47 protein-coding genes (1 of these 47 running past the window's edge) are annotated in these 57,671 nt (G+C 59.6%); 35 read left to right on the top strand and 12 right to left on the bottom strand.

All coding sequences use genetic code 11. The features are described from left to right. The 6 genes from U5782_RS33385 to U5782_RS33360 form a co-directional block, all read left to right on the top strand. Window positions 1-509, top strand: the 3' end of a protein-coding gene (locus U5782_RS33385) for an MFS transporter (protein ID WP_322048125.1). 736 nt of this gene lie to the left of the window's left edge; only the last 509 of its 1,245 coding nucleotides appear in the window; the start codon falls outside the window, past its left edge; the stop codon is at window positions 507-509. Between the two features lie 165 nt (window positions 510-674). Beyond that, the gene (locus U5782_RS33380; protein ID WP_322048124.1) at window positions 675-2,102 is read left to right on the top strand and encodes an MFS transporter; all 1,428 of its coding nucleotides are present in this window, start codon (window positions 675-677) and stop codon (window positions 2,100-2,102) included. Window positions 2,103-2,277: 175 nt separating this feature from the next. Then, entirely contained in the window at window positions 2,278-2,997 is a 720-nt protein-coding gene (locus U5782_RS33375) for an aspartate/glutamate racemase family protein (RefSeq protein WP_322048123.1), read from the top strand. A gap of 43 nt (window positions 2,998-3,040) precedes the next feature. After that, window positions 3,041-3,877 carry an amidohydrolase family protein gene (locus U5782_RS33370; protein ID WP_322048122.1) on the top strand — a complete coding sequence of 279 codons (837 nt, stop codon included), beginning with the start codon at window positions 3,041-3,043 and terminating at the stop codon, window positions 3,875-3,877. 60 nt (window positions 3,878-3,937) lie between these two features. Continuing rightward, window positions 3,938-5,152, top strand: coding sequence for a CynX/NimT family MFS transporter (locus U5782_RS33365; protein WP_322048121.1), 1,215 nt, complete (start codon window positions 3,938-3,940; stop codon window positions 5,150-5,152). Between the two features lie 118 nt (window positions 5,153-5,270). Next, a complete protein-coding gene (locus U5782_RS33360; protein WP_322048120.1) occupies window positions 5,271-6,416 on the top strand; it encodes a porin in 1,146 nt (381 codons plus the stop codon). Between the two features lie 285 nt (window positions 6,417-6,701). Here U5782_RS33360 and U5782_RS33355 read toward each other — a convergent pair whose 3' ends face one another. Both U5782_RS33355 and U5782_RS33350 read right to left on the bottom strand, forming a co-directional pair. After that, window positions 6,702-7,322 (bottom strand): PLP-dependent aminotransferase family protein, encoded by a 621-nt coding sequence (locus tag U5782_RS33355; RefSeq protein WP_322048119.1) that lies wholly within the window; start codon window positions 7,320-7,322, stop codon window positions 6,702-6,704. A 96-nt stretch (window positions 7,323-7,418) separates the two neighbouring features. Beyond that, window positions 7,419-7,679: an aminotransferase class I/II-fold pyridoxal phosphate-dependent enzyme gene (locus U5782_RS33350; protein WP_322048118.1), complete on the bottom strand. Its 261-nt coding sequence runs from the start codon at window positions 7,677-7,679 to the stop codon at window positions 7,419-7,421. A 111-nt stretch (window positions 7,680-7,790) separates the two neighbouring features. On the opposite strand from U5782_RS33350, the gene U5782_RS33345 reads away from it, so the two are divergent. From U5782_RS33345 to U5782_RS33290, 12 genes are all read left to right on the top strand, one after another. Next, on the top strand, window positions 7,791-9,167 hold the full coding sequence (locus U5782_RS33345; protein WP_322048117.1) for a glycoside-pentoside-hexuronide (GPH):cation symporter: 1,377 nt from the start codon (window positions 7,791-7,793) through the stop codon (window positions 9,165-9,167). A 28-nt stretch (window positions 9,168-9,195) separates the two neighbouring features. Further along, a complete protein-coding gene (locus tag U5782_RS33340) occupies window positions 9,196-9,573 on the top strand; it encodes a C-glycoside deglycosidase beta subunit domain-containing protein (protein ID WP_322048116.1) in 378 nt (125 codons plus the stop codon). Between the two features lie 19 nt (window positions 9,574-9,592). Continuing rightward, window positions 9,593-10,612, top strand: a complete 1,020-nt coding sequence (locus U5782_RS33335; protein WP_322048115.1) for a sugar phosphate isomerase/epimerase family protein — start codon at window positions 9,593-9,595, stop codon at window positions 10,610-10,612. Between the two features lie 72 nt (window positions 10,613-10,684). Further along, on the top strand, window positions 10,685-11,059 hold the full coding sequence (locus tag U5782_RS33330; protein ID WP_322048114.1) for a c-type cytochrome: 375 nt from the start codon (window positions 10,685-10,687) through the stop codon (window positions 11,057-11,059). A 41-nt stretch (window positions 11,060-11,100) separates the two neighbouring features. Next, window positions 11,101-12,219, top strand: a complete 1,119-nt coding sequence (locus U5782_RS33325) for a Gfo/Idh/MocA family oxidoreductase (protein WP_322048113.1) — start codon at window positions 11,101-11,103, stop codon at window positions 12,217-12,219. Between the two features lie 13 nt (window positions 12,220-12,232). Continuing rightward, entirely contained in the window at window positions 12,233-13,291 is a 1,059-nt protein-coding gene (locus U5782_RS33320) for a sugar phosphate isomerase/epimerase (RefSeq protein WP_322048112.1), read from the top strand. Between the two features lie 81 nt (window positions 13,292-13,372). Further along, on the top strand, window positions 13,373-13,675 hold the full coding sequence (locus U5782_RS33315; RefSeq protein ID WP_322048111.1) for a Dabb family protein: 303 nt from the start codon (window positions 13,373-13,375) through the stop codon (window positions 13,673-13,675). Between the two features lie 226 nt (window positions 13,676-13,901). Further along, on the top strand, window positions 13,902-14,531 hold the full coding sequence (locus tag U5782_RS33310; RefSeq protein ID WP_322048110.1) for a gluconate 2-dehydrogenase subunit 3 family protein: 630 nt from the start codon (window positions 13,902-13,904) through the stop codon (window positions 14,529-14,531). A gap of 2 nt (window positions 14,532-14,533) precedes the next feature. After that, window positions 14,534-16,216: a GMC family oxidoreductase gene (locus U5782_RS33305; protein ID WP_322048109.1), complete on the top strand. Its 1,683-nt coding sequence runs from the start codon at window positions 14,534-14,536 to the stop codon at window positions 16,214-16,216. Between the two features lie 133 nt (window positions 16,217-16,349). Continuing rightward, entirely contained in the window at window positions 16,350-17,843 is a 1,494-nt protein-coding gene (locus U5782_RS33300) for a cytochrome ubiquinol oxidase subunit I (protein WP_322048108.1), read from the top strand. A gap of 37 nt (window positions 17,844-17,880) precedes the next feature. Beyond that, window positions 17,881-19,083, top strand: a complete 1,203-nt coding sequence (locus tag U5782_RS33295) for a hypothetical protein (protein ID WP_322048107.1) — start codon at window positions 17,881-17,883, stop codon at window positions 19,081-19,083. Window positions 19,084-19,104: 21 nt separating this feature from the next. After that, window positions 19,105-19,431 carry a cytochrome c gene (locus U5782_RS33290; RefSeq protein WP_322048106.1) on the top strand — a complete coding sequence of 109 codons (327 nt, stop codon included), beginning with the start codon at window positions 19,105-19,107 and terminating at the stop codon, window positions 19,429-19,431. A gap of 389 nt (window positions 19,432-19,820) precedes the next feature. Here the strand turns inward: U5782_RS33290 and U5782_RS33285 are convergent, their stop codons facing one another. Then, entirely contained in the window at window positions 19,821-20,918 is a 1,098-nt protein-coding gene (locus U5782_RS33285; RefSeq protein WP_322048105.1) for a porin, read from the bottom strand. 166 nt (window positions 20,919-21,084) lie between these two features. On the opposite strand from U5782_RS33285, the gene U5782_RS33280 reads away from it, so the two are divergent. Both U5782_RS33280 and U5782_RS33275 read left to right on the top strand, forming a co-directional pair. Then, window positions 21,085-22,077 carry a LysR family transcriptional regulator gene (locus tag U5782_RS33280; RefSeq protein ID WP_322048104.1) on the top strand — a complete coding sequence of 331 codons (993 nt, stop codon included), beginning with the start codon at window positions 21,085-21,087 and terminating at the stop codon, window positions 22,075-22,077. Between the two features lie 165 nt (window positions 22,078-22,242). Further along, window positions 22,243-23,094, top strand: a complete 852-nt coding sequence (locus tag U5782_RS33275; RefSeq protein ID WP_322048103.1) for a fumarylacetoacetate hydrolase family protein — start codon at window positions 22,243-22,245, stop codon at window positions 23,092-23,094. A gap of 23 nt (window positions 23,095-23,117) precedes the next feature. On the opposite strand, the gene U5782_RS33270 is transcribed toward U5782_RS33275, so the two are convergent. Then, window positions 23,118-24,104 carry a LysR family transcriptional regulator gene (locus U5782_RS33270; RefSeq protein WP_322048102.1) on the bottom strand — a complete coding sequence of 329 codons (987 nt, stop codon included), beginning with the start codon at window positions 24,102-24,104 and terminating at the stop codon, window positions 23,118-23,120. A 116-nt stretch (window positions 24,105-24,220) separates the two neighbouring features. Between U5782_RS33270 and U5782_RS33265 the strand changes: the two genes are divergently transcribed. The 10 genes from U5782_RS33265 (at window position 24,221) to U5782_RS33220 (ending at window position 34,284) form a co-directional block, all read left to right on the top strand. Further along, window positions 24,221-25,873, top strand: a complete 1,653-nt coding sequence (locus U5782_RS33265) for a bifunctional 3-(3-hydroxy-phenyl)propionate/3-hydroxycinnamic acid hydroxylase (RefSeq protein WP_322048101.1) — start codon at window positions 24,221-24,223, stop codon at window positions 25,871-25,873. Between the two features lie 31 nt (window positions 25,874-25,904). Then, on the top strand, window positions 25,905-27,071 hold the full coding sequence (locus U5782_RS33260) for a VOC family protein (protein ID WP_322048100.1): 1,167 nt from the start codon (window positions 25,905-25,907) through the stop codon (window positions 27,069-27,071). Window positions 27,072-27,081: 10 nt separating this feature from the next. Continuing rightward, window positions 27,082-27,903 (top strand): alpha/beta hydrolase, encoded by an 822-nt coding sequence (locus U5782_RS33255; RefSeq protein WP_322048099.1) that lies wholly within the window; start codon window positions 27,082-27,084, stop codon window positions 27,901-27,903. After that, window positions 27,897-28,316, top strand: a complete 420-nt coding sequence (locus tag U5782_RS33250) for a heme-binding protein (RefSeq protein ID WP_322048098.1) — start codon at window positions 27,897-27,899, stop codon at window positions 28,314-28,316. The genes U5782_RS33255 and U5782_RS33250 overlap by 7 nt, the downstream gene beginning before the upstream one ends. Then, complete coding sequence (locus U5782_RS33245; RefSeq protein ID WP_322048097.1) at window positions 28,313-29,167, top strand: fumarylacetoacetate hydrolase family protein; 855 nt, start codon at window positions 28,313-28,315, stop codon at window positions 29,165-29,167. Before U5782_RS33250 ends, U5782_RS33245 begins: the two co-directional genes overlap by 4 nt. A 57-nt stretch (window positions 29,168-29,224) precedes the next feature. After that, window positions 29,225-30,499: an MFS transporter gene (locus U5782_RS33240; RefSeq protein WP_322048096.1), complete on the top strand. Its 1,275-nt coding sequence runs from the start codon at window positions 29,225-29,227 to the stop codon at window positions 30,497-30,499. 56 nt (window positions 30,500-30,555) lie between these two features. Continuing rightward, on the top strand, window positions 30,556-31,155 hold the full coding sequence (locus U5782_RS33235) for a nuclear transport factor 2 family protein (RefSeq protein WP_322048095.1): 600 nt from the start codon (window positions 30,556-30,558) through the stop codon (window positions 31,153-31,155). A gap of 12 nt (window positions 31,156-31,167) precedes the next feature. Next, entirely contained in the window at window positions 31,168-32,244 is a 1,077-nt protein-coding gene (locus U5782_RS33230; RefSeq protein ID WP_322048094.1) for a maleylacetate reductase, read from the top strand. 10 nt (window positions 32,245-32,254) lie between these two features. Beyond that, window positions 32,255-33,127 (top strand): intradiol ring-cleavage dioxygenase, encoded by an 873-nt coding sequence (locus U5782_RS33225; RefSeq protein ID WP_322048093.1) that lies wholly within the window; start codon window positions 32,255-32,257, stop codon window positions 33,125-33,127. A 92-nt stretch (window positions 33,128-33,219) separates the two neighbouring features. Further along, entirely contained in the window at window positions 33,220-34,284 is a 1,065-nt protein-coding gene (locus tag U5782_RS33220; RefSeq protein ID WP_322048092.1) for a porin, read from the top strand. Window positions 34,285-35,659: 1,375 nt separating this feature from the next. Here the strand turns inward: U5782_RS33220 and U5782_RS33215 are convergent. Genes U5782_RS33215 through U5782_RS33205 form a run of 3 tightly spaced genes read right to left on the bottom strand, consistent with a single transcriptional unit; the run spans window position 35,660 to window position 38,153 of the window. Continuing rightward, a complete protein-coding gene (locus U5782_RS33215) occupies window positions 35,660-36,142 on the bottom strand; it encodes a methyl-accepting chemotaxis protein (protein WP_322048091.1) in 483 nt (160 codons plus the stop codon). A 4-nt stretch (window positions 36,143-36,146) separates the two neighbouring features. Next, entirely contained in the window at window positions 36,147-36,962 is an 816-nt protein-coding gene (locus U5782_RS33210) for an alpha/beta fold hydrolase (RefSeq protein WP_322048090.1), read from the bottom strand. A 15-nt stretch (window positions 36,963-36,977) separates the two neighbouring features. Beyond that, entirely contained in the window at window positions 36,978-38,153 is a 1,176-nt protein-coding gene (locus tag U5782_RS33205; RefSeq protein WP_415914452.1) for an MFS transporter, read from the bottom strand. Between the two features lie 137 nt (window positions 38,154-38,290). On the opposite strand from U5782_RS33205, the gene U5782_RS33200 reads away from it, so the two are divergent. Further along, entirely contained in the window at window positions 38,291-38,779 is a 489-nt protein-coding gene (locus tag U5782_RS33200; protein WP_322048088.1) for a MarR family winged helix-turn-helix transcriptional regulator, read from the top strand. Window positions 38,780-39,033: 254 nt separating this feature from the next. On the opposite strand, the gene U5782_RS33195 is transcribed toward U5782_RS33200, so the two are convergent. From U5782_RS33195 to U5782_RS33180, 4 genes are read right to left on the bottom strand one after another with little or no spacing between them, the layout of a single operon-like run. Next, window positions 39,034-40,380 carry a hypothetical protein gene (locus U5782_RS33195; RefSeq protein ID WP_322048087.1) on the bottom strand — a complete coding sequence of 449 codons (1,347 nt, stop codon included), beginning with the start codon at window positions 40,378-40,380 and terminating at the stop codon, window positions 39,034-39,036. Next, window positions 40,377-46,688: an AAA domain-containing protein gene (locus U5782_RS33190; RefSeq protein WP_322048086.1), complete on the bottom strand. Its 6,312-nt coding sequence runs from the start codon at window positions 46,686-46,688 to the stop codon at window positions 40,377-40,379. The genes U5782_RS33195 and U5782_RS33190 overlap by 4 nt, the downstream gene beginning before the upstream one ends. A gap of 17 nt (window positions 46,689-46,705) precedes the next feature. Then, entirely contained in the window at window positions 46,706-47,350 is a 645-nt protein-coding gene (locus tag U5782_RS33185) for a 4Fe-4S single cluster domain-containing protein (RefSeq protein WP_322048085.1), read from the bottom strand. 3 nt (window positions 47,351-47,353) lie between these two features. Further along, on the bottom strand, window positions 47,354-49,177 hold the full coding sequence (locus U5782_RS33180; protein WP_322048172.1) for an AAA family ATPase: 1,824 nt from the start codon (window positions 49,175-49,177) through the stop codon (window positions 47,354-47,356). 796 nt (window positions 49,178-49,973) lie between these two features. On the opposite strand from U5782_RS33180, the gene U5782_RS33175 reads away from it, so the two are divergent. Further along, window positions 49,974-50,390, top strand: coding sequence for a CBS domain-containing protein (locus tag U5782_RS33175; RefSeq protein WP_322048084.1), 417 nt, complete (start codon window positions 49,974-49,976; stop codon window positions 50,388-50,390). Window positions 50,391-51,408: 1,018 nt separating this feature from the next. On the opposite strand, the gene U5782_RS33170 is transcribed toward U5782_RS33175, so the two are convergent. Beyond that, window positions 51,409-52,107, bottom strand: coding sequence for a TetR/AcrR family transcriptional regulator (locus U5782_RS33170; protein ID WP_322048083.1), 699 nt, complete (start codon window positions 52,105-52,107; stop codon window positions 51,409-51,411). A gap of 149 nt (window positions 52,108-52,256) precedes the next feature. On the opposite strand from U5782_RS33170, the gene U5782_RS33165 reads away from it, so the two are divergent. The 3 genes from U5782_RS33165 to U5782_RS33155 are packed head-to-tail and all read left to right on the top strand — an operon-like array spanning window position 52,257 to window position 57,495. Further along, the gene (locus U5782_RS33165) at window positions 52,257-55,010 is read left to right on the top strand and encodes an FAD-dependent monooxygenase (RefSeq protein WP_322048082.1); all 2,754 of its coding nucleotides are present in this window, start codon (window positions 52,257-52,259) and stop codon (window positions 55,008-55,010) included. Window positions 55,011-55,024: 14 nt separating this feature from the next. After that, complete coding sequence (locus U5782_RS33160; protein ID WP_322048081.1) at window positions 55,025-55,876, top strand: alpha/beta fold hydrolase; 852 nt, start codon at window positions 55,025-55,027, stop codon at window positions 55,874-55,876. A gap of 11 nt (window positions 55,877-55,887) precedes the next feature. Then, window positions 55,888-57,495, top strand: a complete 1,608-nt coding sequence (locus U5782_RS33155; protein ID WP_322048080.1) for a bifunctional 3-(3-hydroxy-phenyl)propionate/3-hydroxycinnamic acid hydroxylase — start codon at window positions 55,888-55,890, stop codon at window positions 57,493-57,495. Window positions 57,496-57,671 lie beyond the last annotated feature (176 nt).

The following is a 57,671-nucleotide window of genomic DNA, read 5'->3' as shown; positions in this document are numbered from 1 at the left end:
CCGTGGCGCTCCTGCCGATCTACGCCGACACGATTCTGCATGGCGGCCCCACGATGCTGGGCTGGCTGCGTGCCGCGCCCGCCGTCGGTGCCTTCGTCATGTCGCTGTGGCTGGTGCGTCGTCCGCCGCGACGGCGAGTGGGCGTGACGTTGCTCGCGGCGATTGGTGTATTCGGCGCGGCCACCATCGCGTTCGGGGTGTCGACGAATGTCTGGCTCTCGATGTTCGCGCTCGTCGTGACTGGCGCGGCGGACATGGTGAGCGTGGTGATCCGCCAGACCCTCGTGCAGCTCGAAACGCCCGACGATATGCGCGGGCGCGTGAGCGCCGTCAACGCGATTTTCGTGGGTGCGAGCAACCAGTTGGGCGAGTTCGAGTCGGGCTCGCTCGCCAGCGTGGTCGGGCCGGTCGGCGCTGTGGTACTGGGCGGCGCGCTCACCTGTTGCGTCGCGCTCGCGTGGGCGTGGCGCTTCCCGCAACTGCGCACACGCAATACGCTGGACAGCTGAGTGTCCCCGCTGCGTGGCTCGCAGGCCGCACAGCAACAACTGATGACCACGCGCTCCTTTCCTATGCCGCGCGAAGTCGACCCGTCACTAGAATCGGAATCCTGACTAAGACAAGAGTGCCGCGCTCGACACAAGCGGCACGCATCTCAGGAGACGGAGATCGACATGCAATTCATACAAAGCGGGCAAAGCCCTTTTCAGGATCAGCGCCACCTGAGCCGCAACCAGCGCATGCTGCTCGTGCTGATCGGCGTGGGCAGCATGCTGGAGTTTTGGGACGCCTATCTGATTGGTTTCATCATGGCGTTCCTCGTCAAGCCTTGGGGCATGACGTACGGCATGATGGGTGCAGTGCTGCTCGCCTCGGGCGCGGGCGCGATCGTGGGCGGCGTCGTGTGGGGCATGATCGCCGACCGTTTCGGACGCAAGCCCGTATTCGTGGCGTCGCTGCTGCTGCTCGCGGCGATGAGCCTTGGTCTCGCGTTCACCCCCGCCGGCGGCTGGATCTACATGGCAGTGCTACGTACCGTGATCGGCTTTTGCACCGGCGGCTACTTCATCCAGATCGCGCTCGTCAACGAATTCATCCCGCCGCGGCGGCGCGCCGTGCTGACTGGCGTGGTGTCGGCGATCACGACCTGCGGGCTGCTGCTCGGCGCGTTCAGCGGTGCCTTCGTGATTCCAGCGATCGGCTGGCGGCTGACGTTCGCGCTCGGCGCAGCGCCCGCGCTGGTCGCGCTAATCGGCGCGTTTTACGTGCCCGAATCGCCGCGCTGGCTGAACCTGCAAGGACGTAGCGAAGAGGCGCGCCGCTCGGTGCAGTGGGCGCTGGGCTCCGAAGTGCAATGGCGCGAGGGGGAAGCGCCCGCGCGCGGCGTGCCAGCCGCGCGCTGGTCCGAAATCTTTGCGCATCCGCGCAGCGTTGTCACCGCCACGCTCGTCAATATCGGACTCGTCGCCGGTTATTACGGGATCGTGCTCTGGGCGCCAACGCTGCTTGCGCAGGTGCAATCGGTCACGCCAGCGGGCGCATCGCGGCTGATGATCGGCTTCAGTGTCTGCGGCATCGTTTCGCGTCTCGCGGCTGCCTGTCTTGCGGACCGCATCGGACGCCGCCGCACGGGCGGCTGGTTCGCGATCGGCGCGGCGCTCGCGGCGCTTTGCGCCGGCTACGTGGGGCACGGTGATCTGCTCGCTCCCACATGGTTCTGGCTGCCCTTGCTATTCGCCTTCGTGTTCGCCGATGGCAGCTTCGCGGTCTGCGCGGTCTATTCGACGGAAATCTGGCCGACGCGAGTGCGCGGCAGTGGCGCGGGCTATGCCGGTCTCGCGGGCTCCGTCGGCAAGATGATCGGCCCGATCGGACTGGCCTGGGTGGCCGGCTCGAGCAACATGGTGATGCCCTCGGCGACGCTCGGTGTGATCGTGCCTGCATTCCAGTTCGTCGCGCTATGTCTCTTGCTGTGCGGCGTGACATATCTGTTCGTGGGCATCGAGGCGCGCGGCAAGACGCTTGAAGCGCTCGACGAAACCTTCGAGCAGCGCGAGCCTGCTCGCGCCATGGCGCGCATGAGCGATCACGGCGGACAGTGAGCGCGTGTGCACGGCCAGCGCAGCGATTCAGAAAAAACAAATCGCCACGGCCATTTTCCAATTGGTGGCGCAAAGCGCAGAGAAATACACTGAATCCAGCACGTGCCGTTCTGAGGCTCGTGCGCTTCCCCGACTTGACGAGCGCGCAGCGCGGCATCAGCAGACAAGGAACGAAATGAAAAAAGTACGCGTGGGCATGGTGGTGCCGTCGCTGAACACCATCGCCGAGGACGACTTCCGTCTGTTTTGTCCCGACGAAGTGGCCTATCACGTCCATCGCATTCGCCTGAGAAAAGAGGGCGGACGCGTGACGATGGAAAGCTTGCAGCGCGCCTGGTTCGAAGCAGCCGAAGAAGCCGAATATTTGCAGGATCTTACGCCGGACGCGGTGGTTTTCAATTGCACGGGCGCGAGTGTCGCGAACGGCGCCCTTGGCGATGCGCTGCTTGCGCAGCGTCTGGGCGAGCGCCTGGGTCTGCCCGCGACCAACACCATGGTCGCCATCAAGGAGGCGCTCGCGGCGCTGCGATGCGAACGCATTCTGCACGTTTGCCCGTTCGCCGACGTGTTCTCGCGCATCGAACGCGAGTCGCTCGAAGCGTCGGGGCATACGGTTGCGCGCACAGTCTCGCTCGGTTTTACCGACGCCAAAGAAGCCGCGCAGATGACACCGCAGCGCATCGCCGGGATCGTGCGCGAGCAGATCGATGCTCAGGTTGGCGCTGTGTTGCTCTCCTGCGCGAACGTGCGCGCGTTCGAGGCCGCGCACGAACTCGAAACGTCGCTTGGCCTGCCGGTCGTGACGAGCAATCAGGCCACGCTCTGGTCAGTGCTTCGCCTGGCGGGCTGGCAGGGGCGCATCGAAGGTGCCGGGCGCCTGTTCGCCGGGGCGTGAAGCAGGACCGTCGAGGTCAACTCTGAAATTGAAGGAAAACAGTATGCAAATCGTCGATGCCCAGGTGCATGCGTGGGAGAACGGCAGTTCAACCGGACATCATCGCCGCGCGCCCGTCACGCGCGATGTCCTCGTGGATGAAATGGCGCGCGCGGGCGTGGATCGCGTCCTGCTCGTGCCGCCGCTGTGGGACCCCGAGTCCAACGCTTATTCGCTTGCGCTAGCCCGCAACGAGCCTGATCGATTCGCGGTGATGGGTCTGCTGCCCGCCGACTGCGAAAACCCCGCTGCCGCGCTCGCGCGCTGGAACGAGACGCCGGGCATGCGCGGCGTGCGCTTCCTGTTCAACACGCCGGACCGTATCGCGCCACTGCTCGCGGGGCGCTACGAAGACGTCTGGCCGCTCGCGCAGGAAAACGGACTGGTGATCGCGCTGCACGTACCGGGCGCGCTGGGCGAAGCGGAGAAAATTGTGCGGCGCTATCCGAAGCTGCGCCTGATCGTCGATCACCTCGGCGTGCCGCGCGGCGCGAGCGGCCCCACCGCGTTTGATCATCTGCCTGCGCTGCTTGCGCTCGCACGCTATCCGAACGTGCACGTGAAGGCCGCGGGCGTTGGCGATTACGCGTTAGATCCGTGGCCATTCCGCTCCATCGAGCCGACCTTGCGCCAGATTTTCGACGCGTTCGGCCCGCAGCGCATCGTGTGGGCCAGCGATCTCTCCCGCCTGCATCATCCGTATCGCCAGTGCGTGACGCATTTCAGCGAGGCGCTTTCGTGGTTGTCCGACGCCGAGCGCGCGGACGTCATGGGCGGCAACCTGTGCCGTCTGCTCGACTGGCCAGCGGGCGCCGCCCGGGGCACGACGCTTGCCGCATAATTGCCGGGTTCATGCCGGGCACACGGCAACGCTACAAAGCACAATATCGGAGACAACGTCATGCTCACCCCAGGTAGCTGGCCCTGCATCATTCTGCTTTATCTCTACGGCACCGTTGCGACCTCGCTCGTGACGCAATCGGTGCCCGTCATCGGCGACATCGCGCGGCAATTCGCGTTGTCCCATGCGGCGGCGGGCTGGGTCATTTCCATCCCTTCGCTTATCACGGCGGTGTTCGCGCTGTTCGGCGGATGGATCGTCGATCGTATCGGCGACCGGCGTGTGATCATCGGCGGTTCGCTGTTCGGGCTCGCGGGTAATCTCGGCGTGGTGTTCGCGCACGACGTGAACGCCTTGTTCGCGTGGCGATTGCTCGAAGGCGTGGGCTATCTCGCGCTGACTGTCGGTGCGGTGACGCTCATCATGCGCACGACGTCAGGCGCTCGCCGCGGCATTGCGCTCGGTTTGTGGACGTCGCACACGGCGGTGGGCATCGGCCTCACGTTGAGTCTCGTTGCGCCGCTGGCCCAGCGCGGCGAAATGTGGCGCTGGGCGTTCGGCGGACACGCGATCCTGATGGTGGCGCTCACGCTCGCGGGCTTTTTGCTGCCGGCCAAGGCCAGGGACGTCACGCCGCGCCGTCTCGCGGACATCCTGACAGTGCTCAAAAGCCCGCGTCCTTATCGTGTGGCGCTCGCTTCAGGTGCATCGGCGTTTATCCAGACCGGTATCATGGCCGCGCTCACGGTCTATCTCGCGCGCCGCTATGGCGTGCCTATCCGCACGGCGGCCGGAGTGGGGACGGGTGCCGAGGTGTTCGTATGCATCGGCGCGCTGTCGGTCGGTCATCTGCTCAAGGGCGGCGTCGGCGCGCGTCTGCTGGCGACGGCGGGCGGTGTGGTCTCGCTGCTCGGTGGGGTCGCACTCTATCTGCCGATGACGGGCTTTGCCGGTGCAGTGGTGGCGGTCTGTGCGTTTTCGCTCGGCATCGGTCTCTTGAACGGCTTGATCTGGACGATGGTGCCGGCCGCGGCGCCGAGCGCCGCGACGATGGGCGCCACCAGCGGCCTCGTGGCGCAGGCGACTTATCTGGGCGTGCTGCTCGGGCCACCGGCGATCTTCGCAAGTTTCTATGAAAGCGGCTGGACCGTGCGCATCGCGCTAGTTCTGCTCGCCACGCTGTTGCAGCTTGCTCCGCTGCCGATCTGGGGCCGCCCGGCGAAGCGTGCCAGTGAAGCGGGCGCGCAAACGCCTTCGGTAGCAGGAGGCAACTGATACGACGGGATAATTCCCCTCTCCGCAGACAGAACAGGCGGGCGAAAAGCACCGCCGCGGAGAGGGTTCAATAAGAGACAGTAGTCGATATAACAATCAGGATGACTAAGGAGACAAAATGAATCAACGCAATTTTCCTGCGCTGCGCTGGCACGTGGCGGCGCTGTGTATCGCCTCGGCACTCGGTGCAGCAGGGGCTGCGCACGCGCAAAGCAGCATCACGCTCTATGGCGCGATTTCGGAGTCGCTAGTCTACTTGAGCAACGCCAAGGGCAGTCACCAGTTCTCCTTGTCGAACGCGGGCATGATGCCACCGCGTTTCGGCTTGCGAGGCGTGGAGGATCTCGGCGGCGGCACGAAAGCGATTTTCACGCTGGAAAATGGCTTCAACATCACCAATGGCGCGCAGCTCAATGGCGGTATCTTCGGGCGGCAAGCGTGGCTGGGACTGAGCAACGACCAGGCGGGCACGGTGTCGATGGGGCGCCAGTATGAAGAAATGACGAGCACGATGTGGTTCACCACGGCGTCGAATGTGTTCGCGGGCTATGGCGCACATATTGGCGACAACGACAATATGTTCTTCACCAATCGGTTCAACAACTCGATTCGCTATGCGTCGCCGAGCGTGTATGGATTGAAATTCGCGGGCAGCTACGCGTTCTCGAATTCGACGGAATTCTCGGATAACAACGGCTTTAGCGGCTCCGTTTCCTATGAGCACGGGCCACTCAAAGTGGCCGCCGCGTTGACAGAATTCAATCGCCGCAGCAATGCCGTGCCTTCGAATCTGACCAGTGGCGCCGTGGACAGCACCGGCTGGGGATTCAGCTCACCCTTCGTGACGAGCCTCAGCGGCGCGGGCACTAACGAGCAGCGCATCATGGGCGTTGGCGGCAGCTACGACTTCGGGTGGTTCCACGTGCTCGGCAACTATACGAACGTGTTATTCAACTATTCGGATTCGACCGGGCTACGTTTGCAGAATTTCGAAGCGTCGGCGTATAAGTACGTCACGCCCACGGTGGAACTGGGCCTGTCGTATGTCTACACGCTGGGGAATTATTCGTCGTCGCGCTCGACGCACTACAACCAGATCGATATCGCGGCGCACTATTTCTTGTCAAAACGTACCGAGCTTTATGTCGCCGGCATCTACCAGCGCGCGAGCGGGCCGGGCACGTATGCGCAGATATACACCGCTGCGCCATCATCCAGCAGAAGTCAATCACTCGTTGAGACTGGCGTCATGCACAGATTCTAGGCAGTGGTGAGAGGGGCCTCGCCGATTCTGGGCCAGGGCGACACGAGGACGAGCGCGTTGAACAATCTGGAAGCCTGTATCAACGGTCCATTGCGCTCGTCCATGCCTGCATCGGCCAGTCTGCGTGGCATCACCGATAGATAATCGATACTCACATCAACGTTCATCGACCAATTAGTCAAACGAACAAGCTATGGCTTCCGGTGTGCCGAGCACGCGATGATCAGCTAGATATGCCATGCGCTACGCTGACTCGGCGCTGCTGTTTGGAGTGGCCTAATTGAATCACGGCGAGAAGGCGAGAAAAGCTCGACGCAATCGTGACACGGCGTCTTCTATCTCATCGGTATTCAAGCTGCCGAAGCCCAGACGTAGAGCAGGATACGAGCGGTCCCTGGTCGAAAACAATCCAGTCGGCAGGAACCGTACGCCTTCCCGTGCTGCAACCTCCTGAAGCGCATCCATATTGAGATCCTGCTTGAGAACTGTCCAGAGCGCTAATCCTCCGACAGGGAGCTCGAACGCTAGCCAATCATCATGGTGCATCGTTAGTAATCGGGCGAGAAGGTCGCGTCGCTCCGTGTAGAGCTTCATCACCTTCCTGGTGTGGCTATGGATAACACCGCTTGCCAACAGGTCCGCGACTGCCGCCTCTGTCGCCGGGTCGCCCTGCCGGTTAATGATAGTGACCTCGGCCGACGCCCGGTCGATGAACTGCGAAGGCGCGATGAGATAGCCGATGCGCAGGGACGGGGTTAGCAGTTTCGACATTGACCCGACATAGACAACCTTGCCTCTGCGGTCAAAGCTCGCGAGCGGCAGCATCGGCCGATGCGCAAAGTGAAATTCGTGGCTGTAGTCGTCTTTGATAATGGCGAAATCGAACTGCTCGGCGAGCGCCAGCATACGCATACGCCGTGCCGCCGGTAACAGGACTGTTGTCGGGAACTGATGATGTGGCGTGATATAGACCGCTCGTACACGCGTGCGATAGAAGGGCTTTTACAGCTCATCGACTTTCAGGCCGTTGGCGTCGAGCCCAACCGTGACGATCTCCGCTCCCGCCACACGGAAGGCCTCACGGGCTGGCGGATAAGTCAACTCCTCAACGACGACACAATCGCCGGGACGAATTAACACGCGGGCGGCCACATAGATACCCACAGTGAGCCCTACTATCCGGCGTTCACGGCCTAGCCGACGCTGAATATACGTGCGCCTAAGTGGAGTGTCATCGTTATCACAACGGGTGATGACGGTCATATCGCCAGCTTCGTTGATCAACGAAAAGCGCGACCCGTAGACTCCTGCCATATCCAACAACACTCAGGAGACACGGCGGGTCGGGAGCTTTCGCCCCCACGCCCTTCGATCATGGATCTGTCCCTTCCAAATACGATGGCCGAACGGCCGACCCTCTCTATGGGGGAGAAGCTGAGTTATGGCGCGGGCGAAATTGCGTCCAACCTCGCCTGGAACATGGTCACGGGTTTTCTGCTTTTCTATTACAGCGATGTCGCCATGTTGCCCGTAGCAGCGCTTGGCGGTCTGATGCTCGTGACCCGTGTACTCGACGCCATTTTTGATCCGCTGGTTGGTCTCACTGTCGACCGGACTTCGAGCCGCTTTGGCAGGGCTCGTCCGTACATCCTTTACGCGACCATTCCATTTGGCATTCTCTGCATTGCCACTTTCACGGTGCCAAATTTTTCGCCGGTCGGGAAACTTGCCTACGCGTATGTCACGCTTACTCTGCTCGGCTTGGTGTATTCACTGCTTTACATCCCCTATAGCGCGTTGCTGCCGCTGATGACGCGTAACCCCGCCGAAAAAAATCAGCTCGGCAGCTTCCGCTCGATGGGGACGTCGATCGCCTCGATCTTCGTGTATGGCCTGACGATGCCGATTGTTGGATATATCGGCGGCGCCGATCGCCAACACGGTTTTACGGTCGCAGCCGTGATCATGGCTGTGCTGAGCGTTGCACTGTATTTTCTGGTGTTCCTCAAATGCAAGGAGCGCACGCAGGCCGCAGCCGCCGTTCAACACGTCGCGGTCAGGCTGAGTCTCGCACAGATGCTCAGCAACCCGGTCTGGCGCATTGTGTTTGTGATGGCCCTGCTTATCTTCATCAAGCTTGGCGTGCTCGTTTCGAGTGTTGCGTACTTCACGAAAGACGTGCTGCGCGCACCGTGGATGATTTCGGTACTGCTTCCGCTGCTATCCGTTGCCATCCTGATTGGCGGATTCTTTGCCGGTCTTTACTTCAGGCGCTTCAGCAAGCGGATCGGCAATATCGCTGCAATTTGTGTCTCCATTGCACTGACGCTGGCAATGCCGCTGTTTCAGTCGCACACCACCATTTTTGTCACGCTATTCGTGCTCTCGAACATCGTGACGGGCATTCAGGCGGCGACGACTTTCGTAATGATGGCCGATGCGGTCGAGGTTCACGAGAGCGCGTTCGGTAATCGGGCAGACGGCCTCATCGTTTCCAGTGTCAGCTTTGGTATCAAGGTCGGGATGGCTGTTGGAACTGCTTTGACCGCGTTCGCACTGGGATGGGCTGGATATAACCCCGCGGATATCACAGCGAAAGCCGCATCGGTGGTCGGCTGGTTGTTCTACGCCACCCCGGTCGTTCTGATGGTCTTGCAGGTCATTTGCCTGTCCTTTTATCGCTACGACGAGAAATCGGCATCGCGTGAAAGTCACGCGATCCGCGGCGAGGGTGCACCGAAGGCGCTCTAACCCAACCTGTAAATGGAAAGTTTCGAACATGATGAAAAATCGAGTAGTGAGCGACAACGGTCTGCGTGCAACAGAAAGCGGATTTGCGATCGATGTGCGTTTGCCCTGGTATCGCTCGTTGCCGTTGTCCACGGTCGACGTTGCGGAAATTCTTCTGGATGGCGAACCAATTGACCTGGCTGACGTGACGTTTGAGATCGAGGGCCAGACGCTGCGTCCCGAAGAACTGCGCGCCTTGACCGACCAGTGGTGGTACGTGCTCGACTCGGCATGGCTGAACGTGAAGCATGCGCCGATCGTAAAGGGCAGTGAACACGACGTCGCGGTTACGCTTGCCGTGCGTCCTCCGTACATCAAGGGTCTGGTCCGCCTCACGAAGACCGAGAAGCGCCTGGTCGCGAACTAACTGACAGCCGGAGAAAACAATGAACAGCAAGAAAACAGGTCTGCGACTGGGTACGACGCTCTACAGTCTGACCACCCAGTTTCACGGACGCGAATACACGTTCGACGAACTCGTGCGCAAGGTCGCGGCGGAGAACCTTGGTCCGGGCCTCGAAGTGGTCGGATTTCAGAGCATCCGCGGTTTTCCGGAAGTGAGCGATGCATTCGCAGATCACTTCCGTGGACTGATCGAAGAAACGGGCCTTGAGCCGTCGTGCCTGGGCATCAACGCCGATTTCCGTATCTCGCGCGATCGCGATCTTTCCATTAGCGAGATGGTGACGTACCACGAGCGTCAGCTCCACGCGGCTGCGAAACTGGGCTTTCCGGTGGTACGTTACCAGTATCCAGCAGGTCCGGAAGTCATCGAGCGCCTTGTCCCGCTCGCCGAAAGACTCGGTGTCAAGCTGGGTCTCGAACTGCACGCGCCGCATCATGTACAGCACCCCGATGTGCTGGCGTTCCGCGAAATGTATTCGCGCGTAGGTTCGCCGTATCTTGGCTTTATCCCTGACTTCGGCGCGTCCGCACGCGCAGTGCCCCCCAGTTTCATTGAGTACTTCCGTGAGCTGGAGATCCCCGAGTCGTTGATCCAGCTCGCGCTCGAACACTGGAACGGAGAGGGGGAGGCTTATCCCCGCCGTGACAAGTTCCAGGCCGAAGCCCGGGCGCTCGGCGCAAATGAACGTTTTATCACCGAAATCAGCATCATTTTCGGGCTGTTCTCACGCCAGAACCCGGAGGCGTGGCTCGAGATCATGCCGCAGGTCGTCCACATTCACGGAAAATTCTTCGATTTTGCCGATGACGGTTCGGAAGTATCTGTGGATTACGACCGCATTCTGCCGATCTTCGTCAACGCCGGTTACAACGGCTTTATGTCGAGCGAGTACGAAGGTCATATGTGGACGGATTCGGACGGATTCGACAAGCTGCGTCGCCACCATGCGCTTGCACGCCGCGTACTCGGCAATCTGAGCGAAGTTGAACACGTCGGTTAATTGCTGAATAGTAGCCGGTAGCGAGCGGATCGATAGTTGGCATTATCTTAGGATACCGAAGTGAGGGGCGCTATGCGTTTGCAGGCAGTTGTACTTTGTTTTGTTGCGTTGGCGGTTGGGGCCGCGAAGGCCGAGTCGGGTGATGTTGCCGCCGGCAAGTCGGATTTCGCACGTTGTGCGGCCTGCCACTCAATCTCGCCGGGCGTGACGCTCATGGGCCCATCTCTCTCGGGCATCGCGGGTCGACGGGTGGGTTCTGTTGCGGGTTTCCGCTATTCGAGTGCTCTCGCTGCCTCCCGCGATACATGGACGCCGGAGCGGCTGTCCGCATGGCTGGCCGACCCGGCAAAGGTCTATCCGGGCAACCGGATGCCTTTCGCCGTCTCGGACGAGAAAACACGCCGCGATCTGGTGGCCTATCTCTCGACGTTGACCGCCGCAAAATGAGCCTAACGTCAGGTGGAGTCTCTCGCAAATTACGCCTCGCCATGGTCGGTGGCGGTCCTGGCTCGTTCATTGGTCCAGTTCACCGGATTGCGGCGGAACTCGATGGGCAGATCGAGCTCGTTGCCGGAGCGTTCAGCAGCAGCGCTGAACGCTCGGCGCAAGCCGCCGCGCAATATGGTATTGATTGGTCGCGCGCGTACGCGGACTACGAGTCTCTGTTCGAGCGAGAGCAAGCCCGGACGGATCCGGTAGACCTCATCGCGATTGTTACGCCGAACCACCTCCATTTTCCTGTTGCGGCGGCCGCGCTCAAGCGCGGGTTTCACGTCATCAGCGACAAGCCCGCTACTGCAACGCTCGAAGAGGCAGAAGCGCTGGCTGCGCTGGTTGCAGGTAGCGCTGGGCTTTACGCGCTGACGTATACCTACACCGGCTATCCGATGATCCGGCAGGCGCGCGCCATGTGCGCGGCAGGTGAACTTGGCCGAATCCGGAAGGTCGTCGTTGAATATGTGCAAGGGTGGCTCAGCGAGCCTATCGAGGCCGATGCGCAGAAACAGGCGGCCTGGCGCACTGATCCCGCACGCGCAGGCATTGGCGGTTGTATTGGCGATATTGGGGTGCACGCCTTCAATCTCGTCGAGTTTGTGACAGGCGAGCAAGTCGTCAAACTTTGTGCGGACCTCTCGTCGATCGTCCACGGCCGCTGTCTCGACGACGACTGCAATCTACTCGTCCGTCTCTCAGGCGGTGCACCCGGCGTCATTCACACGACGCAGATCGCCGCGGGCGAGCGTAACGGACTGGCCCTCCGTGTTTTCGGCGAAAAGGGTTCGCTGCTCTGGGAGCAGGAGAATCCAAATCAATTGCGCGTTTCCTGGCCCGATCGGCCGGCGCAGACTTTCCACGCGGGATCATCGTATCTGGCGGCATCCGCAGCGGGTGCGTGCCGCCTGCCAGCAGGGCACCCCGAGGGCTATCTCGAGGCGTTTGCCAATCTCTACCGCGATTTCGCCGCGGCAATTCGCGCACGAGCAACCGGCGAGAGCGGATCGTCAGCGCTCGTCAATGACATAGAGGTTGGCGTTCGCAGCATGCGCTTTGTCGAAGTTGCAGTCGCGGCGAGCCGTAACGCGCATGGCTGGGTCACGATTAGTTAAATAAGGAACGAGCATGCAGACGATCAAAGGCCCTGGCATTTTTCTGGCACAGTTTGCTGGCGATACGCCGCCTTATAACTCGCTGGCGTCAATGGCCAGCTGGGCGAACGGGCTGGGATACGTTGCCGTACAGATTCCCACATGGGATCGTCGGCTTTTCGATCTGGAACTCGCCGGAACGAGTCAGGACTACTGCGACGAAGTCCGGGGGATGCTCGCAGAACATAACTTGCAGATCAGTGAGCTTTCGACCCACCTGCAGGGACAGCTTATCGCGACCCACCCTGCGTATGACGAGCTCTTCGATAACTTCGCGCCCTCAGAGGTGCGTGGACGCCCGCATGAACGGCTCGCATGGGCCCAACGACAGTTGGGTCTCGCCGCGTCTGCCAGCCAGAAGCTTCAACTCAAGGCACACGCGACGTTTTCTGGCGCGCTTGCGTGGCATCTGTTTTATCCGTGGCCGCAACGGCCAGCAGGCCTTGTCGAGGAAGCCTTCTCGGAACTCGGCAAGCGTTGGCTGCCGATTCTGAATGCCTTCGACGAAGCTGGCGTGGACGTCTGCTTTGAAATCCATCCGGGCGAGGATCTGCACGATGGCGTGACGTTCGAACGGTTTCTGGAAGCGACGGGCGAGCACCCCCGCGCGAATATCCTGTTCGACCCCAGTCACCTGCTTCTACAGCAGATGGACTATCTCGCGTTCATCGATATCTACCATAGCCGCATTCGAGCCTTCCATGTAAAGGATGCCGAATACAGGCCGGATGGGCGCAGTGGCGTCTATGGAGGCTATCAGCCATGGGTTTCGAGGCCTGGCCGCTTTCGCTCGCCAGGCGATGGCGCAATCGACTTCAAGGCGATCTTTTCCAGCTTGACCCAGCACGACTACGACGGCTGGGCGGTCGTTGAGTGGGAGTGTTGTCTCAAACATCCCGAGTCTGGCGCCGCGGAAGGGGCTTCGTTTGTCCGCGAGCATCTCATCCGTGTCACGGAACGGGCGTTCGATGACTTCGCAGGGGCTGCCGCAGACAGGGCACGAAATCGCCGGATCCTTGGGCTGGAAGTGTAAGCCTGCTCTTGCGTTCACTCCACTCGACGCGTGAGGAGTAGTGTCACTGGCGCAGCAATCCTCTATGGGCATCTTTAAGGTATGAGTGTCATCAAGCACATCGTGATGTGGGACCTTCGCGGTGAGTCCGCCGAGGAGAAAGCCACGGCGGCCGGCGCGGTCAAACACGCATTTGAAGGGCTCAACGGAAAAATTCCGGGTCTGCTCAAGCTCGAAATCGGCATCGATTTCAGCGGAATCGACTATGCCTGCGATGTCGTGCTTTATTCGAAGTTCGATAGTCGCGAGGCACTGCAAGCCTATGCCATCCATCCGGAGCACCTCCGCGTGCGTGATGAACTCGCAGGCGTGCGCGTGAGCCGTCATCAGGTCGACTACGTCTGACGATCGCGGGGCAGGCGCCGGAGCAATGGGGCTGTCGGATCGCATGGCCGGGCAGTGGCTTGCGGGTTCGAAGCCGATTCGTCCCTGCGTCATCACGCATCCTGATGACAGTGATATAGCCGGCAACGTTGATATGGCCAGGCACCAAATCCTAGACTTCAGTGTGAGTCTTCCTCGCCCACGATATCGCAGGCGAGTGAGCCAGTTGGCTTAATGGACTCAAGCGGTGCTTAACAGCCAGATCGAAGCACTACGCCGCTTCGTGTATCGCCCCGCAATGCAGGCAACTACTACAACGAAGGAAGTGATGGAGACACGCAGCATCAATCCCAAACGTCGACGACTCATTGTAGGTGTCGGCGCAGCGGCAGCGGCAGCGGGCATCTGGACATTGGTCGGCACGCTTCGGCCGGCAGACGCAGCGCCGCCGCTTGTCGACTTTCTCTGCGACCAGACGATACCGCAGACGGATACGCCAGGCGCCCTGGCCGTGGAGGTACCCCAGTTCTTGCGTCTGGCGATTCAGCATGGACTTGCCGGAGCGAAACCGGATCTTCTCGAGGCGCTCGCGTCGGAACTCGATCGCGCCGCAGGCGGCCATTACGGCGACCTGAGCACCGAGGAGAAGGTTCGGGTACTCACCCGACACGATCAGTCGTGCTTCGAAGGCGGCCGGCCGAGTGGGGCGCATGTCTGGCCAACGGCGAAGCGCCTCATTCTGATCGGCTATTACACCTCTGAAGCGGGCGGATCGCATGAACTGCGTTATGAGCTCGATCCAGGTGGCTTCCAGCCCGATCTTCCGTACAAGGCGGGCGAGCGTGCCTATCTGAACGACTGGTTTGGGACGATTTGATCATGCATTACGATTTCGATGTGATTGTGGTGGGCTCGGGTATCTCGGGCGGCTGGGCTGCCAAGGAGCTGACCGAAAAGGGGCTCAAGGTCGCGCTGATCGAACGGGGCAAGATGATCGAGCACCAGGCCGACTACCATAATGAGATGAAGGCCCCCTGGGAAATGCCGTTCCGCGGCATCGGCGATCAAAAGCTTTTCAATGCCGATTACAAGGAGCAGCAAGGGCTTTTCTTCAACGAGTGGACCCAGGATCATTGGGTCAATGACCGGCAGAATCCCTATGAATCGAGCGGCCCCGTGCCGTTCCAGTGGAGGCGTGGATATCAGCTTGGTGGCCGATCACTCACCTGGGGGCGTCACGTGTTTCGTCGTGACGACCACGATTTCGAAGCGAATCTCAAGGATGGCAACGGAAGCGACTGGCCAATCCGTTACCGCGATATTGAACGCTGGTATTCGTACGTGGAGTCGTTCATCGGTGTTTCAGGCGACGCGACCGACAAGGTCGAGGGCCTGCCGAACGGCGTGTTTCAAGCACCTTTTGGTCTAACGGCTCCGGAACTGGCGCTCAAGAAGCGTCTTGCCGAGCAGTACGACGGCCGGCGTCAGCTGATCATCGGACGTATCGCCCATCTTCGCGAGGCAAAGGAAGGGCGTGCCCCGTGCCAGGCGCGCCTCATCTGTTCGCGCGGCTGCTCGTACGGAGCGTATTTCAGCACCCAGAGTTCGACACTCCCGGCCGCACGGGCCACCGGCAATCTCACGCTATTGACGGACCAGATCGTCGAGCGCGTCGATTACGATTCCACGTCGAAACGCGTCACGGGCGTCAGTCTTTTAAGCGCGCTAGATGGCTCGCGAAAAAAGCTCACGGCGCGCGCGGTGTTTCTCAACGCATCAGCGTTCAATTCCGTCGGGATTCTGCTGCGTTCTGCCTGTGAATCGTTCCCAAATGGCCTGGGCAACTCCAGCGGTGTCCTCGGCAAGTATGTCATGGACCACGGGGCGACGACGTTTGTTGCGCGTATCAAGGGCTTTGACGATCGTACATACGCAATCAACCGGCCGGCCGCGTTCATCATTCCGCGGTATCTGAACGTAACGGAATCTCAGGAAGGCCTGCTGCGCGGTTACGCGTTCCAGGGCGGTGTGTCACGACGCGGGTACACGCGTGGCGCCGATGGTCCAGGGCTCGGTGTCGCGTTGAAAAAGGACCTGAAGGGCGTGGGCGACTGGATCATTTTCATGGGTGGATTTATCGAGACTTTGCCTCGCGCATCCAACGCGGTGACGTTATCGCACGCCGGCAAAGACGCATACGGTATGGCGCAACTCCAAATCAACTTTGAGTTCTCGGACAACGAACATCGGCTCGCGGAACACGCCACGAACGAAGCACGGAAGTTTGCAGGTCTCATGGGGTGGGATGTGTTATTTGCGTCGCCAGAACTGGGACGACCAGGTAGCTCTATCCACGAGATGGGCGGCGCGCGCATGGGGCGTGATCCCGCTACGTCCTTCCTGAACGGATTCAATCAGAGCCACGATATTCCGAATCTGTTCGTCACCGACGGGGCGGCGATGGCCTCGTCGGGTTCGGTCAATCCCTCGCTGACGTACATGGCATTGACGGCGCGCGCGGCAGACTACGCTGTCAAACAGATGAAGGCCGGCACGATCTGAAGGATTTGCGGATACGTACGCGGACGGGATTTGATCCGCGGCGTATCCGCCAGAACGGAGCCGGATATTTCATAGGCTCTCGCTTTCACGCGGTTTGTGCATTTCCTCTGCCCAGTCACGCTGGCCCGAGCGCTTGAGCGTCGACGCATCAATCCCTCGCAATACTGCAATTCAATTCGACGTAGCGCGTGGCACCGTCGAATCTATCCTGATTCCATATCCGAAATACAGAGAGCTTATCCGCATGCTTGGCATGTATCCGACCTTTTATATTCCGGGCATTGGTACGGCCTGGGTGATGGGCATTATTGGTGTTGTCCATGTTGTCGCTTCGCACACATCGGTGGGCGCGTCGTTCCTGTTTGCGCTACTGGAGACACGCGCATTCCGGCAGGACAAACCCGAGCTGCTGTCATTCATCAAACGCTACGGCGCCTTTCTACTCGTCTTCTCGTACATCATCGGATCGATTACGGGACCGGGTATCTGGTATGCAATCACTGTCGCAAGTCCGCGCGGTGTCGGCGGCCTCATCCACAATTTCGTCTGGGTGTGGGCGAGCGAGTGGGTCTACTTTACCGTCGAGGTCATCGGTGTATACGCACTCGTCTATCTCATCGACAAGGTCGACGCACGAACGCATCTCATACTCACGTGGACGTTCGCCATGGCCTCGTGGGCGACGATGCTGCTGATCGTTGGCGTTCTCTCCTTCATGATGTGGCCGGGGCAAGCGACCTGGTACACGACAGGCGAAGCTGCGGATGCATTTTTCAGCCCGAACTTTTTCGCACAGCTTGGCGTCCGTACGGGTGGGATGCTCGTCATGGCGGCGATTGTTGGTCTGATGATCGTGAGTCGTGTGAGGGAGTCGGCGCTGCGGCGCGAGATCGTTCGGCTGGTCGCTCCCGCAGGGCTGGCCGGCGGCGCAATCGCTGTGCTCATGTTCTTCTGCTATCTCCACACGCTGCCGCAGAACGCGATCGTCATGCTCAATACACATCTGCTGCCTGTCTACGGGCGTGAGATGCTCGCAGTGTTTTTCGTCACGACAAGCTGGTTGGTCCTCTGTTGGTGGTTTCCACAGCACGTCTACACGTCGCTAGCGGTCCCGTTTTTTGTGTTGATCGCAGTGGCGGGTGTGTGGCCGGAAGAGCGCATGCGGGAATCGATGCGAAAGCCATTCGTGGCCGGTCAATACATCTATGGCAATCAGATCATAGCCCGGGACGTTCCAGGGCGAGACGTACGCAGTGAGGTGGACGTGATTGCGACCCATGGACTGCTCTCGCTGCATCCCTTCATCCCGGATCGCCTCAGGGTGATCAATGACGCCAATCGGCTTGAGGTGGGGCGTTTGCTGACGAAGATCGCTTGCGCCAACTGCCATTCGCTGGAGCCGCGCGGGCCTCTGCGAAGTTTGCCCGACAAGCTCCATGAAGCGACCGATGAGGACCTGATCGCAGCGTTCCTGCGCGGCCCGCTCGCTCACGGTACGCAACCCTACATGCCCCGCATCGACCTGCCGGACGCCGAGGTTCGCGCCATTGCTCATTACCTGGCGGCCGTCGACGCGGGAAAGGATGTCGACCATCTGATCGATAAACGTAACGGAGGCGGTAGCTAGTGCTGCCGGGATCCAGGGAATGGAAATAGGTGCAGTCATGAACGCGATGCGTGATCCCGCCGGGATTCCCGCGCAGCCGTTTGTTTTTCAGGTGCTCATGGTGATCACGTGGGCGTTCCATATCGCCTTTGTTCATCTGTCGATGGGCGCAGCGGGTCTGGCCATATACGCCTTTCATGCTCGATCAGCGGGGGAGCACTGGGCGCGGCTCTCGACTTCGATGACGAAAGTCGCGAAGGTCGGCGTTTCGCTGCTGATTGTGCTTGGGGTCGCGCCGCTATTGTTCACGCAGGTCATCTACGATCCGCAGTGGTACACGTCGAATGTCTTGTCCGGGCGCTGGGCACTCGCGTTCATTTTTACTCTGCTGCTGGCCTACTGCCTGTGGTACGTGTTTTACGAGTCGAATCGTGCGCATGCAAAACGCCGTGTCGGACTCTATGCGTGGGGCGCGTTGCTGCTATTTTGTCTTGACGGACTCATCATGCACGCGCTGTCGTATCAGGCGTTGCTGCCTGGGAGATGGATGAACTGGTACGCGCCGAGTGGTGTAGCCGATACGCGAGGTGCCGCCTTGCATGCGATCGAGTGGGCGCGCTACGCCTTCATCATGGGGCTATCCGTACCCGTCATTGGCGTATTCCTGATTGCCTACGCGCACTACTTTTCAGGGCGTCGCGATTGCGATGCGGGTTATCTGGTCTTCGCGAGGGAGCTCGGTCGACAGATTGCGAAATGGGGCTTCCTGTCGTCGATTGTGCCTATGCTCGCATGGCAGTTCGACTTGCCGCCGGAGTCAGGTCTCGAACTGCTTCCCGGCGGATGGCTTATCGTCGGCGCCCTTGCGATCATGGGCGTATGGATGCGGCTTCCGGTCACGAAGGGACATGGTTATCTACCCATTGTGGCTAGCTTCATGATTGTTGCGCTGCTCGCTGTCTGGCGCGAAGTGATCCGCGTACGCTATCTGAAGCCATTTGGCTACGACATTCATAGCTACCGGGTTCACCCCGACACCCCGTCGATGCTGCTCTTCTTCTTGACCCTGACAGGGATCGGCGGCGTGGTTGGAGGATTCTATTTGACGTTGCTCTATCGCGCCGGACGCACGGCGGGGCGCTACAACGCCGACAAGCCTGTGCGCTATCTCGCAAGCGGCGCGCTATCCATTCTGGGCCTGTGGATTGCCGCTTTCCTGGCGTACGGGGTGATGGTGTCCCTGCGAGACGGTTTTAACTAAGGCGGGTAAGAAGTGTCGAATATGAGAACCACTATTTTCGCAGTCGCTCTAGTTTGTCTTGCGAACTGTTCGTCGGCTTATGCAGAGAGCAGAGCGCCTGGCGTCGATGCTGCGACTGGAAAGCAACGTGCGGCGGTTTGTTTCGCTTGCCACAATACGAACGGAATCGCGCTGATACCCGGTGTGCCGAATCTCGCGGGCCAAAAGAGAGACTATTTGGAAGACGCGCTGAAATCCTATCGCGATGGCCATACCCGGCAGAACGCCATCATGAATGCGATGGCTGGTCCGCTAAGCGATGGTGATATCGCGAATATTTCAGCCTGGTTCAGCACGCTGAAGCCGTAACCAAAGTGAACTCCTGCCCGCCGGACGAAGCAACAATGTGCCCGGCGGAGCGACAGATTATGCCAGTCCGAACCGGATCACTGCCTGGATGACATCTGTGGAGCCGATGCGGCCGGCGCCGCGGGTTCGCTGGCGCCTCGCCCACGCGGCGGGCCCGGTGGGCTCGGGATGCGAGCAGGCGGTGCTGGGCCCCGGCGAGGCGGGCGGCAACGATCTGACTTCTGGTCGATATGCCAGCCGATCTTGCAGACCTTCTTCGGTTGAGCCTGAGCCACATCAGCCGCCAGAAGGCTGATGCCAATGGTCAAACAAGTGAGCGAGAAACGCAGTGCGCTTTTCATGATGGGTCTCGTTGCGGATTATGTATCGATGGTATGGCGTGTCGTCGCTCAGAAGCGATGCGTGATGCCGATGCGCACCAACGACTGGGTATCGGTCGATGAAGACTGCGGCAGAAAGCCGATACGTGCCACCGCATCGACGCCGCTTGCGCGCTGATAGACGGCAATGGCGTAGATATCAGTGCGTTTCGAAAGACCGTAGAACGCACCGACCGAAACCTGATGATCATGGTCGTGGTTGAGTACAGCGTTGCCCCAGTTGTACTGGTAGTGCAGCGACAGGGTCACGTTCGGCGTGACGGGATAAAACCCGCCGAAACTGACCACCTGTGCGCCGGCGCCATTGTTCGGATTTCTCGAGTTGGTGTAGAGGGCATCGATAGAGCCGATTCCGATACTCAGCCGTCCACCGAAGCCGACGTTTCGCAATGCCTGTCCGTCATTCACGATGTCGGTGTCGCGGGTGTACGTATAAGCGGCGTCCAGTTGGAGCGGTCCGCACGAATAGTCGGCGCCAAAGCTCTGCGTATTGCCCCTGCCGGTATGACCGGGCACGCCACCGAATGCATACATCGCACCGAGTGAAAGTCCGTAGATCGCGGGTGTGCGGTAAGAGACGGCGTTGTTGAACAGATACCAGCCGATCACCCCGTTGAAATCCAGCGAGCCCATGTTGAGATTGAAGCCAGAGAAGGGGCCCGCAGAACTGTTGTACGGCGGCATCGCATAGAGTTCAGGACCCCAGCGCGAAAGCGTCAGCGACTGAAACATGAAATCGTTCAGTTGTCCGACAGTCAGTGTGCCCCAGGTGTCGTTACGAACGCCGATCTGGGGGCCGTAACCGTAGTCGGCACCATTCGATGCATTGAAGCTGTGCGAAACGTCGAAGAAAAAGCTGCTGCCGCCACCAAGATCTTCGGTACCTCTGACGCCGAATCCGCTTTTCCACATGATGCCCGGTTGCATTTCAATCTGTTTGCCGCCGGCCACGTTCGAGATGTAGGTTATGCCGTTGTCGATCGTGCCATAAAGCGTGACCTGCGCATGACAGGTGTTGCTCGTTGCGAAGGCGAGTGTGCCTGTCAGCAGCATCATGTTGACGCGGCAACGTGAGTACGCGCGCGGGCGCGCAGCAGACTTCTTCATGCTGTCTCCATCTCCTGTTCTTGTGGTGTCGTTACGCCCTCGGTTTAGGGGCGCTTTTTCCGGCCGTGTAGCTGGAATGACGCAAGCGTAGAAGGTGGAGTGGTCATTGATCAAAGCTGTGCGCGATATTAATATCATCACGCGTGGTGATAACTAAGGAATGGAAATGAAAGATGTGAAGGAGACAAAGAAGCAGCAAGCCCGTGCGAATGAACCGGCTGCTGCGGAGCGGATTGATCTGAATTTGCTTAACGTCTTCGACGTCGTGATGACTGAGCGACACGTCACGCGCGCTGCGGAGCGCCTTGAAATGACGCAATCCGCTGTGAGCAATGCACTTAACCGGTTACGCACACAGTTCCAGGACCAGCTGTTCGTTAAATCGCCTAAAGGCGTCATGCCGACGCCGCGGGCCTTGGCCATGTGGCCCCGGGTTCATCAAGCGATGGAGGAGCTCCATGCCGCGACGCATCTGGGCGATTTGAATGCCACTGAGACAGATCTCCGGTTCCGGATTTCGCTGGGAGATCTGTCCGCTTCACTACTAGCGCCGCACCTTTATCGGGTCTTGGCTTCGCACTCTGCCCACACACGGCTCGCGTTCGTGCCCCACGACCCTGCGATGGCCGGCGCGCGACTGATGCGTGGCGAAGTCGACTTTGCAATCGGGCTGGAGCCGCCGCGCGCTGCTGTCGTGCAGGGTATGCCCCTCTGGTCGACGTCTTACCTGATTGCGGGCCGCAAGGGGCATCCACTTTTCGAGCGTCCAATTTCCCTGGCCGCGTTTTGTGAAAGTCCGCAACTCGCTGTGAACGTGCTTGGCGAGGACGATGCGCCGAGCGCTGTTGATGATGCGCTCGCGAACCGAGGGCTGAAGCGGGACGTGCGGTTTTCCGTGAACCAGTTCTCGGTTGCGGCACCTATCCTGCGAGAGTCGGATCTCATCGCAGTGCTGCCGGCCAGACTGGCACTGACGTTCTCCGCACGGGGCATCATTGACACGCGTCCTCTGCCGTTTTCGATCCCCGACGCGGTTCTGTACCTGACATGGCATCAGCGCAGTAACACGCTGCCATCGCACCAGTGGCTCAAGCAGCGGCTGATCGAAGCCGCGACGCAACTCAATATCGAAGCGGAAAAGGAGCTAGGTAAGAACTGAGACTTTTAGTCATTTGTCTGGCTGATGATTGTCATATTCCCAACTATGTTGCTGTGTTGCCTTTACCCACCTAGGCTTCGCTAGCGAAACTCAGTCGGCGAAGTCCAGTACAAATCCAGTGGTCGGGCTGGCCGACATCACCTCAGGTCAGGGAGACGAGGCGGGATGAAGCTGGTCAGCTTTACACAAAAGGGTGAGAGCGGGTGGGGAGCGCTCACGGATGCGGGGATTTTCGACATTAGGCAGCTTTCTGGAGGCGAGTGGCCGACGCTGCGCGATGCGCTTGCGGTGCAGGCGGTTAGCCAGCTCAATCTCCTCGTCGACGCGGGGCCACCGACTTGTCAATTGCGGGATGTCGTGCTGCAGCCCGTCATTCCCGATTCCGTCAAGATTCTATGTGCCGAATTCTGCGAGAGCGACTCAGCTGGATCGCAGCGCTTTCCGCTCACGTCCAGACGGGATGTCTGCATCAGATTGCCGGGCACGCTGGTTGGACACGGTGGCCCGATCGTTCGACCTGCCGATACTGACCAGTTCGAAGTGCGTGGCAGGTTGGCTGTCGTCATCGGGCGAGCGGGACGGCGCATTCCGAGAGAGCTGGCGCGCGACTATGTTGCGGGATATGCCCCGTTCTGCGACACGTCGGTCATGGAGTGGCGACGTCCTGATCGGCCATCGACGATCGCGATGAATTTCCCCATGACCTGCGGAATGGGTCCCTGGATGTCGACGCGCGATGCCTCGGGAAGCGAGACCGATCTCCACCTCACGACACGTGTGAACGGCGCCGAAATCGACTTTCAGTCCGCGTCAGATTTGAGGCGGGACATTGCGGATACGATCGCCTTCTGTTCTGCGTTCACACCGCTCGCGCCGGGCGATATTCTGGTCGTTGGCGGGCGCCTTCGCGCGGGCCTTGAGGGCGGCGAGATCTATCTTTCGCCGGGCGATTCCATTGAAGTGGACGTCGCGACCGTCGGAACCCTTTACCACCCAGTGATTGACGAAGTGCGCTAGCACACTACGCGCTGGGCGCGGATTTACGTCGACCCGCGGTCCGCGTCCACATTGAGTTGCGTGACCGACTCAATCAACCGCTGCTTGAACCATTGATGCGCGGGCAGCGTATTGCTGCGCTGATGCCAGCTCAACGACAGTACGATATCAGGCACCTTGAAGGGCAGCGGGCAAACGTCGATCTGTTCCCGGGCGCGGGCCGTCATGGCAAAACGCGCCGGTAGTGCGGCAATTAGATTCGAGTCAAGCAGAATGGATGTGGCCACCGAGAACTGGTTGACCGTCATGCAGACATTACGCGTGAGATCCCTGTTCGCCAACGCTTCGTCGATTGGGCTGGGGTAGTCGTCATCTCCTGGCAAGTTGATCGTCAGTTGCGGCGCTTCGCAGAATTGCGCAAGTGAGATTCGCTCCCTGAGTAGCGGATGACCTCGTCTCGCTGCAACAACATAGGATTCCGACCAAAGTGGCATCGAGTGAATAACCGCCGTTTTCGGCGGCTCGATGCTCACGATGAAATCGATCTCGCCTCGCATCAGACGAGGGCCGGCGGTAGCCGGATCATGCGGGATCACGAAAACGCTGGCGTCCGGCGCCTGCTCGTGAATGCCCCTGTAAAGGTGCGATAAAAGCAGGGACGCAGAAAGATCACCCATCGACAGCCTGAAGCGTTGTGCCGTATGTGGCGCATCGAAGTCGGTGGGCAGCACCGTATCGTAAATGTCCTCGATCGACTGGTGAATCGCCGGCCACAGCGTCAGCGCACGAGGTGTTGGATTGACTCCGCGAGCCGACTTCACGAAAAGTTGATCCTGGAACAGCTCGCGCAGACGATTCAGGGCGTTGCTCACAGAAGACTGCGTAATTTCAAGCCTCTCAGCAGCGCGCGTGACGTGCCGCTCTGTCATGACGACGTCGAACACCCTCATCAAATTCAGATCCAGGCGCATGCGCGCGGGATCGACACTCGCTGATTGAGGGGTTACCCTGGTCGCGGGTGGCGTAGTCATTGTCTGTCTCCGATCATCATTTTAAACGATGACAATTATATTGCTAACCGCTTTGATCAATGTCGCTGACCTGAATATCCTTCGTACTCGTCGTCACACTCGAAGGGTGAAGGTAAGTGAATCAAAGCAAGGAGACGGTCGCCAACCTTGAGGCGATCCAAGGCGATGTCCGGTCGGACGACTATGACGTTGCAATCGTCGGCTATGGGCCGGCTGGTGAGGTTCTGGCATCGACGCTGGGTGCAGCTGGCGCGCGCGTCCTGGTTGTAGAGCGCTGGCCGCAGCCTTATCCGCTGCCGCGCCTGACGACGCTCGATGGCGAGGTCTGCCGTGTTGTTCAGGCAACCGGCATCGATACCGACATGGCATTTGCCGAGACCTCTGTCCAGGATGCGTGCCATTTCGTCGATGCAGCCGGCGAACCGCTGATGGTCGTGAAATATCCTGGCTTGCTGGGCGGATGGCCGTCGCGGGTTTCCGTTTTCCAGCCCGACTTCGAGCGTTCGATTGCCGCAAAGGTGGCCACGATGCTCAACGTCGAAGTGCTGCGTGGCTGGGAGGCGACCGCGCTCTCCCAAAACGACGAATCGGTCACGCTGACGGTCGCGCCGTTCACACAGGAAGCGGGTGCACAGCATGAGGCCGCACGCACGGTTCGCGCGAAATATCTGGTCGGCACGGATGGCGCCCGCAGCTTCGTTCGCAACGCGCTCGACATCGACATGCGCGACTACGACCTGCACGAGCGCTGGCTCAACTTCGATGCGGAGATTCTGCGTCCGATTCCTGACGAGTTCTCGAAGCTCAAGATCTATATGGATCCGGCGCGCCCGCATATGTACATGCCGATCGGCAAGCACCGCCTGCGTCTGGAGTTCCGCGTCATGGAAGGTGAGACCGACGAGGCTATGACGCAACCCGACGTCGCATGGGAATTCCTTTCCCGTCAGCACGGCTTGGGACCCGATGACGTACGCATCATGCGTCAGGTGGTCTATCACTACCACACGCGTGTCACTTCGCAATGGCGTACGGGCCGTGTGTTCCTCGCGGGCGACGCGGCGCACACGATGCCGCCTTACATGGGGCAGGGCGGCTGTGCAGCCATTCGCGACGGACGCAATCTCGGCTGGAAGCTGGTGGAAGTGCTCGCGGGCCGCAGTATCGATGCGTTGCTCGACGAATACGGCGTCGAGCGCGAACCGCATGTGACCACGCTGGTCATGGCCTCGGATCGTCTCTCGCGAGTCGTCAATCTCGTAGACGCGACACAGGCCGCCGCGCGTGATCAAGGTATGCGTGAAAAGGGCGAGGGTCATCCGCCCGAGCTTCCGGCGCTGCTCGGCGGCGTGCTGCATCGTGATGCACATGGCGACGTTGTTGCAGGTAGCGGCCTCTTCACGCCGCAAGGACGTCTGCGTCGAGACGGCATTGAGGACCGCGGTGACGAGTTCCTCGGTGGCGGCTTCCAACTCTGGTGTCTCAAGGACCCGGCGGCTTACCTTGGCGATGAGGCGCGCGCGACGCTCGATCGCCTGGGTTGCAAGGTTGGGGTGTTCGACGATGCGACGTCCTCCCATGCCTTTGAGGACATCGACGGCACGTATCGCGCGTTTCTCGACAACCTCGATGCTGAATTCGCCGTCGTTCGTCCGGACTTCTATGTGTTTGGCGCCGTGAAAGCGCAAGCGTTGAACGCCCTCGTCGCGGATCTCGGCGTTCGCCTGCACAGCACGAATGCTGGTCAAGCAGTCCGCGCCGCAGCATGAACATGCCTAAAGAAGAGAAGAGGAATACAGCATGAGCTACAACGTTGGCGGCCTGGCGCTCGAACAACCTTTCCGCATTCGACGCATCGGCCACTTTGGCTACCACTCGCCGGACATTGAAGGCACGGTCGCGTTCTTGTCGCGCAGCCTTGGTCTCGCGATCAGCGACGTCGACGACTTTTCGACACGCGTACCGGGGCTGCCGAAAGAGCACGCGACCGGCTATTTTCTGCGCTGTAATGCGGACCATCATACGGTCGTAGTTGGCAGCCAGATGCTCGTCGACACGCGCGAGCCGAATCGCAAGGGCTCCGTTGTTGGGCAGATCTCGTGGCAGGTAGGCAGTTTGCGTGAAGTCGTGGACGGTTTGAACTTCCTCGACAAGAACGCAAAACTGCGCCGCGTTGGCCGCGATGCACCCGGTTCGAACTGGCACGCGTACGCCTACGATCCTGATGGCTACATCAACGAAATTTTCTACGGCATGGAGCAGGTAGGTTGGGACGGCCGCAGCAAACCGGAATCGATGTACGACCGCGCCTTTACCACCACGCCACCGCTGCCCCAGATGGCCGAGTATCAGGAGGTCAATATAACGCTCGAGCGTGGCGACTCGCTCGACGGCTATCGCAACATCGAGCGCCGCGAAGCACCCTACGACGTCGAAGGCATCCTGATGCCGCAGCCGTTCAAGCTGACACGTCTTGCACGCATCACGCTTTATGTCGCCGATATGGAAGCGTCGCTCGCGTTCTACCGCGACATTCTGGGGCTGAAAGTGAGCGAGCGCGTGGAAGTTCACGGCAAGGAGTGTGTGTTCCTGCGTGCCGACGATGAGCATCATACGCTTGCACTCTATCCACGTGAGTTGCGCGAGCTTTACGGCTTTGCGGCCGGTTGCGGGTTTGCCGTGGCGAGCTATCAGCAACTGGTTGAGGCACGGCGTTTTCTGGAGAATCGCGATGTACGCATTCTCGATTTGCCGCGCGAACTCACGCCCGGCATTCACTACGGCTTCTGGGTCCAGGGGCCGGATCAGGTCGCGATCCAGATCTTCTACGGCATGGATCGTGTCGACCGTTCGGGTCTCGCGCCTCAGCCCCCCGTCTTTCCCGCTTTGCCCAGCCAGTGGCCGCAAACCATCGCTCACGGTGGTGCGGCCTGGTACGAACCGCCTTTCATGGGCCCGCTTGCCTAAGGATTGAATCATGCCTTTTCTTAATGTACCTGGTGCGCGTTTGCGCTATGACGTAGTCGGCGACGGGCCGCCGATGATTTTTGTTCACGGCGCCGGTGCGAATTCGACGGTGTTCTTTCAGCAGGTCGCGTATTTCCAGCAAACGCGCCGCGTGATCTGTCTCGACATGCGTGGCTTCGGCGGTTCGATCTGCGACGCGGCGACGTTTCATCCGCGGCAGTTCAGCGAGGATCTCGCGCGCCTCATGGACGCTGAATTGAAGGAGCCGGCCGAAGTGGTGTGCCAATCGATGGGCGCATGGTCAGGTCTGCCACTCGCTGTACGCGAGCCGGAGCGATTCGTTGGACTCGTGCTCTCCGGCTCACCGACGCCCGCCTATGGTCCGCATCACAAGGTGCTGGAGCAGGTGTCGGAACGCTTCCGCCGTGTGGCAGCCGGTGAGGCTGTGCCGCCGCAGGACCTCGGCTTTAGCGAGCGCTTCGTCGCCCAGCACGCCGATCTGATCGCGCTTTACCAGATGCTGGCGCGCATGAACCAGAAGGTGAATCTCGCCACGATCACTGATGAAGAACTGCGCCTCATGCCTGAGCACTTTGTCGGCTATAGCGTGCCGACGCTGGTCATGGGTGGTGTGCAGAACCGGCTGATCGGAGGCGAGACGCACCTTGCTGCGGCTCGTTGCATCCCCGGTGCGCGTACGTACACGTTCACGGAATCCGGCCATTCGTCGTACTTCGAAGAGCCTGACCACTACAACCGCGTCGTCGAAGGCTTCTTCGAAGAGGTTCGGCGCGAGCAGACGCCGGCAGAAAAGGAGCAACGCGCATGCTGAACAAGCCATCGCTAAGTCTCACGGATGCGCAGCAGCTCGTCGACCACGCCTGCACGCGCGCGGCAGCGATGGGTATGCCGGTTTCGGTCATGGTAGTCGACGTGACGACGTACCTGCAGGCAGGTGCGCGTATGGACGGCGCTCCGCTGATGAGCGCGGAGGGCGCACTCGACAAGGCTCGCAGTGCAGCGGAAGGCGGTCACCCCACGACATTCTTTGAAAAGCCGCTGAATGAAGGCCGTTTTTCGATGGTGAAGCTTCCGCATACGCCCATCGAAGGCGGTGTGCCAGTCATCGTGGAAGGGCTGTGCGTGGGTGCCGTGGGCGTGGCGGGCGCGCCGCCTCACATCGATTCGCAGCTCGCCGAGCATGCAATCGCAGAATTTTTGAGCAATCTGAAGGAACAACGATGAAACTGTCGAGCTTTTCCCATGCAGGTCGTTCGAGCTGGGGTGTCGTCACCGAGCAAGGCATTGTCGATGTGCGTGCGCTCAGTGGCAATCGCTGGCCGACGTTGCGCGATGCGCTCGACGCTGGTGCACTTTCGCAAGTCGAAGAGCTGATCCACGGTGCGACGTCCACCCTCAAGATCGGCGATGTGACGTTCGAGCCGGTCATTCCGAATCCGCCGAAAATTCTTTGTATCGGTGTGGCGTATCACGAGCATCGCCTTGAAACGGGCCGCGATGTGACGGCCAAGCCGATGGTGTTCGGCCGTTTCGCGAACTCGCAGATCGGCCACGGCCAGGCTCTGCTGCGTCCGCCCGAGTCTGAGCAACTCGACTTCGAAGGCGAGGTCGCCGTGGTGATCGGAAAACGCGGCCGCCGTATCGCCGTTGAAGATGCGTGGGAGCACGTGGCCGGTTATTCCGCCTATTGCGATGCGACCATTCGCGACTGGCAGCGTCATACGCAGCAATGGACGCCCGGCAAGAACTTTATGGCGTCCGGCGGCTTCGGTCCCTGGATGGTCACGCGCGATGAGATCACTGATGGCACTGATATCAGCCTCGTCACACGGCTGAACGGCGTGGAAGTCCAGCGTTCCAGCACTGATCTTCTCATCTTCAGCATCCCCGAAATGATCGCGTATTGCTCGACCTTTACGGAGCTGGAGCCGGGCGATGTGATTGCGACGGGTACCCCAGGTGGTATCGGCGGCAAGCGCAATCCGCCCTTGTGGATGAAGGACGGTGATGTACTGGAAGTGGAAGTCGGCGGCGTGGGCGTATTGAGGCACCCTGTGCGCAACGAATCAATCTAAGTCGGCGCGGGCGCTGGCCCGCGACTCGACCATAAAACTAAAGACGCGGAGACAACAATGCAACGATACGAAAACCGGTTGCTGGTGATGCTGTTTGTCACCAACGGCCTGCTGTTCTTTGACCGGCTGGCGATCAACTTTCTCACGCCTTATCTGCATGCCGAATTCGGCCTGAACGGGTTGCAGATTGGCTCGTTGACATCGGCGTTGTCGCTTACGTGGGCGACGTCGGGGATCGTGGTCAGCCGGCTTGCTGATCGCCAAGCGATCAAGAAGCTCGTGCTCGTCATTGCCATTGTTGTCTTCTCGATCAGTTCGGTGAGCTCGGGACTTGCAGCAGGATTTCTCTCGCTGCTCGTCGCGCGCTGTGTCATGGGCGTAGCGGAAGGGCCGGTGCTGCCTGTGGTGCAGACGCTCATGATGGTCGAATCCACGCCGCGTCGTCGTGGCTTCAATATGGGCTTCATTCAGGCAGTAGCCGCCGGTGTATTCGGCTCGTTGCTCGGCCCGGCACTGATCATTCCGCTCGCGCACGAACACGGCTGGCGTACGGCGTTCTATCTCACGGGCGTTCCCGGTCTGATCCTCGCGATTGTGCTTTGGCGCTTCGTGAAGGAGCCCACGCTTGAGCGTGTCTCCAGCGCACTCCATCGCACGGATGCGGTTAGCGCGCCGGAGGGAGTGAAGCGCCCGCTCGCCAATCGCAACGTGATGGTGTGCGCGGCGATGGTATGCCTCTTTCTCACCACGTTCTACAGCGTCATGGTGTTCGGCCCGCTTCACCTGGTTGTGGGGCGCGGCTATACCGACACCCAGATGAGCGGCTTCATGATTGCGCTCGGGCTCGCAGCGGTCGTGGGTGGTGCGTTGATGCCGGCGTTATCCGATCGTCTTGGTCGCAAGCCGACCTTGCTGTTGGGTTTTCTGCTGGCCAGCAGCGCACCAGCCGTCGTGGCATTTGCTCAAGCCGATTTCGCAATCCTCTGTGTCGGCATCTTCGTCGCCTGGCTCGGAATGGGTGTGATGCCCGTGATGCTCGCTACGGTGCCCGCCGAGTCGGTGGAAGGCGCTTTCGCCAATCGCGCGATCGGCTGGGTGATCGGCATCAGCGAGGTAGTCGGCGGCTGCTTTGCGCCGGTCTTGTGTGGTGCGGCCGCGGATCATCTGGGTGCGCGTGCTCCGTTTGTCATTGGCATCGTGTCGGCGCTACTTGCAGCGTTGCTCGTGGTCGCGCTGCGTGAAACTGCACCGGGCCGCAGTGCACGCAAGCCCATGTCTAGCGCGCCCGCTGAAGGGACGCCCTCAGCGCCGACGGTGTCAGGTATGTCGTAACAGGAAGCGAGTGCATTCTGCTCGCGAAGATGCAATCAATATTTCAGGAAGACAGCATGGAAAAGGAACTCGTCGAACGACTCGCCATTCGCGATCTCATCGAAAACTGGGCGGTATGGCGCGACGCAGGCGATTGGGAACGCTTCGCGACCGTCTGGCACGACGACGGCGTAATGATGGCGACCTGGTTCCAGGGCCCCGCGCGTGAGTTCATTCGCGTGACGCAGGAGGGTTGGAAGAAGGGCGTGAGCATTCTGCATTTCCTGGGCGGCTCGTCGATCGATCTCACTGGCGATCGCGCGATCGTGCAGACCAAGATGACCATTTCGCAGCGCGGTGACGTTCAGGGTGTGCTCTGCGATGTCGTCTGCACGGGGCGATTCTATGACTTCGTCGAAAAGCGCAATGGGCGTTGGGGTGTCGTTCTGCGCCAACCGATCTACGAAAAGGATCGCGTGGACACCGTCGATCCTGCTGCGCGGCTGGAGCTCGACCAGAATGCGCTCGCTGAATTCCCGATGGGCTATCGCCACCTTGCGTATATCCAGACGCAGATCGGCTACACCGTGAAGCGCGACATGCCGCAACTCACGGGGCAGGAAGTCGAAGCGCTGTATGCTCGCGGCGCACGTTGGCTCGCTGGCGAATCGTTGTAACACGGAGCGGCCATGCAAACGTTCACCTATTCGAGCGCGCCCGCGCGCATTCTCTTCGGGGCGGGCCGCATGGCCGATCTTGCGGACGAAGTGCGTCTGCTGGGATGCCGGCGTGCACTCGTCATCACGACACCCGAGCAGCGCGATCTGCGTGCTTCTCTCGTCGATTTGTTGGGCGATTTTTGCGCCGGGTACTTCGATGGCGCGACAATGCACACGCCAACCGACGTGACCGCACGCGCCATGGACAAGCTGCGCAACAGCGATGTCGATTGCATTGTGGCGGGCGGCGGCGGCTCGGCAATTGGGCTTGCGAAAGCGTTGGCAGTGAGAACGGGCTTGCCGCAAATCGCAATTCCAACGACTTACGCCGGTTCGGAAGTCACGCCGATTCTTGGCGAAACGGAGGACGGGCGAAAGACCACACGCCGTGCGCCGGAAATCCTGCCGCGCGTGGTGATTTACGACGTGGATCTGACGCTGTCTTTGCCGGCCACGCTATCGGCCAGCAGCGGGCTCAATGCCATTGCCCATGCAGCGGAAGCGCTCTATGCGAAGGACTGCAATCCCATCATTTCGCTGATTGCCGAAGAAGGTATTCGGGCGCTTGGCAGCAGTCTCGCCGAGATTGCCGATGATCCTCACAACCTCAGCGCTCGCGCAAACGCGCAATATGGCGCCTGGCTTTGCGGCACGTGCCTGGGTGCAGTTGGCATGGCGCTGCATCACAAGATCTGTCACGTACTTGGCGGTACGTTCGATTTGCCGCACGCGCCGACACATGCGGTTGTTCTGCCATACGTGCTCGCCTTTAACGCCACGGCTGCGAACGACGCTGTCGCACGCATTGGTCGCGCGCTCAACCCCGATGCGGATGCATGGAGCTATCTCCACGCCATGCTCGAGCAACTAGGTCTTCCGTCTTCGCTGGCTGCCCTCGGCATGCCTGCCGGGAAGCTCGATGTGGTGGCCGACCTCGCCCTGCAACAGGCCTACTGGAATCCGCGGCCTGTTGAGCGCTCATCCCTGATGCTGATGCTCGAGGCCGCCTTCGCCGGTGTCCCGCCTTCCGCTGTTCTGTCGATGTAAAGGTAAAACCATGCGCAACTTCAACGAACATAACATCACCGAAGCCGTGCTTGCGCGTCTCAACGGCACCAGTTCGCCGCGCACCAAGGAAATCAGCTCCGCGCTCGTTCGACACCTGCATGCATTTGTGCGCGAGGTCCGTCCGTCTCAGGACGAGTGGCAACAAGCCATTACCTTTCTGACGCGTACGGGACAGATCTGCTCGGACACGCGCCAGGAATTCATCCTGCTTTCCGACGCACTGGGCGTTTCGATGCTGGTCGATGCCATCAATCACGAGTTTCCTGGCGGTGCAACCGAAACAACCGTCCTGGGACCGTTTTACGTTGCGGACGCACCTGAGGTGCTGTCCGGAGAAAACATCGGCAAACCCGAAGATGGGCCGCTCATGTTGATCGAAGGCCGCGTGCTCGACACGTCTGGCGAGCCCGTCGCAGGCGCCATCGTCGATGTCTGGCACGCCGATGCCGACGGTTACTACGACGTTCAGAAGGAAGCAAAGTCGTATAGCGGGCGCGGCCGGGTTCGAACCGACGCACAAGGCAACTTCTGGCTGTGGGGGAGCGTTCCTGCAGCGTATCCGATTCCAGCCGATGGTCCCGTGGGCGAGATGCTCGGCGTCCAGGGGCGCCATCCGTATCGTCCGGCTCACGTGCACTTCATGATCGCCGCAGAGGACTGCGAGACGCTGGTGACGCACCTATTTCTGGCATCGAGTGACTATCTGGATTCTGACGTCGTGTTTGGCGTGAAGGATTCGCTGATTGAACCGGTCATTGAAGTGAGGCCGGGCAAGACGCCTTATGGCGCGGACGTGGAGGCGACGGTTCCGGCCATGAGGCGTGAGTTTGTTCTCGCACCGGTGAGGCATCAGCAGGAGTAGCGGTAATCCGCTGGGCAGGAAGCCGGATTTATGGCGCAAAAAAGAAGGACTACAAAATGAAACGGAGACGGGTGGCAGGAGGTGTTGTGGCCATGATGACGCTTGGCGTCGCGCATGCGCAGAGCAGCGTGACCATTTACGGTCTGATGGACGCCGGCGTGACGTGGGTGAGCAACCAGGGAGGACATGGCAACGCGATTCTGGATCAGGGTATCTATTACCCGAACATCCTGGGCTTTCGCGGCGTGGAGGACCTTGGCGGCGGTATGCGGGCGATCTTCCGGCTCGAGAACCAGTTCAACCTGGCGAACGGGCAGACAGTGGGCGATCCAACCGCGCTGTTTGGGCGGGTGGCGTACGTCGGTCTGACGAAAGACGGGATCGGGCAGCTCACCTTCGGTAACCAGTACGACTTCATGTGGGAGAACCTGCTGAAGGCTGATGCTTCAATGACCTTCGGCGGGTACTACAACTTTCGGTCGGGGCCCTATGCGGGCCTGGGCATTCCGAACAATCCGACCGGGGCATCAGACTTCGACCGTGTGGCCGGCTCGGCGCGCGTGCCCTCGTCGGTGAAGTTCGTCAGCGACAGGGTGGGTGGCTTCACGTTCGGTGCGCTGTACGGTTTTGGTGGCGTAGCCGGCAACTTTGCCAAGGACCGTTCAATCAGTGCCGGTGTGAATTACCAGGGGGGGCCTCTCTATCTCGCTGCGGCCTATACGGATGTGAAGTACGCGCAGATCAATAACGGCGATGATGGCATCCGCAACTGGGGCGTGGGCGGGACGTATGCAATCGGTTCGGCGCTGCTCAATGCGCTGTTCACCGAGACATGGAACACGTTTAACGGTGCGCGTGTGTACGCCGGACAGGTGGGGGCGCTCTACAACTTCACGCCGTTCCTGTCGTTCGGCGCGGATTACCAGGCGGAGAAGGGCAATGCCACGCTGGACAGGATCCTGACGCAGCAGGTGACCGCTACGCTGAGCTATCGCCTGTCGAAGCGCACGAATGTGTATCTGGAAGGCGCGTATCAGCACGCCGGAAACGGCAGTGAGCCCGCGTTCGCGCAGATCAACGGGCTCTATGGACAGTATGCTGCGTCATCGAGCCCGAATCAGGCGATCGTGCGGGTCGGGATCGCGCACCTGTTCTAAGCTGTGTCGATATGTCCCGGCTGAGCACGTTCATCGATCGGATGCTTCACACGTCCTGGAGTTGACGCCGGACTCGAGATGGTGTCGAGGTGTGTCACGAGCTTTTCCGATGCACCTCGATCACATTCAGATTCCGATTATTAACGTGTGCCGAACCTTGATTGCGGCGCAGTGAGGTCAGTCAATGTTTAATGTTGGTGAAAATCTCTCCGTCTCGCGGAAGAATCGCTTCGCAGATGGTCCACGCCTGCTCGCCGATGTCGGGGGCACAAACGCACGGTTCGCTCTGGAGACGGCGCCGGGCGCTATCGAGCCTGTGCGTTCGACGTGGACGATATCCCGACAACTGTCGAGTTTTGTGAAATCGGCCTAGCGCTGGCTGTAACATTATCAGGTGGTTCGCGTGGTCAAACGCCACTTACGTCCTTTTTTCCCACTCCGATGAAAAACTTCCTCCCCAAAATTTGCTTAAACTACGCATGTGTAGGCACACATTGTCGGACGTGAGCGGGTCGGAGGGATGACACTCCAGTATCCATCGCCGTGTTGGAAAAAGAAGATCACAAGCGGGTCGGTATTCTGTGTCGTTTCGACTCGGACGCAACGGCGTGTATTCAGTACGATTCTCGCCAGTGACATCGGGTTATCCCGGGTTCGCATGAACCATTTATCGATCTCACGTCGCAATGAATTTTCCTTTTTCGATTCCATTTTATGCTCCTTCGCAAGAACTGCTGTGCGTCTTCTAAATACTTACCATTAAATTCGTTCGATTCGAATCTCGACTAAGCATTGTCGTTGCCGAAATTGAAGAGTTGGAGATTTTTATCGATCGATCACGGGAATTACCTGAGGTGATGTAGTTAGTCTAGGTTCGGAAGAGTTCCGCAACCTCCACCTTAAGGATGAAAAACGAAAGGAGAAAAAATTCTGATGAATTTGAGGAGATCTCACGCCGATCGGTGACGGGAGACGCCGGTGCGAGGTTCATGTGACTAAATGGTGCTGCGCGGGAAGATGAGGCGTCTCTGTCGCCCGTCGTTCCTCGAGTAGCAGTTGAGTACCTTCGCATTCAACGGCAGCATGCTGCTCGAAGCTTTGAACTCACATCACGATACTTGTGTCCAGAACAAGGGCGGGAACACGTTGTAGCTTGGTATTCGCACGCGGCTCTCCGCCCCTCGGCCGATTAGGTCGAAGACTGATATGCATGGCAACCACGACGAACCTTGCCGCCAGTGCAATGATTATCTTGGGAACGTCTTTCCTGCTGGCACGCTCGTCCGTACGACCCAACCAACGACTGAGAAGCGGCAGGGCTATGTCGCTGGTCTTCGAGGGGGGATTCCGTCTGGGTAGCGAGCGTGCTTTAGGACTATTCGGTCCGGAAAACTCCAGCGACAGATTGCAGTGTTGTAGCCTGATGTCTCAGTGCTTGTGCCGATGCGGTACTCTCCTCGACGAGTGCCGCATTACGTTGCGTCGCGTCGTCCATTTCTCCCACCGCTGCCACTATTTGTTCGAGGCCTTGGCTTTGTTCATGACTGGCAGCTGCAATCTCTTTGACTAGAACAGAGACCTTTTCAATCTCCTCCACGACGGTGGCTACAGTGTCGCCAGCTTGGTCCACGAGTCCGTGGCCTTTTTCGACTGCGCTCACACTCGCTTGTACTAGTTCCTTCACGTCTTTCGCAGAAGCGGCAGCCCTTTGCGCGAGAGTTCGTACTTCACCCGCCACTACAGCGAAGCCTTTGCCTTGCTCACCCGCACGCGCGGCTTCAACAGCCGCATTCAATGCGAGGATATTCGTTTGAAATGCAATACTCTCAATCACGCCGATGATACCGCAGCGCTCCATTTGTTTATTGTGCGATTGATTCGGTTCCCACGAGGAATGCGATCATCTCAGCGTTGAAGGCGTCGGCGGAGTCGACATTGCTGATATGTGCTGCTGCCTCAATTTCGACGTATTTGGCGCATTGAAGTTGAAGACTCATGTCCCGACTGATCGATGGCGGGGAGATGCGGTCGTCACTGCCAGCGATGACGAGCGTTGGCTTCTCGATAGTCGAGAGCCGATTTGTCGAGTCATAGCCGACAATCCCCTGAGCGATATAGGCCAGCGATTCGCCATCGGCCATCGCGGCGATGGCGTGCCATGTCTGCCAGGTCGCAATCCCTGCGTCGCTCGCGCGGAAAGGTGCACTGACGTTCGAGGGCCACGCGCCTTCGAAGCGTTTGACCGGGCCGTCATTGCCGCGAAACGTGCTGGCCCATTGATCGGCCAGCGCGCGAAAGGCGTCCGTGGAGGTCGACGGAAAACTGTTGGCGAGTACCAGGGTATCAACCCGGGCGGATGCCGTAAGCGCAAGTTCGATGGCGATGAGGCCACCCAATGAAAGCCCTACAAGATGAGCGCTTTCAATATCCAGATGATCGAGCAGGGCAATGACATCTTGTGCTAGATCCTCAATGCCGAGCGGCGCTCCGATTCGTGCCGATGCACCATGACCGGCATGGTCTGGCACGATCACGCGAAACCCGGTTTCGACCAGACGCGCGATCTGCGGACTCCACGCGCGTCCGGAATTGCTGATGCCGTGCAGGAGAACGACTGGTCGGCCTTGGCCGAATTCGACGTAGTAGTTGCGGCGTTTTTCGTGGAGGTAGTAAGCCATTTGGGGGGGCTCGCGTCAGGTTTGCGTTGAAGAAAAGCGCGCATAAGAGCGCGGGGAGAAGCGTATGCAGAGCAGGCAAAGCGCAAGCGCTCCCGCGAGCATGATTGCCCATGCGACCGTAAGATCCGCCAGGCGATCGCGTAATACTCCGGCGACCAGCGGCATCAGACTCGCGATCAGATAGCCGCCGCCTTGTACGAAAGACAGCAGTTCGCCGGCGCGCATTGGGTCGGCGCTATGATCGAGCGCGACGATCAGCGAGAGTGGAAACAGTGCGCCGATACCTAGGCCGAGCAGCACGCATGCGGAGGGGGCGAGTGCAAGCGGCGCTGTCAACAGACAGACAAGGCCGCTGATCAGCAGCCCAAGTGCGAGGAGCAGGGGCTTGCGCCGGTCGGGCATACGCACGATCGAGACCGAGACGGTGAAACCGGCGACAACTTCGGCAACGGTGACGCCCGCGAGCAGATAGCCCGCCTGCTCTCGGGTCCAGCCGAGTTGTGTGTAAAAAGGCGGTAGCCATGCGAGTACGAGCGTGTACGCCCCTGTGCCCACGCCAAAGAAGACCATCAGTGCCCACGCGCGCCACCGGCGCCAGACTGGGGCGCGTGTATTTGATGTCCGTACGGGATGCCTATGCGGCGTATCTGGTGACACACGCTGACGCGAGGCCACGAACCAAAGCACGCAAGCAAACACCGCAGGTAGCGTCCAGATTGCCAGTGCGTTGGACCAGCCGCAGACCTGCGCAAGCGGTGCGGCGAGCGCAGCCGCCGCAGCGGCTCCCCCCATGATCGCGGTGGTGTAAATGCCCATCATCGTGCCTGCGCGCGAGCCATAGATGCGCTTGATGAACGCGGGCATCATTGTTTGGATCAAGGCGATTCCTGCGCCGGCGAGCAACGCCGTGATGAGCATGGCCGCCGCGTCATGTGCAACTGCGCGAGCGGCGCACGCAACAGCAATCACCGCGATGCCGATTCCCACGTAGACGCGCTCGCCAGCGCGCCTTTGCAGCGGAGCGCTCAGCAGCGCACCCACGCCCATCGCCCCCACCGGCAAGCTGGTGAGCATGCCGACTCCCGCATGGTCGAGTCCTGTTGTGGCCATGATGCGGTCCAGCAGAGGGCCGACACTCGCCATCGCGGACCGTAGATTCAAGGCTAACGTGATGATCGCACCAGCTAGCATCAGCGAGTCATTGGCAGCTTTTCGATGAGTCATATAACTCGATATCAAGTATCTTGATGTCGAGTAAACTAGCCTGGTTACAACGCAGACGCAAGCTGATATCTTGACGTCAAGAAAATTGCATTGGAGTGGCAGACATGGGACGAGCGAAGCGCGCGGCTGAGCAATGGCGCAAAGAGAGACCGGATATCGACGCGAATGTCATGGCAACGATCGGTCGTCTGCTGGAGGCGAGCCATCTGATCGAGCGCACCCGCTTGATGCCGCTCGCGGCGCAATTCGGTTTGCAGACTGGGGAGTTCGATGTGATCGCGGCGTTGCGCCGCGCAGGCGAGCCGTATCAACTGACGCCCACCGAACTGTACGGAGCGTTGATGCTGTCTTCAGGTGCGATGACGAGCCGGCTCGACCGGCTTGAACGATCGGGGCTTATCGAAAGGCGCGCATCGGCCAAGGACCGGCGCAGCGTCGATGTGTGCCTGACGCAAAAGGGCGCCGATTTGCTCGACGATATCCTGCCGCACCATATTGCCAATGAGCAGGAAGCGTTGAAGCCGCTAAGCATGCGCGAGCGCGATCAGCTCGATCACCTGCTGGACAAACTTATACAAGCGATTGAGGCGTAGTCGCGTCTCTCTTGGTGGCGCTTGTTCCGAAATTTGGCTGGGTGGGGGCTAGAGAAGCCAGCCCTCACATTGACTGGCTACGCCCTCACTTTTTCTTAGGGTCGTGAGTGGGCGGTGTCGTTTCGAACCGCTGAATTTACAACTCAAGTCCGCGGTTCGGCAGCAAACGCGCGAGACGTTATCCATGCGTTTACCTTGGCTACCATTAGTGAGATGCTAGGTTTCGAGGGGGCGCCGGGTCGTCAGATCCCGGGCTAGGAGCCCTGATATGTATTTCGCTGACCAATATCTGCCTGTCCTTGTGAACTATCTTCAACAAACTTCAGAGGTACCTGTCCCACGCCCATGGCGCGCTCAATTAGCAAATTGTCTCCATGCTCTGCGAGGAGCGCTTGAAGTTTGCCGAAGTCTCCACACCAGATAGTCTCGACATCCTTGTCGCGAGTCGCGTCGCGGTTCGCACTCAGCGCAACTGCGCGCACCTGTAGCCGGCTAGCTTGCGCCTGTCCGCCAACTTCGACTCCGTAGCCCGGTAGCGAGGGCTTCTTGACGACAATGCGTCCCTCGTTGGCCCAAGCGGTTGACATGCCTTCGTGGACTTCATACCCCAGTCGCGACAGGCCCTGAAGAATGGCCGCCCGACGCGCTTGGGCAGCTTCACGTTGTTGCTCTGCGACGATTGCATTCTTGCAGTCTTCGAGAAGCGCTGAGACCGCTTCGATAGACTCGAGGTCGTCACAGCGCTGGACCCTCGCGAGGATCGCCTTCGCTCCATCGCTATCGTGCGTGCGGAGTTCCGCAACCAGTTCTTGAATTTCCGCGAGCACAGCGAGGCGTTTGCGTGAGCGCGAGACCGCATCGGACAGGTCCAGAATCAAGCTATCCAGCAGGAGATTGCGCCGGGCCTCGACGGGTTCGGCCTCGATGACGCCCAGACGCGATGTGAATGCCGTAGTTTCCTCGGCCGCGAGGAATACGTGAGCTTCCGCGATCTGCCTGTCGACCCGAGCCAATTGAGGCGGGACGACCGTCTGTGCGGCTTTCCAGCTCTCAACGCTTTGTACCTTTTGGTCGCCGAGCAAGCGGCTTGCGAGTTGCCGCTGTGCTTCACTGACCTCACGAGGAGCGCCGTCGGGGATCAGGGCAAATGCGCGCGCGAGGAGGGCGTCTGCGTTGGCAAACTCTCCACCGTTTGCGATTTGCTTCAGTTGCGACTCCAGCTCCGCTGGGACGTCCACATTTTTCGACTTCAGCGAGTGAAGAAGCGTGCTCGCATTGTCCCGGCCTTGCCGTCGACGCTTCTGGGCCTGCTCAGCCTTGTCGACCGCGAGCATTCGCCGACGCTTAAGGTCGGCGTGAAGGAATGCGATTTCCTCCGGTACACGCTTTTGCAGGTCGAGAAATGCGTCAGTCGCAATCAGTGCCGCGAGCGCTTGCCGACGCGCATGCGTCGCATCGATTTCGGATTGCGCAAGTTCTCCGATGCGCTTGCCGGCTGCGGTCCACGCCGAGATTGCCTGATCAAGGCGCTGCAAATGGCCTTCGCATATCGCGAGAATTTCCTCGCGAGTCACGATTCGCACGACTTTCGGGCCGCTCATGCTGTGACCTCCATGGCCAGTGCAGATTCCACTGCCGCCTTCAGGCGAGCTCGTTCGCCTTCCGGGTCGTGATACCACGATTGCGACGACACGCGATGAAGCGTGGGAATCGCGCGGCTCAGAACCGATGGGCGCCAGATTTCCCGTGCCCGGGCATGGCGCAGCAGCGGGTTGCGGGGTGCATCGCATTCGATGCCGATGGCGTACAGCCCGGTCTCCGGATTCGCAATGGCGAAGTCGAGTCCGAAGGCATCACCCTCCTGTGCAGGCACCGGGGAGAGGCCAAGGCTGCGGAGAAACGCCAGCACATCACTTGCGAACCCGTCGGGTGCGCCATCCTGCTGGATTTTGCCGTGCGCCCGTTCGCTCGTCATGCGCCCGAGCAGCGCACGCCCGGTCTGTAGCTCGCCATTCGACATGGCGCGTGCATATTCCATATAGCCTTGAAGGTAGTCGCGTGGAATCGCTGGCTTACGTTGGGTGTTCAGCATGTCGGAGATGTCGCGAATCGGCATGGAGGTCACGAGGACCACCTTTTTGCGTGCCCGAGTGACGGCCACGTTCAGACGGCGCTCGCCGCCTTTCTGGCCGAGTACGCCAAAGGCGCGACGGAATGCGCCTTGTCCGTTTCGACCGAATGTTGTCGAGAAGACAATGACATCGCGCTCATCACCCTGGACGTTTTCAACGTTCTTGACGAAGACGGACATGTCCTCGCCGCTGTCCACACGGTCGCTTTCTTCGCGGTATGCGGTGCGGAATGCCTCGTCGGTCTCGGCTCGCAGCTCAAGACGCTCCTCGATGAGGTCGGCCTGCTTGCGGTTGAACGTCACGACGCCGATAGACGGGCGCTCTGCATATGGCAATTGCCAGACTTCGGCAAGGTAATCGACGACGCGGTCCGCTTCATCTGAGTTCGTTTGCTGCTCGTAGAGGCCATTGACCTGAATGAGCTCAATCGGCTTGACCTCGCGGACGGTCGCATCAGGGTGACGGACCGGCACGCTGAGGTTGTTCTCGTAGAAGGCGGAATTCGAGTAGCCGATGAGCTCGCGATAGGCCGAGCGATAGTGGATTTGCAGCGTCGAGGCCGGCAACGCCGTCCGCGCCAGTTGCAGAAGGTCAGGGCAGTCCTTGATTTCGCGGCGATTCCACGTGTCTTCGAAGAGCTCGCGTTCTTCTTCGGTTGCGTCCTCGTCGGGCTGATCGCCGTCAAAGACCTCCGCCTCATCGCTGTCCGTTCTCCCCGAGAAGAACGCCGTCGGCGGCATCTGCTTTTCGTCGCCGCTGACGACGGAAAGGGTGCCCCGGAACAGCGTCGGGATTGCGTATTCGACGGGCATCTGCGACGCCTCGTCGTAGACGACCGAGTCGAACAGATTGGACTTCAGTGGCAGGACGCGGCTCGCAACATCGGGATTCATCAGCCACACCGGACGCAAAGCCATGAGACCGAGACTGGCACCCATTTCAATGAATTCCCGTAAACGCCGTGAGCGCCGGCCAGTCAGGCGTGTCACGTCGTCCCAGTCTCTCTGCGCGCCGAGCCGGCTGCGTTCAATGCCATTGCGAAGGACTTCGCGGTTAAGCCGGCGCATTTCTTCGTCGGCGGCGGCGAGCGCAGCAATCTTCGCCGAAGTTTCCGTCTGGTCGAGCAGCAGTTCCGGCGTTTCCTGCTCCATGCGCCGCTTCCAGCCCAGACGTGCCTCGCGGTTGGTCATCCGGCGGACTTCCAAGTCGAGGTCCTCAGGCGGAACACCGGCGAGCGTCGCCTCGTGCGTACGCATCACGGCAAAGACTTCGAGTGCTTCAGGCGTGACGTGCTTCGAGCGTGTCCTGAACTGCTGGTAGGCGGCGAGCGTCGGCAACGCATCATGGATGCGATTGAGCGGTGCCTGGTAGCTGATGTTCTCCGCGATGGCTCGCCGGCAAGCATCGGCGAGTTCGCCAGAAATCCACTCATCAAGTAGCTGGAGTGCTTGCAGACTGTGCTGGCGCGCATGGTGGCGCACGAACGCCGTTTCAAAGCCGTCGAGCAACTGCTCGACCGGCGCGCGGTCACCGGTGAGCACCGCTGAATCGAACTCATCGCCGCGCGGGGCGATAGCGAGGTGTTGCGCAAGCTCCCGAACTTCTTCGAGCTGGCGAAGGCGCGTCAAACATTCATCGGCCAGCGCCGGGCCACACGTCGGATCAACCGTGTCCAGGTGCAGGGCGCGGCTGATGGTATCCAGCGCCAGGCGCTTCGGTCGCCAGTTGAGCTCAAGGCGGGCAGCGGCAAGCAGCTTGACCAGTGTTTCGTCGGTGGCCGGTGCGCCGCAACCAGTCGCGAACTTCATCAGCTTGCCGCGACGGATATAAGTGGCGGGGTTCAGGCGACTGAAAAAAGTCGGTGCTTTCGTCGCCAGTGTGGCACGCGACTCGATTTCACGCAGTTCGGTTTCCGGCGCACGGGCGAGGGCCGGAGACAGCTGGCTATCGAAGGCTGTCCCGTCAACCGCCAGAAGCGCGCGATGCAGCGCTTTCAGGCCGGTGTAATGACGATGACCCTCCGCGTTGGCATCGTCCGCCGGACGGAAAAGCGGCAGCCATTTGGCCAGGCGTTTGCGTTGTGTCTCGTCGAGGGCGACGAGGCGACTGGCATTCGCATCGAGCCACGCGCGATACGGCGCAGGGTCATCGACGTCAAAACGGGCCGGATGCGCTGCCAGCGTTTCGATGCGCAGGCGCTCCGCTTCACAGAACGCGGCGAAAATGGCGGTGAATTCTTCGATTGTCGCCCGATCGGTCGCGAACGACTTCAACTGTACGAGCGCGCTGCCTTCGAATTTTGCGGGGAGCCAGTATCGGGCGAGTGGCGCGCATTGCTCTTCAAGCGTGGTGAGCGCGGAGATATCGAGTGCAGAGAGCTTTGTGCGCAACTGAGGCACGCTGACCGGCGGCTCGCCGGCCTCCAGCTTGATCAGTTCGCCAAGAAGAACACGATAGCTCAGTCCTGTCGACTCATCGACGCGGTGGATAGCCTCGTGCTGGCGGTCCAGTTCGCCCTCCAGCGTCTCGATCCGCGCTGCCATGCGCTCGCGTTGACGCACCCAGCCGTTGTCGAAATTCGAGCCACGGAAAATCGCATCGAGTTGCTCGCGCACCGCGCGGATCGTCGGTTCGCGGTCCTTGTTGACGTCATTGACCATGACGATGCGGTCGCCTAGGCCTTCGGCGACAAGACGCTTATGTACCACCTCCAGTGCTGCGTGCTTCTGGCAGACAATCAGAAGGCTTTTTCCACGTCCGATGGCATCCGAGACCATGTTGACAATGGTCTGTGACTTGCCGGTTCCGGGTGGCCCTTCAACCAGAAGGCCGGGGCCTTGCCGTGCCTGTAGAACGGCGGATTCCTGCGACGGGTCGCTCGCAACGGTCAGGAAGCGCTCGAGTTCCGTGCCTGCCGCTTCGGATTGCTCGTAGGCCGACTTGTCTTTCAGACGGAGCATCGACTCAAGCGCGGTCCCCGATGGCGACAGCACTTTCAGCTGGCGCAAATCCTCGCCAATGGCCTGTCCGATGAACGTGACGTGGAAAAGCACACCTGAACAGGCGAGACGCATCTCGCCCACAGGCACTTCCACACTCGGCGAAGGCAGGGAGCTGACCTGCCGACGCTCTGCGTTGGCGAGCATACCGAACGCGTCCATGACATCAGTAGCCTTGAGCGCGGAGCGGCCCAGTACATCATCTGCTACCGCGCGCCAGGCCTTGATTGCGTCGCGCCCTAGCAGTCCTTCAAGAGCGGGGTTCAGGCGAACTTCTTCGCGTTCTCCGTCGAAAGCGAGCGCCACCTGACCGCGCGTGCCCAGCTCCATAAGAAGTTTGACAGGCCACAGCAACACCGGCGCAATGCGCGGGCGCGAGTTGCTCCGCGTATCCTTGTAAACAAGAAACGGGAAGCCGAGATAGAGGCCGTCGATACCCGTGTCCCGTTTGTAGAGGGAGGTCTGACGGTAAAGCGCGTTGAGCCGGCCTTCGAGCGTGACGTTGGCGCCGAAGATTGCCGGGTCGATGGACACCGCCTGCACATTGCGCTGTACCAGGTGCTCTATGAGCGCCGTGCTCGAATGGCGTTCGCCATGTAGTTCATGCACGTCAACGCGGCCGGTCGTCTTGCCGATCGTCATGCGCACGAGCGGGCCGCGCATGACGGCGGTTGCCACCTTCTTCTCGAAGAAGTCGAGAATCTGGGAAACATACTGCTGCTTCTGGGGCTCAAGCCATTGCTCTGCCGGCACCGACAGCAGGACGATGGCTTCGTGCAGCGCCAGTCGGCGCTCCAGCCGGAATTGCTCGGCCCATTCGTCGATAGTTTGATTGCCGGTGCGCGAGAAGCCTTCGATACGCTCGTCGATTTTGCGGAAAAGCTCGATGCGCGACAGGGCCAACTCGGTTCGGGCTGCTTCGCGGTCGAAGGCAAGAATCTGTTCACTCTGCGCGAGAGTCGACGCCTGGTCGAGAATCTCTTCAACTGAACGGAATTGACTGATGGCGGCGCTCAGAAGAACGATGAGGTCTTCTTCGCTGATGACACGCCGTTCTGCCAGCGAAAGCAGTCCCGGGTGTGTCGAGTCCGGGAAGAGCAGGCGCTTTTCCTCCCACTGTGCCGACAGACGTGCACGGGACGTCGACAGCATGCTGACACGGGCTGTGTCTTCGTCGAGCTCGATGCTGTGATTGTGGGCACGCTGCCGGACTTCCTCGGCACGCGCACGAAGACGGGAGAGCCACGTTTCCGTCTCCAGCCGGTCGAGGAAGGTCGGTACCGAGCCGGTAATCAGGTCGTAGCCTTCGAGCGGGTTCTGCAACAACCAACCCGGCGTGACGATTTCGCCCCGGATGATCAGCGGCATCTCGGGATTGAGCAGCTTCAGCGCAATCATGAGGCGGCAGTCTTCGTCCGCCTCTTCGAGTCGCGCGGCCTGCCGGAGCCCGGCGAGCGTTTTGGTACTGACGCCAGCCTCTTCGGCCCAGGTGACGAGTGCGCCACGGCTCAGATGCTCACGTGCTTCTTCCCAATTCTCCCGTTCGGCGGCGGCGAGCGCGAAGACAGTCGGCTTATGGTATTGCTTCGCGCCGAGCGCAATGCTCGCGCCTTCAGGCGTGTCGGATTCCGACGTCGCCGCAGAAGGCGCATCAACCGGTTCTCCGTTGAGCCATGCTTTGACCTGTGCCCATTGCCAGCGCTGGTGACGGTCGCGCGCCAACAGTCCACGTAACAGCAGATGCAGTGACGGGTCGAGGTCGTCCGGCAGCCTGACGCCGTTGGACAGGACGTGAATGAGGAACGCGTGAGGGTTGATGCCTTCAAAGCAGCGACCTTCAGTCAACTGCTCGAGCAGAATCATCCCGAGACTCCACCAGTCGGAGGCGGCTGCAACGCCTCCAGCAATGGCTTCGGGAGCCATGTATCGCGTAGTCTCCAGCGGCGAGACGATGTCGAGGTCGAACTCGGACAAGCGGGCCGAGCCGAAGCCGCTGATTACAAGGTCGAGCGGTTCGCGGCTGCGAACGAGCAGGGTGCCGGGCCGCAAGTCGCGATGGCGCAGGCCTGCCTCCGAAAACGAATGCAGAGCCTGCCCAAGTTCGTCGACCACATGGCGAATCGTTGCAAGATCGCGCACGGCGATGCCCACGTCCGCGAGCGTTCCGCCGCTGAGTTCTTCAGCGACTTCGTACGCGCGTCCATCCCAGCGGCCCGTCGCGATGATTTCCGGTACGTGCTCGCGCGGCAGGCGTTTGACCACGTCGTAGACAGATGGGTCGGGCTCGGCGCCTTGCCGGTAAAGCGTCAAGACAGCCTGGCGATTGGTATCGCAATGTTGGGCGATATAACGTTCGCGAACGCCGTCCGTGCTGGAAATCTGACGCATCAAACGCCAGCCTTCGATCTGCGTCTCAGCGGCTGGCGGCGTCGGCTCCACGCCAGGCGGGGGCGAAGTACCTTCCGATACCTCGGCCTGACCGCCCGTCGACTGGGCCGCCGGATCTGCGCCGCACTCCAGGCACATCAGATCCCCGTCGTTCATCGGGTGGCCGTTTGTGCACTGGATCTGGCTATTTGGAGGTCGCGCTTGCCCGGCGGCTGCTTCGTTCAGGCTGGTAGCCAACTCGGCCGTCAAGACTTCTTGTGGCCTCCAGCCATTTTCACGAATCGGCTGACTGGACAAGTCCCAGTTGCACTGGGCTCCACTTACGGTGCCTTCGCAATAGAATTCCTGAACAGTCCGCTCAGTCTTGCAGTTGGGGCAAAAACGCATCATTGCTGACATTTCCTGTCTTATCTGATTCTCGCCTTGTCGGCGCTGATCCGGACTTCGTGGCCCTGATCAATCAATAGGTCTCTCAAACGCTGAAAGTCATTCCGGTTCGGTATCCCCGCGAACCAGACGCTTCCGTCTTCATCAAACATGACGTCCAGTGACTTGTCGCTTTCGACAAGTCCCCGCTCGTAGACGCCAAATCGAGCTTGTCCAGCTTCTGTCAAAAGATGAAGCCGCTGGTTATCGCTTCCGCGTAACGGTCGCGTATGTGGTGTCTGTATCTCAAACGGATCAGTGATGAGTGCATCGATCAATCCGTCCATTCCAGCGAGCGTGTCCGTCAGCGCTTCAAACGCATGCCCGCTATATACGAGAATGTCTCCGCGCCATCGGCTTCTCAGCGCGGACAGCAGGGCGGATAACGCGTCGGGTTGCTCGAACGGCTCGCCGCCGGAAATGGTGACACCCTCGGCATGAGGCAGCCAGTTCACAAGCTGTTCCATTACCATCTGGACGGTAGTCTCGCCGCCCGTGTTTGCCCACGTGTCCGCAGAGATACAACCGGGGCAGCGAATGCTGCACCCCTGGAACCAGATCCCGATGCGCTTTCCCGGTCCGAGGCTCGTGACGGGGAAATGCAGGCGCGAAATCCGGATATCCATGGGTTACAGCTTTTCCAGATGGAACACGCCAGTGTCAATGCCGGTGATAGCAAAACGGTCGCCCGGCTTTGCATCGTGGTCGAAAAGGCCGCGTGCCAGCGGATTGATGAGTCGAGCCTCAATCTGGTTTCGGATCCCGCGCCCGCCGTTGGACAAATCAGCCAGGCATTGACGTCGCAGAGCGTCCAGCGATTCGCCCTTCAACTCGACCGCCACCTCCTGGGTATGGATGTCATCGAGGACGGCACGTACCATCTGCTCGAATATCTCGTGCGCAATGTCTTCCCGGATGAAATCGAAGACGATGACGTTCTCGCCGATGCGGTTCAGTATTTCCGGGCGGTTCAGCACGAGTTTGAAGTGCCGCTGGATTTCACTGAGCACCTTCTCCTGGACCTCATCGAAGTCCTCGCCGGGCAGCACGTTCGGCACGCGAGCGCCGAACTCATCCTGACGATAGATGCCAAGGTTGGACGTGAAGATGATCAGCGCTTCGGAGAAGTAGACGCGGTCGCCGCGCCCTGATGTCAGCACACCGTCGTCCAGGATCTGGAGGAACTTATCGAGAATGCGTGGGTGCGCTTTCTCGATTTCGTCGAACAGCACGACACTAAAGGGCCGCTCGCGGATGGCGTTGGTGAGTTCGCCGCCGACGTCATAGCCGACGTAACCAGGCGGCGCGCCAATGAGGCGCTGGTCAGCGTGCTCGGCGCTGAATTCCGACATATCAAAGCGGATGTATGCGCTTTCGTCGCCAAACAACAAGCTCGTAATCGTTTTCGCCAGTTCGGTTTTGCCAACGCCGGTGGGGCCCGCGAGGAAGGCAACGCCGCGCGGGCGGTTGCCCTTGCGCTGTGAACCCACACCCGTCATTGCGCGTTTGACGAGATCCAGCATGTGCGTGACTGCGTGCGACTGGCCTTTGACGCGCTGGCGGACAGTTGCCTCCGCGTTGCGTATCTTGTCGCGGTTAATCTGCAGCCAGGGGTCTTCGGTTACGCCAACCTTGTACCGCCGGACTGCGTCGGCGATTTTATCCACGGTGACACCTTCGACCCGTGCGAGTGTCGCAATGGCGTTCATATCAGCGAGGAGAAGGCCTTCGCTGCCGTCAACAAAAGCCTTGTTGGCATCCGCGAGCATCTCCGGCGACGCTTGCGGCGCACCGGGAACGCCGCGCAGGAGCGCGGAAGACAGGGAGCTTCGCGCAATGCTGTCGGGCTTCGAAACCGGGATGTGACGGATGCGCGGATTATCGATGAGCATCCAGTCGGGAAGGTCTCCCTCTTTGTCGACTACCCAAACAACCGTGTTAAAAAACGGCCGTCGGTGCTGGCCGGCGGGGCGGGGAGCGACCGTGTGCGCCAGTACGAGCGCGCGCGTGAAAAGGTTGTGCTCGGCGGCGGTCAGCGATTCTGTCCGAACCGCCAGTCTCGAGGCGAAATCCACCACAAGTGCGACAGGTTCGCCGGATAGCGTGGTGAGGCGCTCGATACAGGCCGTCAATGCATCCAGACCGCCAGGCGCGGTGCCCTCGACCGCCGTGAGACCTAGGCGTCGCAGGGTATCTTCTGCCGACTCAGTTTGCGGTACATGGCTGTCAGGGACAGTAAATCCGGAGACAGGGTTCCACACAACGACCTGCTGATACCCCTCTGCGCGCAGGTTTAAGCTCAACATGCTCACAAGCGGCTGTGCTGTGACCACGTCTTTCGCGATTTCGCAGGCTTGTAGGTCTCGGACATTTCCCGAGAGAACGAACTGGCTTTTTAAAGGGAGAAATCGCAACAGATCCCGTAACCAACGGGGCTTTACATAGGCGGACATGGTTGCAGCAATCGCGTGAGCAGAAAGCAAAACGTTACCATAAGCCAAAGTAGTGAATATGCGTTTTGAATGGGTTTGTGCATTTTCGGTAAGGCAAATCGGCACAAAGGTGCAGCCAAGGTTCAAACTCACGGAAGAATATCGCTGCTAGCTCAAGCTAAGGTTGCCGGTAGTGCACCCTAGGGCACCGTAGATAGCATCGCCATTGGACAGTCATCAGTACGACTTGGTCGAGAGCCGTGTTGCGCAGTGTCGCCTGGCGCTGCGCGGGGTTTCCCATGCGTCTTGCCCCTTAGAAACGCTCGTTGGAAGTCTACGCCGTAGGCATTTGGCCGCCGTCCCATGGGCAGCGGGCAATACAAATAACGGTTCCCTCCCCCCAAAAAAAAGCGATAGCGAACATATTGTGAAATTCTTGGGAGTTTGAAGCTTTTAAATTCAAAAGAAGAGGTTTTTAATATGGAGTAGCGAGTCGCTTTATTCTTTTGGCGCGGGCATTCACGGTGTACGGCCTGCACGAGGCGCCATCATGGGAAGAGGTGTGACGGATTCGCAAATAAGCCGAGCTCAACGCGCCTTGGGCGCGTAATTCCGAGGTCGCTGAAAGAGCGGCCAACTCCCCCTGCGCCATCTGTGTAGGGGGAACTCGGTGGTAGAGTTTGCAGGGAAGGCGAAGCTGAGACGAGGCTTAAGCAACCTCAGATGCGCACAAGAGCAATGGAATCACGACACTGGTCGGTTCGGCCACTTGTGATTCCAACTATTAACGGATATGCGGAAGCAAGGAAGTTGAACGATGAAAATGGCAGACCTCATGACGACGCGCGTTGTCACGATTGGTTTTGACGACAGCCTTGAGACCGTCAGGGAGATCTTTGAGCAGACCGGCTTCCATCACGTGCTGGTGGTTGAGGACAGAAAGCTGCAGGGTGTCGTTTCCGACCGTGACCTCCTGCGCGCGCTAAGCCCATTCATTGACAGTGTGGTCGAGACGAAGAGGGATCTAGGTACGCTCAGCAAGCGGGTTCATCAGATCATGAGCAGAAAGCCGTTTACGCTAGGAGCGGACGCCGGAATCGCCGACGCGATTCAGTTGTTCCTAAAGAATTCGATATCGTGCATCCCCATTGTGAATGACGAATTTATCCCTGTCGGAATCGTCAGCTGGAGGGATATTCTGCGTTCCTTCCCGGTGCAACAATCTACCGAATAGTCTGCGTTCGACTCCGGTACCGTAGTGACAGGGCGCTGGCGGGTCGAAGGCGGCCTTCTGATAGGCGCGGCCGGGGTTGCCTGAATGAACAGGCTCTATAACGTGGTTGCCTCGGCAACACCCGCCATGCGGGTCCCGCTGCACGTCTCCACGAGGCGCGGTCAAGAGCTCATTCGCCCGCAGACCCGCTGCATAGCCGCAATCCAGTACGAAACGCCAGAGCGGTGAGCGACGAAGGTCGGGAAGTTCCGCGGGGTGGCCAGGGCAGCGGGCGATTCTGCGGATGGTCCGTTTCCGGATCCGATGGCCGGTCGAGTCGCTGCCGATGCAGGGCGACTTTCATAATCTCCGTTTAGGTCGCGCAGACCGCATTGGCGATAAGCGGATTTATCGCAAACGGCGTCTTCGTCCATCGGGTGACTTCGCTGATGTCCGACGGAATCGGGGTGGAAAGGGCATACCGAAGGAGCGGCGGAGCAGGGCGTAACGGGAGGGGCAGGCGGTCACTTTCCGGAATGGCGCGTGCCCCTGACGCAAGGAAGGCCGGCTCGTCGCGACTGAACATCCGGGAGCCACGACAAATTCCGTTACCACGGCTACCTTGCAGGAGGCTAGAGGAAGTAGCGTACGGGGCAGCGGTGAGCCCGCTTTCAGTGCATCGACACTGGCGCGGAATGACTCGAAAGGCTACAACTCAGCGTGATGGGCCGTAAGCGATTCCGATTGTCCGCCGGATCTATTCGGGCAGTCGTCGCCCGACTTTTGCATGTGGGATGAATACACTGCGCATTCGACCGACCGACTGCGACCGTGTGCTGCAGTTGTGTTTCCAGTGCATCAGCGTTCCGATACGGGTTGGGCATCGTGTCGTGGGCGAGAAGTCGAACCGGACTTGGTATGGCTGGGGGCGACTTTGTCTCGTGCCTTAGCGGCGGGCCAAGTCGATCGGCAATCAGACAACTGCGGCGATTTGCGAAACTCGCCGGAACAAGGCTCAAAATTTCAAAATGCTGTTCAGTCAAACCAGGTTGCCTACGTAGTCGTTTCCCGTATGCTGAGTTCGATGCAAGAGGCTCTGATTGGGGGGCGTGATCGCATCCACCTTGATCGACGACAGTGCCCGCGCTGTCGTCCTTTTTACTCCTAGCCCCATTAGCAAGCCAGCGACCACATCAGAACAATAGGCCTCGTCAATCTGGCCTTGTGAGATGCGCATCAGTGCGATCAGAGTCCCCCCAGCAACCAGGTCGACAGCACTCTGCGGCGACATAACTTCCATCTTCCCCGCGGCGCTTGCCGCCTCGATATGAGGCGGCAACAAGTCGTAAATCAGGTTGTGCGGAGTCGTTACGGTGTTGCCTGCGGCAACGACGAAACGCGCAAACTGGGGGTATTTGCGGGCTATCTGCAAATAGAGGGTAATACCAGAGGCAATACGCTCCGCGGGGTCACTAATTCCAGTGACGCGTTTTTCAATGAGCATGATTGTCTCATTCGCGAGTTCAGCCCCTATCGCATTCAAGAGTTCTGCCATGGAACTGAAATGCCCATAGAAGCCGCCTCGTGAAACGTCGGCGGCTTCCATCACATCGTTGATCTGACTGCTTTCGATTCCTTTCTGACTGACCACGAACATGGCGGCTTCGATGAGTCGCCGGCGCGTCTTCTCGCGTCGTTCCGCGTTGACTCGTGGTCGATGATCGATGGCTTGGGGCACTTCTCGCTCCTTGTACAAATCGATAAATCCGACAGTTTGTCGATTCGACAAATGTGTCGAACTTGGTGTCCATTGTGCCACCTCTCCGGGTTAACGACAAATGTGTCGAATCGACAAACATGTCGTAATGACAACAATCTCACTCATCCATGCCCGACAACAACGTGCATCACGATGAGCTCAAACTGGAAAAGCGAATTGCGACGAAGGAGACTTTGATGAGCAGTGGCGCGGAGGCAAAGGAATTCGGTAACACGGTCACTTATGACGCGCGCGTTGTGGTCGCCGGAGCGGGCCCCGTTGGTATGTGTACCGCAGTGGAACTGGCCCGTCGCGGACACAAGGTTATCGTGGTCGAATCGCGGGAGCAGGACACCCCCCCGAGTGCAAAGTGCAATACCGTCGCCTCTCGTACGCTTGAGGTATTTCGGCGCTTTGGCATTGCGGACGAAGTACGTGCCGGCGGGCTGCCTGACGACTTCCCGACAGACGTTGTCTTTTGCACCGCAATCGCGGGCAGCGAGATGGCGCGAATCAAGATGCCTTCGCGAGCAGAGCGCAATGACACCGGCTTTCCGGACAGCCACTGGCGAACGCCCGAATCACAGGTCCGTATTTCCCAGCTGTACCTTGAGCCAATCCTGTCGTCCCTTGTACACCGTACGCCAGGCATAACTGTGGTGTACGGCACGTCTGTCGAGTCCTATCAACAGATCGGGGACCACGTGATCATTTCGTGCCGTCGAAGCGACGGTACCGGTTTGACTTTGCGCTCCGACTATTTCGTCGGCGCCGATGGCGGCAGAAGTACCGTACGCAAGGTTATGGGCGTGCGGCTCGTCGGTGCGGCCGAACTTGCCCGGACACGCACTTCGCTCATCCGGGCTCCTGGACTGAACACACTTTGGGGTAGTCGTCGTCCCGCATGGATGAGCTGGATTGCGAATCATAAAGTTCGTGGCAATGTTGTTGCCATCGATGGGAAGGACACGTGGCTAGTGCACCGAACGCTGCCCAATGGCATCAGCGATTACGAAACATTGGACCTGCACCAGTCCATTCGCGATGTGCTCGGAGTCGGCGAGGATTTCTCGTTCGAAATCCTGAATCACGAAGATTGGGTGGGGCGGCGGATGGTCGCTGAACGTTTACGTGATCGCAAGGTATTTCTTGCGGGTGATGCCGCGCATTTGTGGGTACCGTTCGCCGGCTACGGGATGAATGCAGGGATCGCTGACGGCGTCAATCTGGCATGGCTGCTGTCGAACGTCCTTGATGGCTGGGCCGCGCCGAAAATGTTGGACGCATTCGAGGCGGAAAGGCACCCGATAACTGAGCAGGTGTCGAGACTGGCGATGAAAAGCATGCTCGATATGGCTGAAACGCTCGGTAGAAATCCGGTTCCAGCTGCATTGAGTTCGCGCTTGAATCCAGTCGGAATTGCGATGCGCTCTGCAATAGGCACGAAACTGCATGATCTCAACGTGCCGCAGTTCGCCCCTGAAGGGCTGAATTTCGGCTACTACTATTCCAGCTCTCCCATCATTCAACACGATACGGACGAAGCGCCCACGTATTCAATGGGAGCCGTGACTGAATCCACGGTCCCCGGCTGCCGGCTGCCCCATTTTTGGCTTGGCAAAGGGCACTCGTTGTACGACGAGTTAGGCGCGGTGTACACGCTGCTGCGCTTCGACAGAACCGTAGATATTTCCCCGCTCGTTGCAGCCGCAGCCAACTCAGCTATGCCGCTGAAAGTCGTGGATCTCCAGAAGAGCGACGATCCTGTGTACCAGCATAAGTTGCTACTTGTTCGACAAGATCAGCACGTGGCGTGGCGGGGTAATGCTATCCCTTCGAATGTCGAAGAACTCATTGACTTGCTGTGCGGGCGGGGGAAGGTCGATTCGGATCGGGCGCTCCCCCATTCGTCGATCTTTGGAAAGTCCCGGCTAGGGTACGTCCACATCGAATCCAACCGCATTGCTGAATGGAGAAAGTTTGGCGCGGACGGACTGGGTATGCATGTGGACAGTGTTGACGGTGGGGCTCTCGCGTTTCGCCTTGATGAACATCAGCGGCGCATCATCGTTAGTCCCGGAGACGCCGAAGATGTCACTGCATTGGGAATTGAGCTGGGCGATGAACGGGTCCTTGCTGAAATCAGGAAGCGCCTCTCTGAACGCGGCATCAGCGTACGCTCAGGAACCGAGGATGAAGCCCGCGTGCGTGGCGTGGAGAGCTTCTGCACCTTCGATGGGCCTAAGCGTCTCAAGATCGATCTGTACACCCGGCCGGTGAAATCGCGCGAAGAGCTGCACATGCAAAGCAGCGGGTTCCGTACTGGAGCGGCTGGGATTGGCCACGTTGCAATCGTCACTCGCGAGCCTGAGTCGCTTCAGGCATTCTGGGAGACGATTTTCGACGCCCGTATCTCCGACCATATAGAGGACAAGGTTGGCGGGACGGTGATGGACTTCACGTTTCTGCGTCTCAATGAGCGCCATCACAGCGTCGCGGTCGCGGCGACCCGCGGCCGGCGTCTCGATCCGACACGCAACCGGATTCATCATCTGAACCTGCAGGTGGCAACGCTGGATGACGTTTCTGCCGCCTATCTTCGCTGTAGAAAGCTCGGTTATTCGATTGCGAATGCCATCGGCCAGCACCCGAATGACCTCGAACTGTCCTTCTACGTTGTCACGCCATCAGGTTTCGAAATGGAGCTCGGCTGGAACCCGATCGTCGTGGATGAAGCGTCGTGGCGCTCTACAACACATCGCGGTATCAGCCTGTGGGGCCATTTTCGCGAGAATCACTCACTGGGACTTACGCTCAAGCAGATGCGCCGCGCGATCAAATCGCTGAAAAACAAAGAATACGTTGTCAGTGTATCGAAATAAGAAAGGAGATAAGGATGGCTGAGTCTAAATTCGTCGAAGGTTCGTTTGAGGGCGCTCCGTGGTCGATTCACTATACCGTCGAGGGGAGTGGTCCTGGCTTGATCCTTCTGCACGGCGGCGGTCCAGGAGCAACGGGGGGCAGCAACTATAGCCGCAATATCAAGCCTCTCGCCCAGAGTTTCACCGTTTATGCGCTCGATATGCCTGGATGGGGAAAGTCATCCAAAAATTTGCAGATATTTGGCACACCGAATCCGTTCATGAATGGCGCACGGGCGTTGAAAGCATTTATGGATACGCTCGACATCGAGAAGGCACACCTGATCGGAAACTCTTACGGTGGTGCAGTTGCCTACTACATGGCGATGCAATTTCCCGATGCGGTGGATAGATTGGTAGCAATGGGACCCGGGGGCGCGTATATCGACGGGCAGGGGCCGACTGAGGGAATCATGCAGTTGCTTACGTACTATGCCGGGGAAGGGCCGTCACGGGAAAAACTGTCTGCATTCCTTCAAAATCTCGTATTTGACACGTCGGTGCTGACGCCGGCATTGATCGAGCAGCGATTCGAGGTCAGCAACGATCCTGAAATCACGGCGAACCCGCCTTTGACCCTGTCCGCAGGCGGGCCGCCACCGAGGCAGTTTTATTTGAGCGAGGATCCGCGCCTCAAAGCGCTGACGCATCGCTGCCTGCTAATTTGGGGGCAGCAGGACAAGGTCAATCTTCCCGCAGGCGCACTGAGCTTCGCAGGAGTTCCTAATCAGGACGTTGTGCTCTTCGCCAATTGTGGTCATTGGGCGCAATGGGAGCAGGCAGATAAGTTTAATCATCTCGTCACGTGGTTTTTGAAGCAGGCTTGAGCGCGCGTCCAATGAAAACCGGGCCCTTTGATTACGAAGTCGCGATCGTTGGTTATGGTCCAACAGGTGTGTCAGCTGCTAACTTCCTTGGCGCTTACGGCATACGATGCATTGTGTTGGAGCGCGATCGTGAGATCTATCCTCGCGCGCGAGCGGTCACTGTCAACGACTGGACCCTACGCTGCTTTCAATCTGTGGGCCTGGCAGACGGTCTGCTTGGCGTGATGGATCCAATGACGGAGATGCGATGGCGCACGTTCTCTGGCAAAGATCTCATACGCATGAAGGTGCCCGATGCAGAGATGGGGTTGCCGGTGGCGTCAATGATCTACCAGCCAGCGATGGAGCAGGTCTTGCGCCAGGGTGTCGATCGCTTCGCTTCCTGCATCGATGTGAGGTTCGGACAGGAGGTGACAGCACTTGAATCTACGGCGCTTGCTACGAAGGTAAATTTTCGTGATATCGAAACCAACGCGGAGGGCCAGGTTAGCGCGCGATACGTCCTCGCATGTGATGGCGGATCGAGTAACGTTCGCACGCAGTTGGGAATTGCATTGCAGGGATCAACCACCGACACGAAATGGGTCGTCATCGACGTGCGTGTAAAGCGCTGGTGGCCAGATCGTCATCTCCTGACATTTTGGTCTGACGCTGCGCGGCCGGTGGTCGACATCCCATTGGCGTTGGGGAACCATCGTTGGGAGTTTCCACTTTCTGCTCACGAGTCGGAGAAAGACTTTGCGACTCACGATCAATTGTGGCGGCTCCTCGCTACGATGGGCGTGACGCCAGACAACGTTGAGATACATCAGCACGCGTTCTACAAGCATCATGTCAGGCGCGCTGAGCGTTGGCGGTCCGGTTCAGTCTTCTTGCTCGGCGACGCTGCACACCTGATGCCGCCATGGGCGGGATCAGGCATGCAGTCCGGGATTCGAGATGCATTCAACCTCTGCTGGAAGCTGCGGGAAGTGTTGCGCGGCCGCCTGCCTGACACTCTTCTGGATAGCTATGAGGCAGAACGCGCCCCCAACGTGGCATTTGTTACGGCTGAATCTGAGCGGCTGGGGCGCATCATCAAACGTCAGATGACCACTGGTGAGAAGCTTGATGCGCTTCATCGAGTGTTATGCAAAAAACTCCATCTGCGCGAGCCGGTGCAGCCACTAACTGGCTTGCCCGCCATTGAGGCGGGCTGGATGAGCACTCGACCGCAAAAGACAAACGCGATCGGACAAATGCCACCGCAGCCTCGTGTCGCCGATGCAAGCGGTCGTCAGGCGCATCTGGACGATTTCCTTGGGGCAGGTTTTGTGTTGTTGGGCGATGGCATAAATCCGCAGGCACTGTTGTCCGACCCACAGAAAGCCGGATGGCTCGAACTGAATGCACGGTGCATCGCAGTGCGAGAGGGGGCGCAGGCAGCGACTTCCGAAGACGATCTGTTTGATCTCGACGGATCATTGTTGAAATGGATGCGGGCGCGAAATACGAAGTGCATTGCCTTGCGACCGGACCGTTTTGTTGCCGCCGCGGATGGCGCCCTGGACGTGCCAACGCTACCGTACCGATCGGTTCCTCAGTCGCTGATCGCGTCGAATGCGGTTTACTCGGACTGAATTTCACATTGAAGAAAGGAGAATCATCAATGTCAGATCGCAGTCTTGAGGCGCGGATTGCAGACCGCCTTCGCGAAGCTGAGATATTGCGCAAAGTGATCGAACCGGTGCGCGGGGAGATTGCGCTGGGCGGCATTCCGCTCGACGACATCGCCACGGCCTACGCCGTGCAACAA

This window comes from Paraburkholderia sp. J67 (assembly GCF_905220265.1).
In the GTDB taxonomy this organism is placed as follows: domain Bacteria; phylum Pseudomonadota; class Gammaproteobacteria; order Burkholderiales; family Burkholderiaceae; genus Paraburkholderia.
This window is presented reverse-complemented; position numbering and strand designations above follow the sequence as displayed.

Bases quoted from the DNA above. Each gene is read 5' to 3' on its own strand.
- U5782_RS33280 (WP_322048104.1), top strand. From the start codon at position 21,085: ATGAAAGATGTGAAGGAGACAAAGAAGCAGCAAGCCCGTGCGAATGAA.
- U5782_RS33155 (WP_322048080.1), top strand. From the start codon at position 55,888: ATGAAAACCGGGCCCTTTGATTACGAAGTCGCGATCGTTGGTTATGGT.
- U5782_RS33185 (WP_322048085.1), bottom strand. From the start codon at position 47,350: ATGGATATCCGGATTTCGCGCCTGCATTTCCCCGTCACGAGCCTCGGA.
- U5782_RS33305 (WP_322048109.1), top strand. From the start codon at position 14,534: ATGCATTACGATTTCGATGTGATTGTGGTGGGCTCGGGTATCTCGGGC.
- U5782_RS33195 (WP_322048087.1), bottom strand. From the start codon at position 40,380: ATGAGCGGCCCGAAAGTCGTGCGAATCGTGACTCGCGAGGAAATTCTC.
- U5782_RS33285 (WP_322048105.1), bottom strand. From the start codon at position 20,918: ATGAAGAAGTCTGCTGCGCGCCCGCGCGCGTACTCACGTTGCCGCGTC.
- U5782_RS33220 (WP_322048092.1), top strand. From the start codon at position 33,220: ATGATGACGCTTGGCGTCGCGCATGCGCAGAGCAGCGTGACCATTTAC.
- U5782_RS33180 (WP_322048172.1), bottom strand. From the start codon at position 49,177: ATGTCCGCCTATGTAAAGCCCCGTTGGTTACGGGATCTGTTGCGATTT.
- U5782_RS33240 (WP_322048096.1), top strand. From the start codon at position 29,225: ATGCAACGATACGAAAACCGGTTGCTGGTGATGCTGTTTGTCACCAAC.
- U5782_RS33255 (WP_322048099.1), top strand. From the start codon at position 27,082: ATGCCTTTTCTTAATGTACCTGGTGCGCGTTTGCGCTATGACGTAGTC.
- U5782_RS33235 (WP_322048095.1), top strand. From the start codon at position 30,556: ATGGAAAAGGAACTCGTCGAACGACTCGCCATTCGCGATCTCATCGAA.
- U5782_RS33175 (WP_322048084.1), top strand. From the start codon at position 49,974: ATGAAAATGGCAGACCTCATGACGACGCGCGTTGTCACGATTGGTTTT.
- U5782_RS33205 (WP_415914452.1), bottom strand. From the start codon at position 38,153: ATGCTAGCTGGTGCGATCATCACGTTAGCCTTGAATCTACGGTCCGCG.
- U5782_RS33275 (WP_322048103.1), top strand. From the start codon at position 22,243: ATGAAGCTGGTCAGCTTTACACAAAAGGGTGAGAGCGGGTGGGGAGCG.
- U5782_RS33165 (WP_322048082.1), top strand. From the start codon at position 52,257: ATGCCCGACAACAACGTGCATCACGATGAGCTCAAACTGGAAAAGCGA.
- U5782_RS33190 (WP_322048086.1), bottom strand. From the start codon at position 46,688: ATGATGCGTTTTTGCCCCAACTGCAAGACTGAGCGGACTGTTCAGGAA.
- U5782_RS33365 (WP_322048121.1), top strand. From the start codon at position 3,938: ATGCTCACCCCAGGTAGCTGGCCCTGCATCATTCTGCTTTATCTCTAC.
- U5782_RS33210 (WP_322048090.1), bottom strand. From the start codon at position 36,962: ATGGCTTACTACCTCCACGAAAAACGCCGCAACTACTACGTCGAATTC.
- U5782_RS33200 (WP_322048088.1), top strand. From the start codon at position 38,291: ATGGGACGAGCGAAGCGCGCGGCTGAGCAATGGCGCAAAGAGAGACCG.
- U5782_RS33230 (WP_322048094.1), top strand. From the start codon at position 31,168: ATGCAAACGTTCACCTATTCGAGCGCGCCCGCGCGCATTCTCTTCGGG.
- U5782_RS33340 (WP_322048116.1), top strand. From the start codon at position 9,196: ATGATGAAAAATCGAGTAGTGAGCGACAACGGTCTGCGTGCAACAGAA.
- U5782_RS33225 (WP_322048093.1), top strand. From the start codon at position 32,255: ATGCGCAACTTCAACGAACATAACATCACCGAAGCCGTGCTTGCGCGT.
- U5782_RS33215 (WP_322048091.1), bottom strand. From the start codon at position 36,142: ATGGAGCGCTGCGGTATCATCGGCGTGATTGAGAGTATTGCATTTCAA.
- U5782_RS33325 (WP_322048113.1), top strand. From the start codon at position 11,101: ATGGTCGGTGGCGGTCCTGGCTCGTTCATTGGTCCAGTTCACCGGATT.
- U5782_RS33295 (WP_322048107.1), top strand. From the start codon at position 17,881: ATGAACGCGATGCGTGATCCCGCCGGGATTCCCGCGCAGCCGTTTGTT.
- U5782_RS33270 (WP_322048102.1), bottom strand. From the start codon at position 24,104: ATGACTACGCCACCCGCGACCAGGGTAACCCCTCAATCAGCGAGTGTC.
- U5782_RS33315 (WP_322048111.1), top strand. From the start codon at position 13,373: ATGAGTGTCATCAAGCACATCGTGATGTGGGACCTTCGCGGTGAGTCC.
- U5782_RS33380 (WP_322048124.1), top strand. From the start codon at position 675: ATGCAATTCATACAAAGCGGGCAAAGCCCTTTTCAGGATCAGCGCCAC.
- U5782_RS33360 (WP_322048120.1), top strand. From the start codon at position 5,271: ATGAATCAACGCAATTTTCCTGCGCTGCGCTGGCACGTGGCGGCGCTG.
- U5782_RS33320 (WP_322048112.1), top strand. From the start codon at position 12,233: ATGCAGACGATCAAAGGCCCTGGCATTTTTCTGGCACAGTTTGCTGGC.
- U5782_RS33355 (WP_322048119.1), bottom strand. From the start codon at position 7,322: ATGCTGGCGCTCGCCGAGCAGTTCGATTTCGCCATTATCAAAGACGAC.
- U5782_RS33330 (WP_322048114.1), top strand. From the start codon at position 10,685: ATGCGTTTGCAGGCAGTTGTACTTTGTTTTGTTGCGTTGGCGGTTGGG.
- U5782_RS33245 (WP_322048097.1), top strand. From the start codon at position 28,313: ATGAAACTGTCGAGCTTTTCCCATGCAGGTCGTTCGAGCTGGGGTGTC.
- U5782_RS33160 (WP_322048081.1), top strand. From the start codon at position 55,025: ATGGCTGAGTCTAAATTCGTCGAAGGTTCGTTTGAGGGCGCTCCGTGG.
- U5782_RS33335 (WP_322048115.1), top strand. From the start codon at position 9,593: ATGAACAGCAAGAAAACAGGTCTGCGACTGGGTACGACGCTCTACAGT.
- U5782_RS33350 (WP_322048118.1), bottom strand. From the start codon at position 7,679: ATGACCGTCATCACCCGTTGTGATAACGATGACACTCCACTTAGGCGC.
- U5782_RS33370 (WP_322048122.1), top strand. From the start codon at position 3,041: ATGCAAATCGTCGATGCCCAGGTGCATGCGTGGGAGAACGGCAGTTCA.
- U5782_RS33250 (WP_322048098.1), top strand. From the start codon at position 27,897: ATGCTGAACAAGCCATCGCTAAGTCTCACGGATGCGCAGCAGCTCGTC.
- U5782_RS33375 (WP_322048123.1), top strand. From the start codon at position 2,278: ATGAAAAAAGTACGCGTGGGCATGGTGGTGCCGTCGCTGAACACCATC.
- U5782_RS33345 (WP_322048117.1), top strand. From the start codon at position 7,791: ATGGATCTGTCCCTTCCAAATACGATGGCCGAACGGCCGACCCTCTCT.
- U5782_RS33290 (WP_322048106.1), top strand. From the start codon at position 19,105: ATGAGAACCACTATTTTCGCAGTCGCTCTAGTTTGTCTTGCGAACTGT.
- U5782_RS33260 (WP_322048100.1), top strand. From the start codon at position 25,905: ATGAGCTACAACGTTGGCGGCCTGGCGCTCGAACAACCTTTCCGCATT.